This window comes from Daejeonella sp. (genome assembly GCF_046590655.1).
Classification (GTDB): Bacteria; Bacteroidota; Bacteroidia; order Sphingobacteriales; family Sphingobacteriaceae; genus Daejeonella.
On record NZ_JBKJUM010000117.1, the window covers coordinates 1 to 57,671 of the forward strand.

Sequence of the window (57,671 nt, forward strand, 5' to 3'; positions counted from 1 at the left end):
CATTAAAAGCAGCGCTGTTGCAGTTGCAGGATTTACCATTGTTCCGCGTCACGTGCTGGGCAGAGGTTTTGTTGCTCCCAGTGACACATTGTATATAGCATCAGTGGGCGTAGGCGGAAAAGGAGAAAGTGACATATCCGGATTTATGGGTAGTGGTAAGGCGAAAATGGCATTTTTATGCGATGTTGATGAAAAACGTGGTGCCAAGTCATTCTCAACCTATCCTGATGCTAAGCGATATGTTGACTGGAGAGAGATGTTTGACAAAGAGCATAAAAAATTTGATGCCGTTTCCGTATCAACTCCGGATCATACCCATGCAGTTGTAGGTTCTGCAGCTATGGTATTAGGCAAACATTGCTGGATCCAAAAACCACTGGCACATGATGTTTATGAAGTACGGGTGCTTGCAGATCTTGCTAAAAAGCATAAAGTAGTAACCCAAATGGGTAATCAGGGTGCATCAAACGATGGTGTAAGGCAAATGCGTGAGTGGTTTGAAGCTGGCGTTATCGGAGAAGTAAGCGAAGTTCAAATCTGGACTAACAGACCAGTATGGCCCCAGGGTAATATGAACTGGCCTGCAAAAACGGCCACACCTCCATCTACGTTAAACTGGGATCTGTGGCAAGGTACTGCTCCGGCCCGACCATTCCCGGCTCCGACTGCTCAGGGTGGTATTGATGTGGTTCCTTTCAACTGGAGAGGATGGTGGGAATATGGTACCGGCGTTCTTGGCGACATGGGTGCTCACTTTATTGAAGCACCAATGAGTGTTTTAGGTCTTCAGCACGTATCGGAAGTACAAACCAGTTCCAGCGGTTCCGGTTATTTCCCTGAAACGGGCCCTGCGGCAAATTATAGCATTATGACCTTTCCGAAAACACCAAAAACACAGGGTAGTGTAAAAATACATTGGATGGATGGGGGAATACAGCCTCCGCGTCCTCAGGAATTAGATCCGTCAGAGCGTTTTGGAGGTGGAGATGGCGGTATGCTTTTCATCGGCACAAAAGGTAAGATGATGGCAAATTGCTACGCCGCTAATGCACGGCTTTTACCGGTCTCCCGTATGGATGAGGTAACGGTGCCTGAAAAATATAAAAGAGTTAAAGGTCAGGCCGGTGGGCACTACGCCCAATGGGTTGAAGCTTGCCTGGCAGGTTATGGAAATATGGAAACGAGTTCTCCTTTCGATAAAGCCGCATTGTTATCAGAGGCCATGTTAATGTGTAATATGGCTATAAGAGGACATGACCTGTTTACTGAAATGCCGGGAGCAAGTGGCAGACCGCCACGCAAAGTGTATTCTACACGCGGCATCAATTTATTATGGGATGCAGAAAAGATGAAAGTTACTAATGTGGCCGAAGTTAACCAATACGTTAAACGCGAGTACAGGGCTCCATGGAAACTTAGCGGAGTATAATTTTCAGAAAACAAATACAGGAAGAGCACTTAAAGTTCGGTAGAACGGATAAGGTCAGATGTCGGAAATCCATCCGACATCTGACCTCCGGCTTCCGATTTCGGTCTTCCTACCGCTTCACCGTATTCAGCTCCGTAAATCCCACCAAATCATCCCACCTCGAACCCGGCCTTCGGTAATAAAAGTAGATTTGGTAATCGTTCTCTGTCTGAAAATGTGAACCATCGAACATCACATCATCGCGCGTTTTTCCGTCATTGCTAACCCAAATGTAATGGTAGTCGAACACCCCTTGTTTTACGAATACTGACCCGCGGAAGCGATTGCTGGTTTCATCGAAAGTCATTTTATTTGTGAGCTGGAAGTTGTTAAACTGGCCTACAACATAAGCGTTTCCTTCATTCGATAGCCTTTTGCTAGCAAGGGATAATTGCACAGTTGAATAGTCCGCATCAGTTCGATTATCACGCCCATCTGTGTTGCGGATAAAGAAGTCGCCGTTCTCATCGTAAATAAATGTGTAACTCTGACGGTTTTCCGAAATATCTGGAAGCAAAATAATGGTATTGACTGTATCCTGTGATATTCGCTCAACCCGTTCGGTACGGAAACGAAGACTGCGAATGTCGAAACGCCGGAACTCAGACCCGCCCATGAAATCGGTTCCGCGAAGGTCATTATAAACAAGTTGCCCGGGCCGTATAAATGTCGGGCGGATTGCAGTTTGAATATTATCCGGCCTGTTATTCTGGGTGATAAATACTTTGACATCCAGGTACGGATTGCTGATGTTCAGCTGCCCGTGATTGATGATAAAATTGAGTTTCTGGCGTCGGTCCCGTTCATTGACAATATTAGAGGCCGTGACCTCAGCGCCTATGCTAACCTGGGGATTGATAACGTACATACGCCGGGTGAGCAGAAGTTTTCGCTGGTCGTTATCTTCATACACCTTCAGCAGATAATTACCGGAGATCTTAGGCCTGACATTCAGGTTTGGGATCATCAGTTCATAGTGCGTGTACTTTTGAAGCGTATTGAAGGAAGATCGGTAATCGATGATACGGTCTTCGGTAAACGTTTCAATAAAGTCAATCGGCGACAAGCGACTACTTTTCCATTCTGCATCGCAATGTTCAACTGAGTAGGTTATGTTGCGGCTGCCGCCTCTGAGGTCGTCGAATCCCAGCAACAGTGACTCCTGGCTGCCTAAGTTATAAACCGGAACTGACTGCTCCCGCGACCGGTTGTAAAACTCGACTGTGCGGATTTCTGGTATGTATATAAAATTTTCATACCGAAGTTCACTCTGAGGAGTTTCAACAGGCTTGATTCTCGGTTTTTTCTGTGCAAAGCTAAGGCTGACGCTAAAAAAAACTAAAAAAAGGACTAATGATCTCCGCATAATAATCAGTTTTGTTACGCGAAGAAAATTTACTTTGCTTCGAGTTCCATTATCTCGTCGGCCATACGTTCCCATTCGGCCTGGGCTTTTAATAAACGTGGACTTAACTGCTGATAACGCCGGTTTGCTTCCGATAGTTTTTCACTGTCGGAATATATTTCTTCTTTAGCCAGCTCTGCCTCCGCATTTTTAACTGAGCTTTCAAGTTCTTCGATATCTTCTTCAAGTTTTTGAAGCGCCTGGTTTAGTTTCTTGAGATCATTATTCGTATTATCTGCTTGAATCCCGGGCTTTCCTTCTTTTTTCGATTCCTTTTTAGGAGCGTCGGGAACTATTGCCCTTGGTAAGTAAACCCTTTTTGAATTCCACTCTTCATATTCCGCATATGTTCCGGGATATTCCTTGATTTCCTGGTCTTCGATAAACCAAATCTTATTGGCTACGTTATCAAGCAAGTACCTATCGTGAGAAACTACTATAAATGTTCCTTCGAATTGATCCAGTGCCTGGATCAGAATATTGACCGACGCAATGTCCAGGTGGTTGGTAGGCTCATCAAGGATTAAAAAATTGGCGTCAGCAGTCAAGGCTTTTGCCAGGGCGACACGCGATTTTTCGCCTCCTGACAAGACTTTGATCTTTTTAAATGCATCATCTCCTGTGAAAAGAAAGCAACCTAATATGGAACGCAGTTCTGTCTCTGTATGTTTCGGTGCAAAGGCCTGTAACTCCCTGATGATCTCGTTTTCAAGATGTAAAGCTTCCAACTGGTGCTGAGCAAAAAAGGTCTGAGTGACGTTATGCCCTGTCTCACACATACCTGAATAATTTTTGTCTGCCCCGGCAATGATCCTTAACACCGTAGACTTACCGCGGCCATTGGCACCGATAAGGGCAATTTTATCTCCTTTTTCAATCGTCGCAGTTGCATTTTTGAGGATAGGAACACCAGGGTAAGCCTTGGTTAGATTTTCGATGCGGATAACATGCCGTCCGGATTGCTTGCTGAATTTGAAACTGAAGTTTACTGATGGATTATCATCATCAACGTCATCTACGCGTTCCATTTTCTCAAGGGCTTTTATCCGCGACTGTGCCATTTTTGCTTTACTGGCCTTCGCCCGGAAACGCTCTATAAGCTTTTCTTCCTGCTTTATTTTAGCTTGCTGATTTTTAAACTGACCACTCTGAATCTCTTCGCGCAGGCCTTTTTCTTCAACATAGAAACTATAATTTCCAGCATAAGGAATAAGCTTTCCTTTGCGGGATTCAACTATTTTCTTCACTACACGATCCAGGAAATACCTGTCGTGTGATACAATAACGATTGCTCCTTCAAACGCCTGCAGGTAAGTTTCGAGCCATTTGATGGAAGGAAGATCCAGGTGATTGGTAGGTTCATCCAGTAATAATATATCTGGGGCCTGGAGTAAGATTCGCGCAAGCATAACCCTCATTCGCCATCCACCGGAAAATTCTGCCAGCGTACGATGTGTATCAACTTCACTAAATCCAAGTCCGGCCATGATCTCATGAGCACGGTATTCAATGTTATAACCGTCAAGCGCTTCGAACTCCTGCTGTTTATCACTAAGCTTATTGATCAGTTCATCCGTGTACTCCGTCTCGATTTTCTTGAGAAGATCTTCAATTTCGGCATGCAGCTGGTTTTGGCGACCAAACGCTTCCATCGCAACATGTAAAATGCTTTTATCCGATTGGTAAGACAGCAAATCCTGGTTAAGATAGCCGATCTTAATATCCTTTGCCATGGATATTGTACCGCTTGTAGGGGCGTAATCGCCCACAATTATTTTTAAGAGGGTAGTTTTTCCGGTTCCGTTAGCACCGATTAGTCCAATTTTTTCACCGGGTTTTATATGCCAGTTAGCTTCGTCGTATAATGCCCTTGCACCGATCTCGAACGTCAGGTTATTTATCGCAATCATTTCGCGCAAAAGTACGGAATTTATGTGTTTATTTTTGCCCTCTTCCCCGATTTAGTCCCGGGTCCGGCCCGGGAGGGATCTCGTGAAAGACACGCGGCCCCAGCCGCATATGTCGACTGGGAAATTAAATATGCAACCGATCTGCATATTGATTACAGCTGCGCTGGGTATTTGAATCGGGAATTTTGAGATGCGTAGAGGACACGAGCTGCGCCGCGTCTGCAGAAGATCCCCGAATAAATCGGGGAACAGCCGCATGTGTTGACTGGGAAATTAAGTATGCAACCGATCTGCATATGGATTACAGCTGCGCTGGGTATTTGAATCGGGAATTTTGAGATGCGTAGAGGACACGAGCTGCGCCGTGTCTGCAGAAGATCCCCGAATAAATCGGGGAACAGCCAGCACAGTTTATTTAGTAACATGATAAAAAAGATATTGTCAATGCGAGCAAAGCGAAGCATTTGGCTTGCATTTTGAGTATATAAATTTGAAATTCTATCGTCTAACTACTTATGCAACTAAATATTACAAAATGCAACGCTGGTTAAAACTTACTTTGAAAATCGGCGGGATTCTCATTTGTCTCCTTCTGATCCTATGGATGGGTCTTGCCTTTTATGTGTATTCACATAAAAAAGAATTGCTTCAAACAGTTACTGAACAGCTCAATGAGAACCTGAATGGGAAGCTTACTATTGAGCGTATGGAGCCATCCCTGATTCAGGGGTTTCCGGGCATTTCTGTCGGGCTGGAAAATGTGCTCCTTCGGGATAGCCTTTGGGACAAACACAAACATGATCTCGTAAATGCGAGAAATGTGTTTATAAAAATTGATGCATTTTCTATCCTCACAGGTTCACCCACTATCAGAGATATACGTATAAGTAATGGTGCGATTTACCTTTTTACTGATAGTTCAGGATTGCGGAATACGGATATATTTAAAAAGCGGACAACAACTTCTGCTGGAGGTAACGGAGGCAGGAAGCGAATTAACCGCGTGCTACTTGATAATGTGAGCCTTACTATAGAGGATAAATTAAAAAACAAGTTGTTTAAATTTAAAGTCGATGATTTTGCCGGAAGAATTAATTACAATAGCGATGGTTGGAAGGGAAATGTAAATCTTCAGGCAAAGGTAGAAGCCTTTGCGTTTAACATTAAGCGCGGTAGTTTTTTAAGGAACAAAAATCTGCGTATGGATATCGACCTGATTTATGATGATGCGGAACATCTTTTAACCATACCTGAACAGGAAATCAATATTGACAATGACGAGATTAATCTTGGCGGCACGTTTAAATTTGCGCCTGATGCATCCGACTACAAGCTAAGTATCAAGGCTCCCTCTATTCTTTATAAGGATGCGCTGACTTTATTATCCACTCATGTAACAAAAAGGCTAAAAGGGTATAGTGTAAAAAACCCAGTGGATGTTCGGGCAACTCTGCGCGGTAAATTGAAAGGGGGAGGCGAGCCATTTATTGATGCTTTTTGGGTGGTTGATAATAATCAGATTAGCATGGCAGGGGAAACAATTACGGAATGCAGTTTTACGGGGAGCTACAGCAATGAGTGGATTAAAGGAGGACTCAGAAATGATCCTAACTCTGTGATAATTTTCAATAAGATGAAAGGTAATTATTATGACATACCTTTCACTGCAGACTCAATCAGGATCACCGATTTAAAAAACCCCGTATTCACCGGTCGTTTCATATCTTCATTCCCACTAGCGAAGTTAAATAAAGTCTTTGGCGGCTCTACATTCACGTTTAACGCGGGGAACGCCGAATTGGATTTGATTTACAAAGCGCCGTTTAATCAAAATGATAAGGGACAGCGGTTTATTTACGGATCAATACATGTTCATGACGCAAAGGCAGCTTATAAACCCCGTAATCTTTCATTGCAGGATATGCAGCTTGTTATGAATTTTAAAGGGCTTGATCTTTTCATTAATAACTTGAAATTGAGAAGCGGCACTTCATCTTTGAGCATGAATGGTGAAGTGAGGAATTTTTCAAACCTATATTATTCTGATCCTGAGAAAATGCTTATAAACTGGCAGATTAAAAGCCCTCAGATTAATCTTAATGAATTCTTAGTATTTCTGGGCCGGAGGAATGTTAGCAGCAGTGCCGCGGGTGCTGAAGGAGTGAAAAAAATATCCGCCAATTTGGAGCGGATACTCGCACAGGCTAGTATGAATATGAATCTTAGTGTGAATAAGGTCCTGTATAAGAAATTCGTGGCAACCGATGTACGAGGAGGAATCACGTTGAAACAATCTGGAATAGCAATTAATAATTTAAGCCTGAAGCAGGGAGGTGGTAGTTTAAATGTAACGGGCAATATAGACCAATCAGGAAAAGTCAACAGATTTAATGTCGACTCAAAAATTAACAATGTAAATGTTGAGCAACTGTTTAATGCTTTCGATAATTTCGGACAGGATGCCATTACAAGCCGGAATTTACGTGGAACATTCTTCGGCGGAACTTCTATTTCGGGTTCGATGGGCGACAATGGAGTAATAGTGCCAAGATCGTTCAGAGGGAATGTGACCTTTGATATCCGTAATGGAGCGTTGGTCAATTTTGAACCTATGACCAAAGTGGGGGGCTTCGCTTTTCCCAACAGAAATTTTTCCGATATCCGCTTTATTAGCCTGAAAAATACATTAAATATTCAGGGTAATAAGGTTATCATCCCGCCCATGGAAATCCGTTCTACTGTATTAAATATCTTCCTCGACGGAGTATACAGCTTTACCACCGGTACGAACATTGCCATTAAGATCCCTCTCAGAAATCCGGGTAAAGATGAACAGGTGGATGGAAGAGAATCAAGGAAGGACCGCGATCTTAAGGGAATAGTTATTAATCTCAGGGCTCTGGATGGTGAAGATGGTAAAGTCAGATTCAAGCTCGGTAAAAATGCTCCTGATGATTACCAATAAATAAGGCTTGAATTGAAATTAAGGGCTAACTTCGCTGTATGTATCAACTCATCAAGCCATTATTATTTAAGTTCGACCCTGAAAACATCCATCATTTCGTAACTGGTGGCTTACGCAGAGCAAGTCGGATTTGGGGAGTTAAGCCATTTTTGAAAAATGCTTTTCAACTGGATGATAAGCGTCTGGAAAGGGAAGTTTTGGGATTGAAATTCAAAAATCCACTTGGCCTCGCTGCCGGTTTTGATAAAAATGCTGATTTTATTGAAGATCTGGCGGGGTTTGGATTTGGCTTTATTGAGATTGGCACTGTAACTCCACTTCCGCAGCCGGGGAATGAGAAGCCCCGAATGTTCCGTCTTCCGGATGACGAAGCTCTTATCAACCGGATGGGCTTCAATAATCAAGGCGTGGATGTGGTTGCACATCGCTTACGAGCGCTCGATCGAAAAGGATTAATTATCGGGGGAAATATTGGTAAAAATAAGCAAACGCCCAATGAAGATGCCCTGGGCGACTACATAAAGTGTTTCGATCAGTTGTTCGATGTGGTGGATTATTTTGTTGTGAATGTAAGTTCTCCAAACACGCCTGGGTTACGTGAATTGCAGGAAAAGGAACCATTAAAAAACATTTTGAATTCCCTTCAGCACCGCAACCGTAAAAATGATATCAGCAGGCCGATTTTACTTAAGATAGCACCAGATTTGTCGGATTCACAGTTAGACAACATCATCGAGATCATTAAGGAGACGAACATTGCGGGAGTTATTGCAACAAATACCACGATTTCCCGCGAAGGACTATTATCTCCTGAAAGCCTTTCGAAAGAGACCGGCGGCTTAAGCGGTAAGCCTCTCAGAAAGCGATCTACCGAAGTAATTCGTTACCTCTCAGAAAAGTCTGGTAAAGCTTTCACAATAATAGGTGTGGGCGGTATCCATTCACCGGAAGATGCAATTGAGAAGCTAAATGCGGGTGCGACTCTTATACAAATCTATACTGGATTTGTGTACGAAGGACCGGGCCTGGTGAAGAGGATATTGAAGGGTATTTTAAAGGTTGTAAAATAAGAACCTCCCATGCTCTTATGGCTACTTGGTACTACAGCCCCAACAACCAACCTGCCTACCGGCAGCCAACCATCAACAAAAAAATCCCAACCATTACTGGTCAGGATTAAAGTTTCTAAATATAGAACGCTTCTTACTTCTTCGCTGCAGCTTCAATCTTTGCTAATACTGCGTTATTCTTACTGATCTGACTTGTTGCAGACTCAGCTGAACGGCTTCCGGTTTCAATGTTCCGGCCTAACTTCAAAAATTGAACCTCTAAACGTGAAGTCGTTTTATTTTTTCTGTCTTTTCTTTTTAAACGTGTAACACCCATGGTTTTAAAATTTATTTTTTTCGTTGAGGTCAGGACCGGATTCGAACCGGTGTAAAAGGTTTTGCAGACCTCTGCCTAGCCACTCGGCCACCCGACCTTTTGTAAAGGAAGCAAAAGTAGCAATTTATTATTGGTCCCCAATATATTTTACGAATTTCTTCTTATTTCGGAGCAAAAAATTGATGCTGAAACGGCCACATTCAGAGATTCTGCTTCTCCGAACCGGGGTATTGTTATCGGAAACTGGATCTTACTTATTATTTGTGGCCTGATCCCATTACCTTCATTTCCCAGAATTAAGATGCCTTCGTTGCCAAAATTGGTTTCATATATTGATTTACCCTCTAGCAGTGCTCCGAACACCGGAACACCGGGATCGTCAAGAAACTCGTGCAAATCAAAGTACGCGACATAGATTCTGGATAAAGAACCCATAGTTGCCTGCACAACCTTAGGGTTATATACGTCAACTGTATCTTCTGAGCAAACCAGGTGATTTACACCAAACCAATCTGCCGTTCTGATAATTGTACCGAAATTTCCGGGATCCTGAATTCCATCAATTGCAATAGTAAAAGAACCTTTCAGCATTTGCTTTGTTAAGTCTCTGTGTTTGGGTATTTTAACAATTGCAAGTACTTGCTGGGGAGATGTTAAAGCGCTTATTTTAGTTAAATCAGAAACGCTAATTTCAATTGACTTTATATTCTGTGATAAATTGCCCAACTTTGGCATCACATTTTCAGTGTAATAGATAGTGTCTATTGTATAGTCGGAATTAATAAATTCTGAGACGGATTTTAAGCCTTCAACTATGAAAAGGCCATTTGCTTTTCGGATTTTTTTTTGCTGTAAGGATTTTATAAAACTTATTTGAGACTTTGAAATCATACTTTTTCTGCCGTAGTTTCTCACTTGCAAGTATACTGCTTTTGATCTTAATTCTGTCTGCCTGCAACGCCACACGATATTTGTCGGATGATCAGGCACTTGTTAAGAGCGTGAAACTGGATAGTGTGGATAAAGAATTTGCTGCAAGCGCCCTGACATTCGTGCAGAACGACATTCGCCCTAATTCCAGGCTTAATCTAGCCCTATATAATTTTTTCAATACCAAGAAGGGTAAATACCGAACTGATCGCGTACGCGCCATTGGCGAGGCACCTCACATACTCGACAGTTCTTTAGTCGAGATATCCCGCATCCAGATTGAGAAATTTCTTGCGACAAAAGGTTTTTTCAAGGCAACCGTTAAAAGCGATATCAAGGTAGAAAAGAAGAAAGCAAGCATTAAATTTACCGCCAACCAGGGGCCGGAGTTCAAGATTAGTACAATTAGCAATGAGATTGCTGATTCTGCCGTAGCACAACTTTATGAAGCCAATCGGGCTGGATTCACCCGAATGAAGGTGGGCCAGCGCTTCGATACAGACTCGCTGGCCTATGAACGTGAGCAGATTTACAGACTCATGAAGAGAAGCGGATATTTCGATTACCTGCGGCAATTTGTAAGGTTTGACGTAGACAGTAATCTAAATAATAGTCAGGCAAAAGTTACGATGTACCTCGCTAATCCGACCGATAAACCGGAGCACCAGGTTTATACAATTGATAACAGCCTTGTAACCATTCGAAATAGTAGTGGATTGACAGATAGCCTTTTAGCTGATACTGTGACAGTTGATACACAATTTCGCTTTACCGACTATTCCGGGAAGTTTGATCCAAGACCTATCAGTCGCTATCTCTTTATTAAAAAAGGTGATATATATAATATTGATAAGGAAGATCTCACCTACGACCGCCTTTATGACCTGAATGTATTCCGCACTATTAAAGTGGATTATGCTAAAACAAGTGACAGTACGAATCGCCTCCAGCCCAGGTATGATATCGTCCCACTAAAGCGCATGAACAATAGGGTAGAGGGGGAGTACACATTTAATTCCGGCAGAAACGGATTCAATATTGGTAACACGTACACGAACCGCAACCTGTTTGGGGGGGCTGAATTACTCGAAATAAAGGCAAAATACGGGCTTCTATTCGACGCCAATGCGACTGGCAGCCTGATCGACAAAATATTTAGCCGTGACCTTCAGCTGGGTGCTAATTTGGTTCTACCCAAGCTATTAGTGCCGTTTCCAATTCCGATGATAGGTAAGAATGGTATCCCGCATACTACTATTTCCAGTAGCATACAGTTATTTGACCAAAAAGACGCGTTTTCCAGCAGGGTTTTTATAAACTCAATAACTTATGATTGGATAGAAACCAAATACAAGTTTCATTCCCTAACACCAATAAATATTGAATTCAGGAAAGGCAAACTTAACTCTGTTTTTAGAGACAGCCTAAGTCAGCGTGGCTACGAATTATATATCCGAACCAACAACCGCGCTTTCTTTAACCTGGGAAGCCAGTATGCATACACACTCAATAATATTAGATTGAATACCTATAGCAACTTTATCTATTTCCGCGGGGCGATTGATGCGGCTGGAAATACACTTGGATTATTAGATCGTGCTATTAAGTTCCCGAGAGATTCCACCGGTTCAAGGACATTATTTGGCCTCCCTTACCAGGAATATGTCAAAACAGAGTTCGACACCAGATTATATCGATCCCTTGGCGGAGAAAAACAGATAATTTTCCGTATAAATACCGGTATAGGAATTCCTCATGGCAACAGCGAACAGTTAACATTTGAAAAGAACTTTTTTGCAGGAGGATCAAGCGGTGTCCGGGCCTGGCAGGCAAGAACCCTCGGTCCAGGTAATTATAACAGATCTTCTTTGGGATCTGATGGGAAAGCTGATACCTTAAGACGGAATTTGAGAAATCTTGATCAGCTCGGTGAATATAAATTTGAAGGAAACCTGGAATATCGGTTTACCATTGCAGAGAATTTTCTAAATGCCAAGATCAAAGGCGCATCATTTGTTGACTTTGGAAATGTGTGGAGAAAAGACTCGCCAGCAAGCAGAATAGAAAATCCCGGGGGTGAGTTCAAGTTCAATAAATTTCTTGGACAACTGGCAGTTGGTACAGGTGCAGGTCTACGTTTCGACCTCAATTATTTCGTATTCCGATTCGATGTTGGTATAAAAGTGCGCGATCCTCAATTTAAAGGGTCGGATCAATATGTACTTAAATATCTTCTGAATAGAGGCGCCAGAAATGAATTAAAAGACAAGTATGAGATCACCAATTTTCCGGATGTGTACAGACTCGTCCAGTATAATTTCGGGATCGGGATGCCGTTTTAGGTCGGAGATCGGGGGTCGGAGGTCGGAAGTCTGAAGTCTGAAGTCGGAGGTCGGAAGTCGGAAGTCGGAGGTCTGAAGTCGGAAGTTTGTGTTAAAATAGTCCTTTAAGTCCGTCGAAGACCGTATCGAAAAAAGTAGGGATACCTAAGCCATTTTTGGAGTTAAAGATCAGGAATGCAACGAGTATGATTCCTCCAATGATAATAAACTTTCTGAATAGTGTAGCCAGAACTATTATCCCCAGCGGTATAAGGATTAAAACCAGCCAGTTAATTTTATAGGGACTAAGATTGTCATCCTTTTTATAAATATAATACAGCTTCCCGTGAACACCGGCTTCGTTTTCATGCCGAAGGTATAAAAATGTAGATTTATCTATTGGCAGTGGTGCAACGGCTACTCCATCATTAAACTTTAATTCCTGTTGAAAGCCATTTATGCTAAACTGAAAAGTTCCGTTAAGACTTTCAATGGGTTTTTCAGTTTCATCAGCGGCGATTATTGCGATCTTGTTGTTCTTCAATAGATTTTCCTTGACCACAAAGTTATTTAGGGAGATCTGCCGCATGCTTGCTGTATCACCTTGAGAATAGACTGAAGGCGCAGCGCTTAGTAGTACGTAAAAAAGTAGGAAAATCTTATAATTTCTCATTAATTTATTAATTGTTTTAAATCGGTGATGAACCTGCCTGCGGTAGGATGGGCTCATTCGAATGAACGCTTGTTGTATATTAAAAATCCTGCATGAAACATCACTCCGAATCGTTTTTTTTCTTCTTCATAATGATTAAAACTTAAACTAACCGGTCCAACTAATGTATGAAAAACTAAACCAGCAGTTGCAGCTAAATAGCTTTTTGCAAAAAGGTCTCCATACCCTACAGATTGCAGCTTGTTGAGTTCAAATTCTTCCACAGGCTGGAAGACATAAAACTCTGCCCTTGCATCGAGATTTTTACTCACTTTAAAAACATTTTTAAGTCCCAGGGCAGCATAGGTGTTTGCCCGGAAATTCTCCAGATAAAGGGATTTTGAATCCTGTAATGGATAAAAAGCTGGTGCGCTGAGCAGGGTTGATTTATATGTACTAAAACCTGCCTTATTGCTTATTACAACTTCCGTTAAGTACCCGAACGAGTAGCGTTTAACATGAAAAGGATACTGTTCCCGGCTCAGCTTTGCCTGGAACCAATTACGATTTACCCTCCGTTCGCCCACAGGGCTAAAATTTACTTCATCCCTCAATATGTTTCCTGGAACGTAATGCTCGGTTCCGCTGTAAACGCTTATCCCCACCCGAAACGACGATCCTTGATTGGCATACATTCTGCGGTTTAGGAGATTTTTGTTGAAAGTAAGGGAAGACATGAGGCCATTAAAGCTGCTTTTATCGAGAATATCGCCGATTTGAAACCGGCGGTTGGGGCTGAAATGATCTCCAAAGTTGATAATTCCTGCCTGAAGCTCTAATCTTCCATTATTACTTAATGGGAAGCCAAGTTTTAGTACTGTTCTTTTATCTGATTGTTCAATAAATGTTGGATCAACATTTTCGATGAAGATCTGGCTCTTGTTGAAATAATTCCAGTGGTTATATGTAAATTCAGCTTCCAGGTAAAAAGGCAGTCTTCCAGGGACATCCATTCTGGTCATGCCCTGTGCAGATTCGTAAAATCCACCCGAATAGAAATTTGCGGAAAATGTATAGGAATTTTTCCTCAGGTAATTATACTGCAGGCCTATATAGGCATTACTGATAGGCCTGGTCGAAATGGCTCCGCCGAAATCAAGTTTAAAATTTTTCTGACGTTGAACCTGTAGCTCAAAATCATAGCCGTCAGTGTTTGCTGCCCGCCTTATCCGCGGATAAACCGTCTCAAAGTTATCATCCGCAACTAGTTTGTAATACCCTGGCTTCAATTGTTCTATAGTGGGGTTTTCGGTAATTGAGCGTTTTATAACAGTTTCTACGTATTTTTTTTGCTTTGGATTTATACCTGTTGCAATAATATCATTGAACTCCAATTTCGATTTACGGTTCTTGAATTCTGCTCGGTTTCGCAAAAGTTCGATGTGATTTGTGCGTTTGCTGATTGATCTTTTAATATTTTCTATGTCAGCAATTGTTGCATCGTATCCCCTTTTTATTAATTCTGCAACAGGAGTAAAATTGGTTGTGCTGAATCCAGCAAGGTTTGGCTGTATGTAAGCTCCACTTTTACCTATGGATGTAGAATCAGATTTTGAAAGAAACATGTATACGAGAAAGCGATTCATTAATTTTTCGTCATTCTCCTTCGGATAGTCATTAAATATTTTAGTGGATACATTGGATCCAATAATATAGTCGGGTTGAAAGTCTTTTTTCAGAACGTCCACTGGGAAATTATTATACAATCCTCCATCGAACACATACTTTTCATTTACCTTCACTGGCCGGTAAACCAATGGGACTGTGAACGTCCCCCTTATAGCTTCAGATAAACTGCCTTTTGAAACCGGGATCATTTCCTGCGACAGAACGTCTGCTACAATACATCTGAATGGCACAAATAATTTATCGAAATCTTCGCTGGCGTTTACAGAAGCTTGCCCGAAAAGTTCTAAAAGTGCAAAATTAAGTGGAATATCGTTAATTAGGTTGGACCTAAGTTTGAAATTGAAGCCAGTGTCTACTTGTAATTTCGCAGATAAGAATGATGGATTTTCAGGCTTCTTATTGAAGAAAAATCTATAATCGTTTTTGAAATTTCCACCAACCCAATCTTGAAAATCTGAACTAAGGGCAATTTCTTCAATTTCTGACGGAGAGTAACCGGAGGCATACATGCCGCCTACTACTCCCCCCATCGAAGTGCCAACAATGTAATCGATAGGAATATTGTTTTCTTCAAGAGCCTTTAATACACCGATATGTGCAAGGCCCTTCGCTCCACCGCCACTAAATACCAGCCCTACTTTCTGTGCACTGCTGGCAAAGAACTGAAGTAAAATTAGAACTGTAACGAATGTCCTTTTCATAACGTTTCAACGTAAAAATAACGTTTTTAACATTTTGATACTGAGATAATTTAATATTAAATATCATCTTTCAGGATTCCAGGCTCCTTAAAATAAACAATTAAATCTTCTGTTTTACAAACCAATCTGCAACAATGCTACTACAGGCAAGTGGTCTGATGCGTAGTGTTCCTGAACTACGGAATGCGAAATCACTTTGATTTTTGAAGTATTACTAAATGCAATAAAATCAATTGCTCTGCCAGGATTCACAACAGGAAAGGTCGGAGCACAGTCCTGACAAGTTCGTGTGAAGCTTTCATCCAGCTTTTTGATAACAGATGACACTTGCTGCGCATTGAAATCGCCTGCAATAATGAAGGGAAGAGTTTCAGAAGAACTTATTTCAACTATTTCTGCTATTTGTTTTTCCCTGTTTAAAGGACTGGCCTGAGCGTCGAGGTGGGTTGAACCAAAACGTATTACTAAGCCTTTTTTGAGTGTGATTTTAGCTGTCGCCATCACCCTTGGCTCGCCCTTGGTTCCTTCGACAGTTGTGAGGCGATGTATTTTTGTCTCACTTAACGGATATTTAGATAAAATGGCGACTCCATAATCTCCGCCTGCATAGTCGATGGCTTTAGCAAAGAAGTAGTCCATTTTCAGTTTTTTAGCTATAATTGCAGCTTCGTTTATCTTACCTGTTCTGGTAGTATTTACATCAACTTCCTGAAGCGCAATTATATCCGGGTCCTGGTTTTTTATCGTCTTAACAATTGCATCTATATCAGTGACGCCTGGTTTTGTTGGGGGAATTCCAATGTGGATATTATAACTCATGATTTTAAGCTGTGCTTTTCCTGGAGATGATGAGCTCTTTCGTGCCGTGCCGCAAGAAATTAATGTGAGAATGCACAGGTAATATAATGGACGCATTTTTTTCAATCTGAGTTTGATGTGGAAATTGATGTAAAATAATGAATTTTCGAGAATTTAGCTGTGCTAGTTAAATCAGGAATTTGTACTTTTAGTAAAATAATATCTATATGAAATCCATATCATTCTTGTTTTTTGCATGTGTTTTTACATCTCTCGGCGCTTTGGCACAGGACAATGAGCCCTGGACAAATCTGTTTAATGGCAGGGATCTTACCGGATTTAAGCAACTAAATGGAAAAGCCCGTTATGAAGTTAAGGACAAAGAAATTGTTGGTACCACGGTTGCAAACGAGCCCAATTCTTTTTTAGCCACAGAAAAAGAATATGGAGATTTTATTATGGAGCTGGAGCTTTTCGTTCATCCGGAAATGAATTCGGGTATACAAATTAGAAGCCTGAGCAAACCGGAATATATGAACGGACGTGTACATGGCTACCAAATAGAAATAGACCCGTCGGCAAGGCAGTGGAGCGGGGGGATCTATGATGAAGCAAGGCGGGGCTGGTTGTATCCCATGGAACTTAATCCACAGGGAAAAGGGGCTTTTCGAAACAATGAATGGAATAAATACAGAATAGAGTGTATTGGTACTACAATCAGAACCTGGGTCAATGGTATTCCTGCTGCTCATGTTGTAGACGCCGAAACCGCAAAAGGTTTTATCGCATTACAGGTTCACGGGATACCAAAATCTAAAGAGCCGGGGCAACAAATACGCTGGAGAAATATTAAGATCAGAACAAGCAACTTAAAGCCTTCGCCAACAGATAATTTATACGTTGTAAATAATGTTCCTAACGATCTTTCTATTCAGGAGAAGAAAAATGGTTATTCTCTATTATGGGATGGAAAGACAACCCTGGGCTGGAGAGGAGCAGGGAGGGATAAATTCCCGGAAAAAGGTTGGGAGATAAGGAATGGAGCTCTGAACGTGGTTAAATCAGGAGGTGGCGAGTCGGTGAATGGGGGAGATATCGTTTCCGAAAAACAGTTTAGTGCGTTCGAACTGAAATTTGATTTCTTTCTTACCGAAGGTGCTAACAGCGGCGTTAAATATTTTGTAACTGAAAAGGAGAAAAGTACCGGGTCTGCTATTGGCCTGGAATATCAGGTACTCGATGATGAGAAACATCCTGACGCAAAGCTGGGAATAAGTGGAAACCGCACTTCCAGTGGCCTTTACGATTTAATAAAGCCACAGAAATTACCATCATCACTTGCACGAAAAATTGGTACATGGAACCAGGGTATCATTCGTGTCTACCCGGACAATAAGGTTGAACACTGGCTGAACGGATTTAAAGTTGTGGAATATCAGCGCGGTTCTGCTGAATATCTGAGTCTGGTTGCTGGAAGTAAATATAAAGTATGGAATGATTTCGGTATGGCAGCTGAAGGCAGGATACTTTTTCAGGACCATGGTGACGCTGTAGCCTATCGAAGTATCAAGATCAAAGAACTCAAATAAAACTGATCAAGCAGAGAGTTTTAATTCAACTTTATTTATAAAGTTTACAATATCGAAGGGCTTGGAAACAAAATCATCCGATTTGCATTCTTTCTCTACAGAATCAGCCATATTATGAGAAGCTGAAATCATTATTATGGGTATATGCAGGGTATCTTCCGTATTCTTGATTTTTTTACAAATTTCCCTTCCGTCCATATTTCCAAGCATAACATCTAAAATTATCAAATCCGGATGGAAGGTTGAAATGTGTTCAAAAATTTGCTGTCCGCTCGACATTAAATCAACCTCATAACCTTCCGACTCCATAATTATGCCCATCACCTCCAAAATATCCCGGTCATCATCGACTATTAATATTTTTCTCTTTTCCATACCGTGTAAATTTTAACGTAATAGCACAGTTGCAAAGACCATACCATATAGAAAGGGGAAAGAATAAATATTTTAATTATCGGGGCGGGTAGAAGGAAGGAGCAATCTTATCTTGGATCGGACGACCTTTGGACGCGACTTAATTCGAAAGATATTTAGCCAGCGGGTTCATCCGAACGGCGTTCAGCCGGGCGGGCATTGAACTATTAAAATTGTGTGCCCAGAGGGATTCGAACCCCCATCAGCAGAACCGGAATCTGCAATTCTATCCATTGAACTATGGGCACATTTATCGGCAAATATAGCTATTCGCTTTTCAGTCGCAAGACTTAAACATTAAATCTGAAATGCATGATATCGCCGTCCTGGACGATATAGGTCTTGCCTTCTACGCCTAATTTTCCCGCTTCTTTACATGCAGCTTCAGAACCCAAACCTACAAAATCATCATATTTAATCACTTCAGCTCGTATAAATCCTTTCTCGAAATCGGTATGGATTACTCCAGCCGCTTGGGGGGCTGTGAAACCGTGAGTTATAGTCCAGGCCCTTACTTCCTGCACACCGGCAGTAAAATAGGTTGCCAGGTTTAATAATTTATATGCTGCTCTAATAAGTTTCGTTACTCCTGACTCGGTTAAGCCCAGATCTTCAAGGAACATTTGCCTTTCTTCGTAGCTGTCCAATGAAGCAATCTCAGCTTCTATTTGTGCAGAAATCACAAGAACCTCAGCATTTTCGTCCTTCACAGATTCACGAACTCTGTCTACATAATTATTACCGGTTGTCACCGATTTCTCGTCAACATTGCATACATAAAGAACAGGTTTTTCTGTAAGAAGCCAAAGATCTGCAATAAATTCCCGGTCTTCAATACTTATAGGAGCTGTGCGGACAGATTTGCCGGATTCCAAATGTGACTTTACAACATTACAAACATCGTAAGTCTTTTTAGCGTCCTTATCGTTACCTGTTTTAGCCATCTTTTCAACCTTTTGGATTCTTTTGATAATTGCATCAAGGTCTTTAAGCTGCAGCTCAGTATCAATAATTTCCTTGTCTCTGATTGGATCAACCGAGCCATCCACGTGGATAACATTGTCATCATCGAAACAGCGTAACACATGAATTATTGCACTTGTAGCACGAATATTCCCAAGAAATTGGTTTCCAAGACCCTCACCTTTGCTCGCTCCTTTAACAAGGCCTGCAATATCTACGATTTCGATGGTATTAGGCTGAACCTTCAGGGGCTGTACCAGTTCTGCCAGCTTAGTCAGCCGCGGGTCAGGAACCGTGATTACTCCTATGTTAGGTTCGATTGTACAGAAAGGGAAATTTGCAGCCTGTGCTTTCGCATTTGATAGACAATTGAATAAGGTTGATTTTCCTACGTTGGGCAGGCCTACTATTCCGCATTGTAATGCCATTAGGTTTTAAGTTGTAAGTTGTAAATTGTAGGTTGTAGGTTTTAAGTTATACGTTGCCTGCCTGCCGGTAGGCAGGTACGTTTTACGTATTTTGAGGCAAATATAGAAATTATGTTCTGAGTTTTTATGTCTGATTTGAATATCGGAAGGACAAGCTTCATTAACAGGTTACAGCCTCAGTAGTTTGTAATGAAAATTGCTTTCAATTCCGGATATGGTTAAAAAATGCAGGTATTAGACTTTGTTCCCCTGACTTTTGTTTTTAAATAAAATACATTCCCGCTCTCCGGATATTTTTTCAGCTCCACTTCATTCAAATCGCCTCTGGCAGTGGTAATTATCAGATAATCAAGATCTTCTCCTGCAAAAGTACATGAAGTTACATGGGGGACGGGTATTTCAATCTTTTCGAGTAGTTCCCCATTTACCGGATTCCATCTGTGAACACCAAATCCTCCCCAATGTGCAATCCATAGCATGCCTTCTTCATCTATAGTCATGCCATCTGCTGTTCCCATTTGTTCAGGTATTTGAATGGCATCTTTCTCAAAACTAATATCACCTGTTTCCTCTTCAAAGATAAAAGATTGCACTACTTGCGTTGGGCTATCAATAAAGTATAATCGTTTACCATCCAGAGACCATGCAATTCCGTTTGAAATGCTAACTTTATCTAGTTTCTTTTTGATAGTAAGGTCTTTATCAATACAATATAAAGAACCAGCTCCTTTTTTAAAATGCATTTGCATTGTTCCTATCCATAATCGTCCAGACCTGTCGCAGGAACCATCGTTACAACGATTGTCAACGGTTTCAGTTTCAATATCAAGTAGCCATTCCAGATTTTCTGATTCTAAATCGAACCTTGCAATCCCTCCGTTTAAACCTAATATTAATTGATTATTTCTTCCCTGAATAACGAGGGATAGTTTATAGTCAAAGCTCCAGAATTTTGTGTTTTTATTTAGCCAACTATACTCGTACAAAATACCCTTTTCAATATCCACCCAAAAGCAGGATTTCCTTTCCGCATGCCATATGGGCCCCTCACCCAGGATACATTGAGATCGATATAGAACCTCAGCTTTCATATTCTTATCCGGTTAGATGGTGATATATTTTATTCTTTATCATCAAAGTAAAACTAGGGCAGGGGTCTTACCATCACCTCTTTAAACATTACTGTACTTTGGGGATCATGTCCCTGTAAAGCGAAGGTGCCGTGTGAGATCAATCGGCCCGCCATGTCTTTAGGGCGGTTTACATTATCAGGTTCAGTATACTCGACTACTGTCTTATCGTTTATTTTAATGGTAACATTTTTACCATTGACAATGATATGCTCAGTATACCATTCATTGTCTTTGACTAAAACTTCCTTTACATCCTGTATGGCATACAAGCTTCCGGTTCTTCGCCAGTCAGTATGTGAATTGTTTACCTGGACTTCGTAACCTTTTGATGGCCACCCGCTCTCCTGTAATTCAGTGTGAAAATAGATTCCGGAATTAGAGCCCTGCAAAGTCATTACCCTAACCTTTAATTCAAAATTTTTAAAGTCATGATTCATTACAGGGCCTGTATAGAATAAATGTGCCCGCGGTCCTTTAACTACGATCACACCATTCTCAATTTTAAATGTACCGGGGTTTTCGTTTGCTGTCCAGCCAATCAGGGATTTGCCATCAAAAAGATTGATCCAACCTGAATTTTTTTTATGTGTCAAGGGAGTACAGGATATCAATATCAGATTGATAAGGGAAAATATCAGAAGTTTTTTCATTTTGCTTGTAATTTAGTTTTGTGAAATTTAAGTTAGTTATTAAAATGGTGACGGGCTAACGGAGGACCAACCTCCATCAATAATAAGGCTTTGGCCGGTTATTTGTTTTGCATTGTCAGATACTAAGAATAGTGCCGCATTTGCTATATCTAAAGTATTTGCTGCTCTTCCCATAGGCGTAAGTTTTGACCAGAGAGATTCGTATTCAGGGTCGCTCAATGTCCTTTCGGTGATAGTTGCGCCGGGTGCAACAGTGTTAATATTAATCTTATACGGAGATAATTCCACGACAAGATTTTTCGCGAGCATCTCGATTGCTGCTTTGGTCATTGCATATGCTGCCAGGTTTTTATGTGCCTGATGTCCGGTAACTGAAGATGTAAACAGGAGGGACCCTCCTGATGCTTGCATCTTCATTTGATTTGCTGCAGCTTGAGCGAGGAAGAATGTGCCAGCCAGGTTTACGTTCATCACCTTCATAAACGATTCAAGGGGGTAGCTGAGAAAATCCCCGAACAGGGTGATACCGGCATTAGCAATAACTATATCCAGGTGACCGAAACGGCTTACTGCCGAATTAACTATATTTTCAATAAAGGTCAAATCACCTGAGTCGCCTGCATAGGCAGTACAATTTCCTCCTTCTTGCTGGATAATTTCAGCGGCATGGCTGGCCAGTAATTCATCAATATCGTTTAGTATGACTATAGCACCCTCTTTAGCCATTTGCCGGCAAATTTCAAAACCGATACCCTGCCCTGCACCAGTTACTATTGCCACTTTGTTATCGAAAGATTTTATTCTCATTTGAATATTGAATTAATGGGAGTCTCTTGAAACCTTGCTTCCCGAACCTCCTTTTAAAAATCCGAAATCTGCACCTAAATGAGCCTGTTCAACATGGTTTATATACAGATTGACATAGCCTCTTTCGATGTCAAGTGGGAGTGGCTTCCACTGATTTTTTCTTCTTGATAACTCTTCTTCCGGGAGATCGACATTTAAAGTTCTCCCTGGTACGTCCAAAGTAATAAGATCCCCGGTTTGCAGCACACTAAAATTGCCTCCCAGAGTAGCTTCAGGAGAAATATGCAATACCACAGTACCGAATCCCGTACCGCTCATGCGGCCATCCGAAATCCTGACCAGGTCTTTTACCCCTTTTGCCAGTAGTTTTACCGGAATAGTCATATTGCCAACTTCCGGCATTCCGGGATATCCTTTCGGTCCAACGTTTTTTAAAACTAATACACTGTTTTCATCTACCGGAAGGTCTGGGTCATCAATTCGCAATTTATAATCTTCAATATTTTCAAATACTACAGCTTTGCCGCTGTGCTGAAAAAGATGCGGGCTCGCTGCTGACGGCTTTATAACCGCTCCATTTTCACATAGATTCCCGTGTAAAACTGCCAATGCTGGAAAATTATTGAATGGCTTATCTAAGGAAGCAATTACCTCACGGTTATAGCACCGGGCCTTTGTGTAATTTTCCTGCAGTGTTTTTCCATTTGCGGTTATGCAGTCATGATGGAGAAAACTTTCTATCTCTTTTAAAAGGGCAGGAAGACCCCCGGCATAACAGAAATCCTCCATAAAAAACGATCCAGAAGGCTGTAAATTAGCCATCAGGGGTATAGAAGCTGAAAGATTATCGAATTCATCAAGGCTTAGATCGATTCCGATCCTGCCGGCAATAGCAAGGAGATGTATGGCGAAGTTTGTAGATCCGCCTATAGCAGCATTGACTTTTATTGCATTTTCAAAGGCTTTCCTGGTAAGAATATCGGACAATTTAAGATCTTCATGAACCATTTGAACAATTCGTTTGCCCGAAAGCTGGGCGAGAACTTTCCTGTTGGAATCGGCAGCTGGTATGGCTGCATTTTCTGGAAGCGAAAGGCCTAATGATTCGACCATACAAGCCATCGAGGATGCAGTCCCCATTACTGCGCAATGGCCATGGCTCCGGCACATTCCGGCTTCAGCCATGTTAAGTTCTTCCTCCGTCATCAGCCCCGCGCGCAAATCATCAGTAAAACGCCATATATCACTGGTCCCGATATCCTTTCCCCTAAATTTACCGGTCAGCATAGGGCCGCCAGACACGACGATAGTTGGGATATTCACACTACATGCGCCCATTACTAAAGATGGCGTGGTTTTATCACATCCACATAACAAAACTACTCCATCCAGGGGGTTTGCACGAATGGATTCTTCCACGTCCATGCTGACCAGATTCCTATACAGCATGGCTGTTGGTTTGATTAGTGTTTCTCCGAGTGACATCACCGGGAATTCAACAGGAAACCCTCCTGCTTGCAAAATACCCCTCTTTACCGATTGGGCAAGCTCCCTAAAATGGGAGTTGCATGGAGTGAGTTCAGACCACGTGTTGCAAATTCCAATAACCGGTTTCCCTTCAAATTCATAGGCAGGAATACCCTGGTTTTTCATCCAGGCCCGATAAATAAACCCATCTTTACCTTTTTTGCCAAACCATTCCTGGCTCCGTAAAACCTTCTTCATAAAATTTATTTTTTCAGTGTTCGTAGAGATTAGTGAAATAAGCAGCCAAAACTATGATATGCTTCGCCAAATATCATAGTTAACGGTTTCAATTAATAAGGATCTCATCTACCAGTAGTAGCGCAGGTTTGCCTTTGTTCTTATGCCAGATGGGGAGCTTCTTTAATGGTTTAGCGACAATCTTTAGATACGAGATCTTTTGGGTCTTAAATTTGCATTCAGCTAATTGTATGAATGGCTTGCCATCTTTTTTAGGATGTATCGGTTTCAATGTGTTAATTAAACGCATCTGACCTTTGGTAGCTCCGCCCCAAATTTCAATGGAAGCTGGAGGGAATATAATTGTTTCAGGCTCGATTAGCGTGTTCAATGCAACAGAACTTACAGTTACAGGCTTCTTGAATTCTAACAACACCTCCATATCGTTTTTTACAAAACCAGCCCAGTTAGTAGCAGATGCAGGGCTATTGGCATTAAAAGTACCCATCTCTCCGTCAAAAAATGTTTTATTGCCATTTGCCAGATGTCTGCTATTAAACGGTGTAAGTAAAATAACACTATCTGGCTTGTAGGTATTTTTGTATAGTTTGAACACCGCTTCATCACTGCCAAGCCAGCCCGCTTTATAAGCTTTGGCTTTAACAACAGTGAATTTTTTTAATACGGGTTTATTTTTGAAAATAGGAGAATTTAAACTATCTGGCTCGGTGTCGTCTGTGGTATATCGTATTTTAACACCATTTATCGGATGTCCTAAATGCAGCGGAATCGATTCATTGAAAACGCTGGAACTATTTTTTAACTGTGGGGGATTCAGTTTAATTGGATTGCGTCCATCGTCTTTGAATCCGGCAACGATCTGAACGTGTTTGTTCGCGGTTTGCAGCTTTTGAATCTCCTCTACAGATAAATCGGTGTTCCAAACAACTAATGTTTTCAGGCTTTTAAATGCAGAAATTTGTGGCTGCAGATCCTTGTAATTTATTTTTGTTCCTGAAAGAGACAGATTCTTTAAGTGTTTTAAGGATGTTAGTTCTTCCAAGCCTTTTCCGGTAATATCTGTAAAGTTCAAATTCAATTTACGGAGATTCTCAAAGCGAGTGATATATTTTAAATCTTCATTCTTTACAGGTATTTTGTTTAGTTCAAGGGATATAATTTGGGTTTTTACTGCATTTAATTCTTTCAGGGTCTGCGAATCGTAAGTGCTTCTGTTATAAATACTAACAGCTAATGCTGGAGATTCTTTCGAGATTGGGTAAACTCCCCGATAACTATTGTTCAATTCTTTTATCGTCTCTTCGTCAGCTGAAGCAAAATCAAATTCGTCGTCCGTACTTTCAGCAGGTTTTAACACTGCCATGGCAAGTATTCTCAATGAATCTTTAAGGGGCAATTCAATAACCTTTTTCTTAAAATCAGCATTTGCTTTAATCCAATGATATAACAAAGCAATTTCCTCTTCAGAGAGTTGAATTTTATCTTTCGGAGGCATCCGTTTCTTGTTGTCCAAGGGTAGGTGGATGCGTTGTAATAGAAGGCTGAGTTCTGGCTTGCCGGCCACGAATAATTTACCTGTTTTCCCACCTTTTAAAATGGATTTAGCATCCGCCAGAATCAAATTTCCTTTCAATTTGTCGGGATTGTGACAGCCTATGCATTTTTTAATAAAAATAGGTTTGACTACGTGTTCAAATACAATAGCCTCGTCAATAGGCACCTTCTCCTCCATAAGCATTAAGGGCTCTAAAACAAAATTCTCTCCATGTGTTAAGGTAGCTCCAAAGTGGCCTGCAATAATGAGACAAAAGAAAGTAATAATGGCTCCAAATCTGGCAAGAGGAGCCCTGTACCATGATGAATTTCGGAACCAGTAAATGAGGGAAGGAATAAACACGATACTTATACCAGCCCACTTATGCCATTGTAAAGTTTCACCTGTATAAGTGCCTTCTTTAGACAAAAACAACCCCATAATACCCGTTATAGCGGAGGAGATGGCGCCAACAAGTAACAGGTTGGAAGCAAATCTTTGGTATAAATCCTGGGCGTTATATTCGGTTTTGAAACGAAAAAATTCTAAAAGCATAGCCAGCATCAGAATTGCAATCGGGAAGTGAAGAATCATGGGATGCATTCTTCCAATAGGCTGTAACCAGTATGGTACAACCAGTTTATCCTCAAATATCAATAAAAAGATAATGAAGATATTTAAAGCAAACAATAAATTTCCTGCAAAACCATTTAGGTTTGTTTTCATTACACTAAAATATCTTTGATTACATTTCCGGAAACATCCGTTAACCTATATCGGCGTCCTAAATGCTTAAAAATCAGCTTCTCATGATCCAGGCCTAACTGATGCAAAACAGTGGCTTGAAAATCATGTACATGCACAGGATCTTTAACGATGTTATATCCAAAATCATCTGTTTCTCCATATACAATACCGGGTTTAATACCACCGCCTGCCATCCAGATACTAAAACAGCGTGGATGATGATCGCGTCCATACTTATCCATGGTCAATTTTCCCTGGCTGTAATTTGTGCGACCAAATTCACCACCCCATATCACCAGTGTTTCATCTAACAGGCCTCTTTGCTTCAGATCAGTAACTAAAGCTGCAGAAGCCTGATCTACATCTTTGGCCTGTTTGGTTATTTCAAAGGGGAGATTTCCATGCTGATCCCATCCCTGATGGTACAATTGAACAAAGCGGACACCACTTTCGGAAAGTTTACGCGCCAACAATGCATTTGCCGCAAACGTGCCCGGCACGAGGCAATCCGGGCCGTATAATTTAATAATATCATCTGGTTCCTTTGACAAATCCATTATTTCAGGAACAGCTGCCTGCATACGGTAAGCCATTTCATATTGTTGGATTTTCGTGTTTATCTCCGGATCACCGAATTCTTCATAAGACATCTGATTAAGCTCAGACAAATTATCGAGAATTTTCCTGCGTTCATTTCTATTCATCCCATTAGGGTCTTTTAAATAGAGTACCGGGTTTTCACCGCTACTAAACTGAACACCCTGGTGGATCGAATCCAGGAAACCATTGGACCATAATTTGGAATAAACTCCCTGACCGTTGCCAATACCTCTTGAAAGCAAAACGGTAAATGCCGGCAGATTTTTGTTTTCGTTTCCCAGGCCGTAACTCAACCATGCACCCATGCTGGGCCTGTTACCTTGCTGCGACCCGGTTTGAAAAAAAGTTAGGGCAGGATCATGGTTAATAGCCTCTGTGTGCATAGACCTGATAATGCAGATATCGTCTACAACTTTTGCGGTGTAAGGAAATAGGTCGCTAATCCAGGCCCGGGAATCTCCATATTGTTTAAAATCAACGAAAGAACCGATCAGGGGAAAAGATGCCTGGTTGGCAGTCATCCCCGTTAATCGTTGACCCGCTCTAATAGATTCGGGAAGTTCCTGCCCCATCATCTCCCGTAGTTTGGGTTTGTAATCAAATAATTCTAATTGAGATGGCGCCCCGTTCTGGAATAAATAAATAACCCGCTTAGCTTTAGGTGCAAAATGTGGAATGCCGGCAACAAAATCATCTTCATCGGTTCCGTTTCCACTTAGAAGATCGGGCATCAACAGAGAACCTAAAGCAATGCTACCAAGTCCTAAACTCATTCTGGACAAAAAGCGCCGCCTATTAAAATTTAGGCCGTGTTCTAAAATGTCTTTTTCCATATAATTCAGGATTTAGTAATGGTCTCTTCCAGGTTATAAAGTGTAGATATTACCTGCATCATGGCTGCGAGTATTTTTTTATTTTTGATTTCTGCTTGAGGGTACTCGCCAACGTCTAATAATTTTTCTGCATCCTCCGTTTTTAGCGTTTTCAGTCCTTCAATATAATAATTTGTTAACAGCGTTATTTCTTTTTCATTAGGTTTTCTGCAAACAATTAGCCGGAATGCCTTAGTTATTTTATCTTTAGTCTGGCTATTTTCTTTTAGTAACTGTGCCGCTAATACGCGTGAAGCTTCCAATACGACAGGATCATTCATCATTACCAATGCTTGTAATGGGGTATTGGTTTTCAATCTTTTTACCTCGCACTGATCGCGATTACTTGCATCAAAAATGCCCATGGTAGGGGGGGGGACTGTTCTTTTGATAAAGGTGTATAAGCCTCTGCGATACAAGCTTACGCCATGGTCCTGTCTATAAGTAGCCAGAATTCCGCGTCCTGAAGTTGCCCCTTCCCACAAACCCTGGGGCTGGTAGGGTTTAACGCTGGGGCCGCCAATTGTTTTATTGAGCAGGCCGCTGCTGAATAAAACAATATCTCTAATAAATTCGGCCTGAACACGATAGCGGGGTGCTCGCGCGAAGAAAATATTTTCGGGGTCTGCATTTAATTTTCCCGGGGTGACGACCGCTGATTGGCGGTAAGTAGCTGATGTCACTATTTGTTTCACAAGGCGTTTTATATTCCAGCCATTATTCATAAAATCAACGGCCAGCCAGTCCAGTAATTCGGGATGAGAAGGAAGCTCTCCCTGCATTCCAAAATCACCCGAAGTTTTTACAATGCCTTTTCCAAAAAACTCCTGCCACATTTGGTTAACAAACACCCTCGAAGTAAGTGGGTTTCGTTTATCAAATAGCCATTGAGTTAATCCCAGTCTGTTCTTAGGATATTTGTTGCTGAATGGTAATATAGCCTTAGGGGTACCTGCTTGTACTTCTTCTCCATGCGCATCATATGCCCCACGCTTAAGTATGTAAGTTTTTCGCAACGTATCAGCATCGCCCATTACCGATACAATGAGCCTGTTGGTGTCCTGTTTATTGATAAAGGTTAAAACCTTTTTTACATCTTCATCACTGATCTCTATTAAAGGTTTTTTTGCATAGGTTTCAGGTCCTCCAATTGTAGATTCTAGTCCTACCTCTTTTATGTTATTGAAAAAAGCAGAGAGCTGATAATATTCTTTTTGTGAGAACGGATCATATTTATGATCGTGGCAGGGCGCACATTCTATGGTAACCCCTATCAATGCTTTCCCGAACATATTGTTCCGATCTGTAACATACGCTACCCGGTATTCTTCATCAACCACACCTCCTTCTTCTGTAATTTTATGATTGCGGTTAAAGCCTGTAGCCAACAGTTTTTCTTTATTAGCATCAGGCATTAAATCGCCAGCCAGCTGCCAGGTAATAAAATCATCGTAATGCATATTCTTATTGAAAGCATGTATCACCCAATCCCGCCAGGGCCATTGAGTACGGTAACCATCGTCCTGATAGCCGTGAGAATCAGCATAGCGGGAAACATCCATCCAATGCACAGCCATCTTTTCACCATAGGCGGGGCTTTGCAGTAATTGATCTACTATTTTTTCATAAGCATTTGCACTTTTATCAGCTAGAAAACGATCCATCATCTCCAAACCTGGCGGTAAACCAGTAATGTCGAGGCTTGCGCGCTTGAGTAAACGTTCTTTGTCAGCCTCCTGATTAGGAGTCATCCCAATTTGCTCTTGTTTGTGCAAAATAAAATAATCAATCTCGTTTTTTGCCCACTGTTTATTCTTGACTTCAGGTATACCGGGCTTTTTAGGTGCCACAAAGGCCCAGTGTTTCTCATATTTAGCTCCTTGTTTTATCCATTTCTCTATTAAATTGATTTCATGAGCGCTCAATTTCAGATTAGATGAAGGCGGGGGCATCATTACACTTGTATCCCTGGAAGAAATCCGCAGAAAGACTTCAGATAAATGTGGTTTACCTGGAACAAGGGCATGGGCTTTTGGATTTTCCTTTAATGCTTTATAAGCATTTTCTGCGATGTCCAGCCTTAAGCCTGCCTCGCGCTTATTGGCATCAGGACCATGGCAGGCGTAACATTTATCAGAGAGTATGGGCCTGATATCAAAATTATAACTCACGGAGTCAGGAATAGCTCGCTGAGCCGTAGCATGAGAATCACTGTTATTGCAAGATTGTATGGTGTATAATATGCAAGCAATCATAAATATTAAATAATATAGCCTCTTACCCATAAAACATCATAATTAATATCTAAATATACTTTTTTTGTTAAAAAAATCCCCACCTGTAGAATATACAGATGGGGATATAAGAAACAAAATGAATTTAATATCCCGGGTTTTGTGGTTTTAAGTTCGGGTTATTATTCATTTCCTGAATGCCAAGAGGAAATAATAGATGTTTGGTTTGTAAAGCTTGATTTGTGCTTCTATTGATATGCCCGACAAAATTATCAAACCCTTTTGTTCCTTCATTGAAAACCTTTCGCAGACGAACCATATCAAACCAGGTGATGCCTTCATAACAGAGTTCATGCCAGCGCTCTTTCCATACGGCTTCTCTAAATGTAGATTGATTGTAGGTGCCAAAAGCAGGGGTGACGAGCTTAGCTCTATCTCTAATCCTTTTAAATGCATCGTAAGCTGCCATATTAGGGCCGCTCGCCTCGTTTTGAGCTTCTGCATACATCAACAGAACTTCAGCATATCGGATAAGGGGTACATTTAGGTTATTATTGCGCGTACCTGGCACACCGAAAGACCCAGCAGATGTCATATTAAAGTGTTTAAAAATATAAGGAGCACCTAACTGAAATGGAGCACCGCTTCCGTTGGTAAAATAACTGGTATAGAAATAGCCTTCCTGATTTTTTGCTCTTAGATCACCCGTTTCGTAGGAATTATAGAAAGCAGAGGTTGGAACCGTGCTTCCGGTACCACCTGGACCAGCAAATGTAACAGGCTTAAAGTTAGGAAGCATATTGCCCATAGGGTTACCAGCCACCAGAACATTGTACTGGAGCATAAAAATATGTTCTGTTCTATTCTTTAAATTTTCCCGATGAACGTCGAAATAAGTAGGAAAGAGGTTAATCATTCCTGGATTTGAGTTGGCATAAGTAATTACCTCTCCAGCTTTATCTGCTGCTAACTTATAATGACCTGCACCTTTATTCAAAGGCTGTCCGGCCATAGTGAGGTAAACCCGGGCTAATTGTGACTTTACAGCAGCTTGTGAAATCCGTCCGCTTACATCCATCCATGCAAAACCAGCAGCTTCAGCGGCTAGCAGGTCTTCTACAATTAACTTGTAAACTGCTTCCTGTGAACTGCGGGGAGGACTGAAATCTTCGGAGGTTACGGTTTGTGGCTTTGTGACGATCGGAACATCGCCCCATAGCCTGACTGCATAAAAATAAGCCCAGGCTCGAAGAAACCTGGCTTCGCCCAATATTCGTTTTTTCTGTGCGTCATTCATTGGGGTAATACTCGGAACTTTCTCAAGAACCAGGTTTGCCTGTGAAATGACCCTATACGCGCCGTTCCACCAATTGATCACGTGCACGGTATTTCCATCGTAGGTAAGAGAATAAAGGTTGTTGAGATCCGAATTTTGAGCAGTTTCAGTCGTTGAGGTACCTGTTGGAGCTTCAAGTAACTGCCAGTTAGATGAAAAAATTTCTGCACCACCGCCTACAAACCGGGTGTCGGCATAAACCGCAGCGATTGCAGCCTCTGCATGATCCGGGATCGTGTAAAAACTTTCAGGTGTCAGATTTGAAGGAGCCGCCTCATCAAGGAAGTTTGAACAGCCGGATCCAAGCAATAGCCCTCCACAGAGGAACATTTTGCTTATATTTTTTGATATATTAAAATTCATATAGATATCTTTTAAATTAATTAATTACAAACCAACCTGCAGACCCAACATAAAGGTTCGGGGTCTTGGATAGCCATGCCAGTTTTGTCCCTGCGAGAATACGTTATTTCCATCACCTCCGCGTATTCCTACGGTCTCTGGATCCCCATTAACCTCTTTGTTCACCATAAGAAAGAAATTTTGTGCTGACCCATAGATTCTAAGCCTGTTTAGTTTCAATCTTGAAGTGGTAGCTGCGGGGAAAGTATAGCCCATTAATAGGTTTCTGCCGCGAATGAATGAGCCGTCCTGAACCCAATGACTATCTACATTAGTTACATAACCAGCCCTGGTATCACGTATTTCAGCAATGGGAGTATTTTGATTCTGGGGCGTCCAGGCAGTTAAAACACTGGAGTAACTATTTGCCAATCCCTGACGATCCTGACTTGAATGAAGAGTCATGTCCAGTACATCATTACCATAAGAATATTGCAGTTCAGCAGTTAAATCCAGACTCTTATAGCGGAAGGTGTTTGTGAATGCTCCCCAAGCTTGAGGACTGCCATTTCCAATAATCATCCGATCAGCATCAGTTATAGCAAAATCGCCATTCACATCCAGGTATTTTATGTCACCCGGAAGCATGGTAATATTATTACGATAGCTGACAAATTTAGCTGCCTGAGCTCTTTCAGCTTCGCTCCATGTTCCCAAACGAACCAGCCCATAGAAGGAGCCAGCCGGTTCCCCTATACGAATGACATTAGTAGGATTGGTAAAATTTGGACCACCGACATTGAAAATATCAGATCGCGTAGCTAAAGAAAGCACCTTGTTGCGATTCAAAGAAATATTAAAATTAGTATTCCAGGAGAAATTTTCGCCTTCGAAGTTAACCGTATTCAGTGCAAGTTCTAATCCTCTATTTTCCATAGAACCCACGTTCTTTCTGATGGTGGCATAACCGCTCGTGCGTGGAACCGGCGCATCCAACAGCATATCTGTAGTTTTCCTGTAATACAGATCAGCCTCTAATGTGATCCTGCCTTTTAGCAAACCCAATTCGATACCAATGTCGCTTTGTGCGGTTTTCTCCCATCTCAGATCTGGGTTGGCTAGGCGGTTGATACCCGTACCTCCAATTAGTATATCATTGTAAACAGTGGAATAGTTTGAACTTAACAGAGATAAAGCAGAGTAAGCAGGTATTTCAGAGTTGCCGGTTATTCCAAAACTAGCCCGCAGCTTCAAGCTGGAAATCGTTTTGTTACCCTTTAAAAAGTCTTCTTCAGAAACCCGCCAAGCTAATGCGGCAGAAGGGAAGAAAGCAAATTTGTGATTTGCGCCGAATTTGGATGCACCATCTGTCCGGCCGGTAACCGTTGCTAAATATTTATCTTTTAAGCTGTAATTTATCCTCCCGAAGAAGGAGTTGAAGGAATCTCGTGAAGCACCCGACCCTACCCGCGGAAGCAGACTGCCTGCTCCTAAATTATTGAAACCAAAATAATCCGTCGCAAAGCCCTGTACACTGGCATTCATGTTAAAAAAGTTTGTTTCTTGCCATGAAACACCCAAAAGACCTGTGAAAGAATGAATCTCTGCAAACTTTTTATTGTAAGTAAGATAATTTTCTAAAGACCAGAATCTTTCCTTCCTGTTATTGGTGGAAGCTGTACCCTGCGCGCCTATCGCTAATGTTCTTGTCACGGACTGGTTGTTTTCCTGAGTCATAATATTGGCTCCTAAAACGGTACGCATTTCTAAACCTTTAGCCAAATTAATATTTGAATACATGCTTCCTAAAGCAGTTTGAGTATTCAATATAAATCTAGTACCCGATAGTCTATGCATCGAACTCATTGTACCTTCTGCTAAAGGATAATCAAGATTATTTGCAAAGGTTCCGTCAGCATATTTTACCGGCAGGAAAGGAAAGTCTTCAACAATCTGCCGCGCAACAGCGTCACCCTGGTCAACCAGATTTTCCGCTTGGCTGGTATAGCTTAGCGTACCGCCAATTTTTAACCATTTCTTTATTTGATCATCGATAGTAAATCTTCCTGAATAGCGGTTTTGATACGAAGTTTTAATTAATCCCTGATCATCCCGGTAGCCCAGCGAAAGTGAATAAGTATTACGCTCATTACCACCGCTAAAACCTAATTGATGGTTTTGAGACAGCTTATTCTGGGTGACTTCTTCGAACCAATTGGTATCGAATAAAGGGTTGCCTGCACTATCAAAAACCCGTGGGTCAGTTCTACGGAGTCTAGGATTTAGGTTAGCAAATCTGCCCGCAGCCCACCCGATCGGATCATATTTTTCCATATTTCTCCATGCGAGATCCTCCGTTGCTAAGTATTCTTTCGCATTTAGCACTTCGGGTCTATTCGGGCCAATTGTTGGAACACTAAAATCGGTATCGTATGTCACTTTACCCTCCCCGGAGTTCCCGCGTTTAGTAGTGATGAGGATAACCCCATTGGCCCCTCTTGCTCCGTAAATTGCAGTCGATGATGCATCTTTCAATACTTCGACTGAAACGACATCATTTGGGTTAATATAATCTATAGCCTGGCTGGCTTGAACCTGATTACCCATAGGCAGCATCACACCGTCAATTACATACAACGGATTATTCGAGGAATTGATAGAACTGAAACCTCGTACCCTGACATTGGTACGCCCACCCGGGCGACCGGAGTTGGTATTAACCTGAACACCAGCAATTCTGCCGGATAAAGCCTGATTAAGAGATGAAGCAGGACGTTCTTTTAATTGTTCTTCTCTTACCGACCCCACCGCACCGGTCAGGTCAGATCGCCTTGATGTACCGTAACCAATAACAACTACTTCGCCTAAAGAAGTACTCGAGCTTATCAAAGGAATATTTATAGTTCCTCTATTGTTTACAGGTACCTCTAACGTTTCATACCCTATGTAATTAATAATTAAAGTTCCATTTTCGGGCGCATTTAATGTATAGTTGCCATTAACATCCGTAGAAACGCCGATATTAGTTCCTTTTATTTTTACAGAAACACCAATTAACGCTTCCCGTGTTTTTTGGTCGGTGATCTTTCCCTTAATCGGGATGTCTGCTTGAGGTTCCCGAACGATATTAATGATTGAGGTGCTTGCCAGCCGGTTGCCTTGATTTTTCAGATTTGCTAATACAGACAGAAATCCGGAACTCATAAACAGAGCCAGAGATAATAAGCTTATCCTCATTATTCTCCATTGTCCTGACAGATACCTGTTTTTAGGAATGGTAGTTTGTTTTTCCATAATTTGTTTTTGTGATTTGATTTATTGTATAGTCCATTAAGGGTAGTTCCTTTACAGGAATTTGTATGGTAAGTGTGGTATGTACACCGAAATGATCCGGAATCATTCTCTACTAAAATTAGGCAGAGTAGAGTGATGGAAATGTTCTGCACTTAGCAAAAAGTATCATATTCTTACCCCAATCAAAAAACAAATCGATTCATTATTTTGAGAATTCAAATCATCCTAACTAAATGGAATTAGCTAAGGTCTTTTTTCTTTTAATCGGACAAAAGTGAAAGACTATTGAATAGAAGAGAAATTATACGGAGCTATTACCGATACTACATTTGTACTGATAAGGGCTTTGCTTGGTATGATCTTTAAAAACCTTACAAAAATGCGAATTGGAATTAAAGCCACACATATATGCAATCTCGGAGATAGGCTTATCTATTTCGATCAAAAGCTTGCGTGCATGGGTCATCCGTGCATCGGCAAGGTATTGTGAAAACCTCATTTTCGTTCTGCTCTTAAAAAATCGGCAGAAAGATGGTAATGTCATACATGCAACCTCCGCAACTTTTTTTAATGAAATGGGTTTTTCGATATTTTCCTTAATATATTTAATCACTTCAATCAATCGGTCAGAATTCTGGCTGGCAGGGTTATTTAGTTCATCCGTATAAATAAAATTTCTGTCTTCAGAAATTGATATCATGTGCATGATTTGTAAAAATCCTATCGCTTTTTCGAAGCCGGACTTCGAGGATAGAGCGATAAGTTTTTCTGATATAGAGTTCCTTGTTTCGCCAAAAATATTAATTCCTTTGGCGGCTTGTTGTAACATCTCGTTCACCCCATCAAATTCTGTAACAAACGCCAGCATTGGTTCAAATATCTTCGGATTGATATACATAACAATCACTTTGGAACGCATGATCGAATCTTTTTTATAAAATGCGGGATCACTCAGCCAGATATGCGGAACATTTGGACCAATAAATACCATATCTCCAGATTCGTAATGACTTACGTTGTTTCCAATAATTCTTTTGCCATACCCTTCGACGATAAATACCAGTTCCAGCTCAGGGTGTGAATGAAAGCAAGGCCGGCCGTGAAGCGGGGAAAATAAATAGGCCTGATCTCGAAACTCTATATGCAGGCTGTTATTGGTAAACGGAGTTATTTCTGTTTGTAGAAGTCTCATAATTCCAGAAGCAATTTGTTGCGAGGATTCTTTACATGTCTTGCCCAACCGGATCTCATGTTTGTATACGGATGGCAAGCATACTCATTGCAATGTGTTAGCCGAATGCTCAGAATTCTTCATAAGATATTAACTGCAATATATGCAATTAATGATAATAATTAATGGAGCATAAACTGAATTTATGCTCCATCTTTTAGCAATGAATTGATGATTGGACACAACAATATTTCAGCTGATTTTGTGCAGCTAATTCGGAGAAAATCCTATATTCCTGTCACCCTCCAGCCTTTTCGATATTTCCGACGCAAATATTTTTCAGCCTGTGGGTAATTGGGGAACTTCATTCTGGCAGAATCCCATTTAAGCAACTTGCCGGGAACGCGAATAGCTACTGTTCCAAGTAATATAGCTTCTGTCATCGGTCCAGACTGAGCGAAATGAGATTCGGTCTTTTCACCGCCAAGGCAAGCGTCTACAAAGTGATGATAATGATTACGCTCATTTAGTTCCGGAAATTCATAGTCTTTGAATTTACTTTCGGGCAATAGTTTGGGCATTTTGCCATGCGGTATAAGTAAGGCACCTTCCGTGCCAATCAGCATCGAGGATTCGGCCGGATAATTTTCTATCGAGAATAACGCCCGCACTTCTTCCGGAGGATAGAACTCCCCATCGAACCATTCCACGGGAAGTACATCCGATTCGGTGTATTTATTTCCCGGGAACATCCAGGTGATATGGTTGCCTTGCGGCCAGGTGTCAGCCCGGCGTTCGGGAGAGTCTTGCCAGGATTTCTGAACCTCTGCGATTACAGAATGGGGAGGTTTCATATCCAGGCCTTTCCAAACGGCATCGAATATATGGCAGCCTATGTCGCCCGACCATCCTGTCCCAAAATCTTGCCAGGTACGCCATGTTGTTGGATGATAGATTTCAGGCACATAAGGCCGCATAGGTGCTGTACCAATCCAGTTCTCCCAGTGCAAATTAGATGGCGGTTCTTGTCCCTGAGCTGGACGTGGACCTTCGAGCCGGTATCGGGCAACGGCACCCGGGCGGTTGGAACATAGATATGCGTGTTTGATCTTGCCGATTACACCTTCTCTGAGCCACTGCACACCTATGCGATCACCAAAGCTTGATGCCACTTGTGTTCCAAGCTGGGTGATCACTCCGGCCCTGACCGCTTCATTCGTTAGAATGCGTACTTCGGCTACGTCATGGCACAAAGGTTTTTGGCAATAAACATGTTTGCCACCCCGAATAGCCTGAACTGCAATGGCAAAGTGATTATGGTCAGGTACGGTTACATTAACAGAGTCAATTCGGTCACCTTCCACTTTAAGAAGTTCACGCCAGTCAGTGTAAGTGCGGGCACCTGGAACGGCTTCAGAAGCCCTTTTTAAATTATTTTCGTCCACATCGCATAAAGCGACAATCTGCAAGTTTGGATGTTTTTTAAAATTCTGCAGATCACCCCATCCCATCCCGCCAACGCCGATGCAAGCATGATTAAGTTTGCCGACCGGTGTGGAGGCTTTCGCTGATGACCGGAGGATCAGTGGCCCCATAATGGCGGCGGTTGCAGCGGTGACCAAAAAATGCCTGCGCGATACTAAATGATTTTTGTTTTTCATCCTTACATTTAATTTTCTAAATCCACAACTGTGGGCAAACATTCGGACGACTTACATTGGCAATTCATGCCGGTATGCAAGATTAAGCTCCTCCTGGTTTAATTTTAATACAAAGAATAATTAATCAAAAGCCAAAGTAAAAATTAGAATTAACTTAAAATGTCGCGGGCTTAACTATATTTATCACCACATAACCTTTTAAAACATAGGCATTGTTTGTATGTGATGTCAAAAGGATACTTAAAGAAGAAGCGTATCTGAATCTTTAATTTGCTTGTTGCTCTAATATTTCGAAGGAGCAATCTGATCAAGTCGAACAAAAAAAAAGCCATCCAGTAAAACAGACAGCTTGTTAATATCTTGCATCCAGGTATTAGATTCCGATGGAGAAGTCGTCCTCTATTTTGGCGATTTCAGTATGATTTTCGGAATATTCATACTTTTTTTCGACAACTTCCTGATGAGTTTTTATGTAGTCGATGGTTTCCTTAAGGCCTTCGGCAAACTTTTCAAAATCCTCCTTATAAAGAAAAATTTTGTGTTTAATAAAAACGCCATCTTCTAAACGTTTTTTACTTTCTGTTACAGTAACATAATAGTCGTTTGAGCGTGTAGCTTTAACATCGAAAAAATACGTGCGTTTTCCCGCTCTTACCTTCTTTGAAAAAACCTCTTCTCTTTCTTTGTTGTCGAAATCTCCCATTTTCATAATTTTATGTTGAGGTAAATATAATAGATATTCGCAAAGTAACAAATTGATTTTTTTTTGCTGTTAACGGGACAGAGCTCTCTGTTATTTCAGTTATACATTCGAATCTGTTTCAATTTTATAGAACTTAGACCGTTTCTTCCTCGAGCAGTTGCTTTTCGTAGAGATCAAAATAAACCCCTTTGCGTGCCATTAAGGATTTGTGACTGCCGTGTTCGACGATTTCACCACTATCAATAACTAAAATCTTATCTGCATTTTTAATGGTTGATACACGATGTGCTATCAGTATACTTGTTTTGTCTTTCATTAGTCTCCCCAGGTTATTGAGGATTTGCTCCTCAGTCCTGGTGTCAACTGCCGACAAGCAATCGTCAAAGATTAGGATTTGAGGTTCTTTTATGATTGCCCGGGCAATTGAGAGTCTTTGCTTCTGGCCGCCAGAGAGTGTAATACCACGCTCTCCAATAAGAGTTTCAAATCCGTTCTCAAACTCTTTAATATTATCGTACACAGCAGCATTTCTTGCCGCCCGTTCGGTGCTTTCTGTTTCAGGATCGGAAATTCCAAAAGCTATATTATTTTTAACACTGTCGGAGAAGAGAAATACTTCCTGAGGAACAAATCCAACATGTTGCCGGAAGTTATTTAGATCGACCTTTTGAAGATCTTGTCCGTCAATTAAAATATGACCGCTGTCTGGATCATACATACGTAATAACAAGTTGGCGATAGTGGATTTACCAGATCCGGTGCGTCCGATTATGGCTAAGAACTCTCCAGGTTTTACTTCGAAAGATACATTTATCAAAGCTTTAATACCGGTGTCGGGATAGGTAAAACTCACATTCTTGAATTCTATGTACCCTGTTAATTCTGCCGGGCTGTTATTTCCTGAAATGATCTCTGGCTGCGTTTTCAAAAATTCATTAATTCTTTTTTGCGAAGCTGCAGCCCTCTGGATTAACGATGTTACCCAACCGAGAGACATAACAGGGAAAGTTAGCTGATTTACGTAGACTAAAAATTCTGCAATATTTCCTGCGCTAATAGTACCGTTAATTACCTCTTTCCCACCAACATAAACCGTAATAATAGTACTTAATCCAACCAAAAGTAGAATCATCGGAAAAAATAAAGCCTGTACCTGAACAAGAGCCATAGACTGCGTCTTGTAATTCTCGCTTTCTGCATCAAATTTTTCCTGCACATCACCTTCGCGGACATAGGCCTTGATCACTCTAATCCCTGAAAAGGTCTCTTGAACGAAGTTTGAAAGAGCCGAGAGCTGTTCCTGAATCTTCTCACTCCGGTTATTTATCATCGTATTTACATAGTAAATAGTAATTGCCAGAAGTGGTAGGGGAAGAAGAGAATACAGAGCAAGCCGGGCATTTACGCTGAACATAAAACCTACTATCATAATAAATAATACAATTGTGTTAATCGTATACATTATTGCAGGCCCTAAATACATGCGTACGCGACTTACGTCCTCGGTTACCCTGTTCATTAGGTCGCCGGTATTATTGCGACGATAAAATGCCATCGAGAGTTGCTGATAATGATCATAGATTTCGTTTTTTAAGTCGTATTCTATGTGTCTGGACATCAATATAATAGTCTGCCGCATAAAAAATAGAAAGATGCCCCGAAGAAGTGCAAGAATCAAAACAATAAGGCCAAATAGCATTAGGGTGTGGCCAAATATTTCGTTCACCACATCCTGGCGATCAAATCCATTGAAAAGTCTGTAAATTGCGATATTTTCATTGACCAGATCGAAAGCAATTTGAATTACCTGCGCTGGTAAAACGCCGAACATATTGGATATAATGACGAATAAAATACCAGGAATCAATCGCCACCGATATTTATAGAAAAATTTGTTGAGATATCCGAGTTCTTTCATCAGCTGCTTATGCTCCAAAAATAGCCAGAATTTGTGATTTTTAATTCAGACCGTTATCATTTTACCTGTCTTTAAGAAGGGTTTGTATTATTCTTGAACTTCAATGCATAAGACTTTCTGTTAAATCATCAGGATAGGGAATTTTTACTACTTTTGTGCGGTAAAGCAAGGCAATAAATATGGTATTATCTCAGTTTGATGAACATTCCGTTTTTAGTAAGCTCGAAAAATCAGGCCATCAGAAGGTGGTATATTGCAGTGATCCAGATACGGGACTCAAAGCAATTATTGCAATACATGATACAACACTAGGCCCAGCCTTGGGGGGTACCAGGATGTTTCCTTATAAAAATGAAACTGAAGCATTGAATGATGTTTTGCGTTTATCCCGGAGCATGACCTATAAGGCGGCAATAACAGGGTTAAACCTTGGGGGCGGGAAAGCGGTTATTATTGGGGACAGCCGCCTTCAGAAAAGCGAAGCTCTGATGAGAAGATTCGGGCGCTTTATCGAAAACCTGAACGGGTCTTTTATTACCGCAGAGGATGTTGGTACTAATCCTAAGGATATGGAATATATCCGAATGGAAACAAAATATGTTACAGGTATTCCTGAGTCGATCGGAGGAAGTGGGGACCCATCACCAGTGACTGCACGCGGGGTTTTTATGGGAATAAAAGCATCTGTTAAGGAGTTTTTTGGGAATGATAGCCTTGCGGGGAAGTCTATTGCTGTTCAGGGAATCGGGCATGTAGGCGAAATACTAGTGGGGCTACTTAGGAATGAAAATGCTAAGGTCTACATCAGTGATATTAATGAAGAGCGGCTGAGTCAGGTTTCTCAAAAATATGGAGCTGAAGCAATTTCAACCAACAGCCTATTTGATTTGGATATAGATATCTATTCGCCATGCGCGCTAGGAGCTACAGTAAATACCGAAACTATCAACCGTTTGAGATGTTCCATAATTGCCGGTTCTGCTAATAACCAGTTGGCTGATGAACAGGTGCATGGTAAGATGCTGCTGGATAAGGGTATATTATATGCACCAGATTATTTGATTAATGCTGGGGGACTAATAAACTGTTATTCGGAAATAGCGGGTTTTAATAAAAAGAAGACGCTGCAAATGGCTGAGAATATTTACGAAGCTACAAGAAGAGTCTTGAAAAAATCTAAAGAAGAAAATATCCCGACAAACGAAGCAGCTAACAGAATAGCTGAAAAACGGATCGAGGATATTAGAAAAATAAAAGCAGCCTGGTAGTTAGGTATATATCCATAAATCGTTCTTATACATGTTAAATAGAAGGCACCTGCGGGTCAAAACGCTACAGGTATTATATTCCTACCAGCAATCCGAATCGAAGGATGTTAAACCATTCGAGGGAGCTTTGCTGCAAAATGTAGACAGGGTGTATGAAATGTACGTTTGGTTGCTTTCCTTGCTGATTGAGGTTGCGGAATATAGTATTATCGATGTGGAAGAGCGGGCAAATAAACATTTGCCATCTGAGGATGACCTGAATGCCAGCGACTTGCTAAAGAGCAATTTATTTATATCTGCTTTGCAGCTGAACCAGGAATATATCGCGGCCGTAAAAAAGTATAAGATTTCCTGGGATTTTGATCCGGAGATCGCAAAATCAATTTTTGCTTCTTTAAAAACTTCTCCTGAATATAAAGAGTTTATCGATCTCCCGGAGCATACCATTAAATCCGACAAGGACATAATTAAGTTCATTTTCAAGAAACTTATTCTTAAATCACCTGGGATCGAACAGGTTTTTGAGGAAAAATTTATCAACTGGCCAGTAGATAAAGAAGTATTGCAGGCTTTGGTTGCTAAAACATTTAAAAATTTCTCGAGCGTTCAACCTACAGAAAACCACCTTGCACAAATATGTCCGAATTGGGATGAAGACCGCCCGTTTATTCTTGACTTGTTTAATAAGGTGATTGCTTTTGAAAACGAGTATCAGGAGATGATTTCACATAAGACAAAAAATTGGGAGGCCGAACGAATTGCTGTTATGGATACATTATTAATGAGAATGGCAATTGTAGAACTTGTTCATTTCTCGTCCGTTCCCGTAAAAGTAACAATGAATGAATATATTGAGATAGCAAAAGAATTTAGCACTCCTAAAAGTAATTCGTTTATAAACGGTATTTTAGATAAAATTTTAGCCGATCTTAAAGTAAAAGGAAAGGTCCGGAAAACTGGCAGAGGACTTATAGAATAAATCAACATGAAGAAAATCATCTTATCAATTGCATGTGCAGCTATATTAGCATCATGCGGCAATCAGGAACCAAAACAAACAAAATCAACATCAGTAGAAACTGTTTCAACAGCTTCTGAATCGGCGCCTGCAGATGCTGCGGCTTTTAAGTTCGAGAAAGAATCTTTCGATTTTGGTCAAATCACTGACGGCGAAAAAGTTTCTTACGACTTTAAATTTACCAATATAGGAAAGAGCCCGCTAATTATTACAAGTGCGACAGCCACCTGTGGATGTACAGTTCCCGATTATCCGAAGGAGCCAGTAGCGCCTGGAGCAGAAGCAGTTATTAAAGTGGTATTTGACAGTGCTGGTAAATTAGGAATGCAAAATAAAGTGGTGACTATCACTGCTAATACAGATCCTGAGATTACTCAGTTGAATATTCTTGGAAATGTAGTAAATGCCGTTAACGCAAGCAAATAAAAAAACTAAACAATGGATCAGATACAGAATTTTATACCAATGCTTCTTATCATAGTAGTGTTCTACTTTTTTATGATAAGACCACAAATGAAAAAAGCTAAAGATCACAAGAAATATGTTGAGGAATTGAAAAAGGGGGACAAGGTGATAACCACCTCTGGAATTCATGGAAAAATTGTAGATGTAAATGACACCACTTTCGTTGTGGATGTGGATAGCGGGACAAAAATTCGTTTTGAGAAATCATCAATTTCTTTGGAGGCTTCAAAGGCATTAAATACGTCGATTGTCAAATAGGCCCAATTGTATTAATCTGCTTAACGCCGCTTCAGTTGAGGCGGCGTTTTTATTTGACTAAATTTGCTGAAATGAATCGGTATGCCTCTTATAAAATTTAGCCAGACAGAACGGCGTCGGATTTCCATGTTTTTCATTTGCCTTGGAGTTGCAATTTCGGCATGGCTATTTTTTGCACTTTCTAACAGCTACGTTTACCAGGCTCGCACCCTGGTGCGATTTGTGAATTTTCCTCAGAATAAGGCTTTTCATTCCCTGCAGTCAGATACGGTCAAATTGCAGATCGAAGGAACCGGTTGGCAACTTCTATTTTCCAAATTACGTATTAGTCCGCAGTCTGTGGATATTGATCTTAAAGATCTGAACAAGCAAACTTTTGTTAATTTATCAGATCAGCTCGGATATATTAATCAGCAGTTTAGTTCCACGCAGAAGATCGTATATGTACAGCCTGACACCCTGTACTTCGATTTCTCATCCCGGGCCATAAAAAAAGTTCCTGTAGAACTGGTCGGCGATCTTCAATTTCAAAAGCAGTATGGAATATCAGATTCTGTGAAAATAAAGCCGGCATATGTAACTATAACCGGCCCGAAAAATGATCTCTCTAAAATCCGGGTATGGAAAACAGATAGCCTAAACGTTAACAATATAAATGCGAGTATCAGCACAAGACTCCCGTTCAAACGGCCGTCTATGGCGAATATCAATATTTACCCGTCTTACGCCGAAATAAGTGTCCCGGTTGAGGAGTTTACAGAAAAGACTATAGAGGTATCCATTAAAGTTGGAAATAACAGAAATTACAGGGATATAAATCTGCTTCCGGAAAAGGTGAAGATCACTTTCATGACCGCGTTGGGAAATTATTCAAAAATTGACCGCGATTATTTTGAAGCGACAGTTGATCTGGATAAATGGACAGAACGATCTTACAAGCAACTTCCTGTTATCCTTACCCGCTTTCCGGCTTTTTGTAAGCTTGTAAGAATTGAGCCTCAGGCCATTGACTTTATCATCCAGAAGTAAATGTTGAAAATAGGGATCACCGGCGGCATAGGCAGCGGAAAAACTACTGTTTGCAAAGTTTTTCAGGTATTAGGAATTCCCGTATTTTACGCCGACGATGCTGCTAAGTCTATTATGCATACGGACGATGCTCTAAAAGAGGAAATAATCGAGGTTTTTGGGAAAGATTCGTACCTGGGAAACGGCGAATTGAATCGTAAGCATATATCTGCAATTGTATTTAAAGACAGGGAACAACTTTCAAAGCTTAATGCTATTGTACATCCAGCAGTTTTCCGGGCTTTTGATATTTGGGTTAAAGCGCAGGAACTGGTCCCTTACGTTATAAAAGAGGCGGCGTTGTTGTTTGAGAGTGATGCATATAAAATATGCGACCATTCCATTCTGGTGAAATCGCCGGATGACATTAAAATCAAAAGGATAATGGAGCGGGATGATATTACTGCTGAAGAAGTTAGATTGCGTATGGAGAGGCAATTCTCAGATCAGAAAAAAGAAAAAATGGCAAATTATGTCATAATAAATGATGAGCACAAGCTGTTAATACCACAAGTACTTGCGCTTCATCACCATCTTACTAACCTTTCTTATGATAGTTGAGGATTTCCTGATTTTTAATGAAAATGGATTGTATTGTAAGATCGGAGATTTTTATCTGGATCCCTTAAAGCCTGTCTCAACTGCTATTATATCGCATGCACATGGAGACCATGCGGTAAAAGGCAATTCAAATGTGTTTTGTACGGCGCCAACTAAATCAATAATGATTCACCGCTATCAGAAGAACGCTGGTAAGGATTTCATTATTCATCCTTTTGGCGAATCCTTTATGCTTAGCGGTGTCAAGCTATCGTTTATACCTGCTGGTCACATAATTGGATCGGCTCAGGTCCTTATGGAATATAATGATATAAGATATCTCTATACGGGCGATTATAAACTTCAGGAAGACCCGACCTGCGAACCGATTGAATTTGTTGCTGCAGACGTGCTTATAACAGAAACAACATTTGCAGATCCATCGGTGCAACATCCCGATGCGGCAGAAGAAATCAGAAAACTAAACGCGTTTGATCATAATGTACTTTTAGGGTCCTATTCACTGGGCAAAGCTCAGCGTCTGACCAGCTTGATTAACAAACATTGTCCGAAGCGTCATGTATTAGTTCACCACTCTATTTTTCCTTTAAGTAAGATATATGAGTCATTTGGTTATAATCCGGGGGATTACGAGTTATATACCCGAAAGTCAATGAAGCAAGCAGGACAGAACCTGGTATACATAGTTCCTCCGCTCACTTTCGATAGCTATATACGGGCTAAAAATGTGGTAAGGGCATTCGCTTCAGGATGGAAAAGACTGCAGGTGAGCAATGGTTTGCAGCTTTTGATCTCAGATCATGTGGATTGGAATGACATACTTATTATGATGGGACGTGTTAGGCCTAAAGAAGTATGGACTCTCCATGGTAACGGCAAGTATTTGAGAGAACACTTCATAAACCAAATTCCGGTTAAATTGTTAAACGCATGTTAGTTGAGAACATTGATTATTATCTTGACCAACATGGGAATTTGGTTTTTACAGAGAAATATCATTTGAAAAGAGGATATTGCTGCAAAAATAAATGCAGACACTGCCCCTGGTTATATGGGCAGGAAAAAGGTACTGAGTCCAAGAAAAAATGACGTTCATGTATGGAAATAGAAAAAGAAATTGTCAGTCGAAAGTTTGAAAATAATCATCAAAAAGCCATTGTAAATTTAATATACACTTACGGGTGGATAACTAATTTGCTAAAACAGCGCCTAAACAAACATAAGATAACATTACAGCAGTATAATATTTTGAGAATTCTGCGGGGACAGAGCCCTAAGCCTGCAACTGTTAATCTTCTTAAGGACAGAATGCTTGATAAAATGTCTGACGCATCCAGAATAGTTGAGCGACTTGTTCAAAAGAAATTAGTGGAAAGGTGTGTTAACGACAAAGACAGGCGCGCCGTAGATATTCGCATTAGTTCAGACGGCCTTAAAATCCTGGAAAAGTTAGACATTGAAATGTCATCGAAAGATATTTTAAAGGGCAAAATTACAGATGAAGAAGCAGGGGCATTGAGTGGGTTGCTTGATAAGATGAGAGGGTAGGAGGTTGTACGTTATAAGTTATAGGTTGTAAGTTTTAATCAGGTAAATGATTGAATAGATAGACATGTTTTATTGCTAATGGTCCTACGTGAAAACCTACAACTTACAACCTATAACTTACAACTCAATGTAAGAAGTACCCTGCTAAAGCAATACCAACTCCCAATAAAACCGCTGCAAATTTCTTAAGGTTGAACTTATGATCAACACTTGACTCGAAAAGGATAGTTGTTGAAATGTGAAGAAATATTCCGATAACGACACCCATAATACTGTCGAAATAAATATCGATATTTCCAAAAGTGCCCTCGCCGATACGCACGCTTAACAGATAGCCTATTGGACTCATTAGGGCGAAAATGCCCAGCAACACGATAGTTTTCAAATTCGACTGGCGGGCGTGCAACAAAACGCTTCCAAGGGCGAAAGCGGCCGGTATATGATGCAAAGCGATTCCGTAAACGAGCTCAGATTGCTGCCCTTTAGCCAGAGGCATTCCTTCCAAAAATGCATGGAGACATAAACTTATCATGATGCCTATGGGAAACACATAATGATTATGGTCGTGAATATGGATATGACCATGTTCAATTCCCTCTGAAAATTGTTCCATCAGGATTTGAAGAATGAATCCGCCCAGGATAAACAGACCAATGCCCGGGTCGCCGGACTGGTACACATCCGGCATGAGATGTAAAACAGTGATTGCAAAAAGATAGGCACCGCTAAAGGAAAGAACAAGTTTGAGTCGGTTTGTGTTATTGCTTTTGAAAAGGAAGACACTCAATCCGCCAAACAAAGCACTTCCGAATAGCAATATCAGTTCCCAGGTTTCCATTCTTTAAAAGCTTTGATATGATGTAAAATGGTGCCGAAAACATAACCTATTGATCCCCCAACTATAGCTCCAAAAATGACGTCGAAGGGGTAGTGCACACCTACATATACCTGAGCAAAGCTAATTGATAATGCCCATATTATCGATAAAGGAATTATAGGTTTCCAATTATTGTAGAAAACAACTATTAGAAATATTGCAAGTGCAAAATGGTTGGCTGCGTGGGACGATGGGAGACTAAAACCGGTTCCGCAGGGAATTAGGCTGTTTACGTCCGCCTTTATAAGTGAATCATTACACGGTCTTAAGCGCTCAAACGCGGGTTTAAGGATTGAAGAAGAAAAATAGTCTGTAAAGCCAAACGTTAGTGCGATAAAGATTAATATCAGCCAGCCTTTGAGCCCAAAATTTCTGACGAAAAATACAGCCATGAAGAGGTATAGTGGGATCCAAAAATACCTGTTTCTCAAAAGAGGCATTAACCAATCGAAGAAGTTATTTGAAAGGCAATGGTTGATGAAAAAGAAGATCTCCTGATCCAGTCGATTAAGTTGTTCAAGCATCAGCTTTGCTGCATATAAAAATTAGGCGATCTGAACGGTTTTCTTCAAAGGCATTTAAAGAGTAATCTCCAAAGAAATTAAGGATTTTAAAGCCGCTTTTTTTAAACATATTTTCGAAATCAGAAAATGTAAAGGCTTTCACCTCTTCTTTAAATGAGAAGTCTTTATTTTTATGTTCAAATGAAATACTCTTTATTATTTTCCCGCCAGCAACTTTTTTGCTGATATAAAAATCTATCCCATCAGCCTGCTTAACTTCCTGTTGAGTCAGGTTGCGCATTATTTTCTCACTGTTAAAGTAATCCAGCACCAAAATACCGTCTTTTTTCAGTGATTTTCTAAATGTTTTTAGCGCGTTAATATGGTCCTTCTCAGTTTCGAAATATCCAAAACTGGTGAATAGATTGAACCCTATATCGAAATAATTGATGTAAAACAGATATCTCATGTCATGGACATAAAAATGCAGTTTTTCATTTTCAAACTGTTGTGCAAATCTGATGCTGGAAAATGAAAGATCAATTCCTGTTACGTCATAACCTTTCTTATCTAGATAGACCGAATGCCTGCCCCTGCCGCAAGCGATATCTAACAGGCGGGAATCCGATGCTGGTTTCAAATATGCACAGAGGTTATCGATAAAAAATTCAGCTTCTTCATCATTTCTCTGCTGATACAGGATATGGTAATAAGGAGAATTAAACCAGTTTTGAAACCATTTTTTAGGCATATGAAACTTCGGAATTGAAGGTCAAAGATAGACATTTAGTGTTTTAGAGTATGGGTATAGAATGTAATTGTTATTTTTGTCGCTCATATTATTCATCGTGACTTTAATCAAATCAATTTCAGGAATCAGGGGTACCATTGGGGGTATTGCAGGCTACGGCTTAACGCCTCCCGATATTATTAAATTCACAGCGGCATATGGAAAATGGGTCGTCCAAAACACCGGGAAAAATAAAATTGTTATTGGCAGAGACGCCAGAATATCAGGTGATATGGTTAGGAATCTGGTGGTAGGGACGCTGCAAAGCATTGGGATCGACGTGGTGGATATCGGTCTCTCAACTACACCTACTGTCGAGATCGCCGTGCCGGATGAAAATGCCGGAGGTGGTATTATATTAACTGCCAGTCATAATCCAAAGCAGTGGAACGCCTTGAAACTTCTCAACGACAAGGGCGAGTTCATCTCAGATGCTGACGGACAATTGATTCTCTCCATGGCGGAGGAGCCAGGTCTCGAATATGCCGATGTAAATTCATTAGGTAAAGTAACTTTCGATGACAGCTATCTTCAAAAACATATTGACAAAGTACTCGCATTGCCATTGGTGGATGCAGAAGTTATTAAAAAAGCAGGTTTTAGAATAGCAATCGACGGTGTTAATTCCTCGGGTGGAATATTTGTCCCTGCTTTACTGCGGGCACTGGGCGTGGAAAATATTTTTGAGCTCTATTGTGAGCCCGATGGGGAATTTCCCCACAATCCCGAGCCACTCCCGGAGAATCTAACGGATCTTTCCAAGGAAGTGATTTCTAAAAATGCAGATCTGGGTATAGCGGTAGATCCCGATGTCGATCGTCTATGTTTTGTTTGCGAAGATGGTTCTATGTTTGGAGAAGAATATACACTTGTAGCTGTAGCCGATTATGTATTGAATAATACCCCGGGAAATACGGTATCTAATCTATCATCGACACGTGCGCTAAGAGACGTTACTGAAGCTAATAATGGTGTCTACAATGCAGCAGCCGTAGGAGAGGTGAATGTTGTGAATAAGATGAAGGAAACTCAGGCTGTAATTGGAGGAGAAGGTAATGGCGGCGTTATTTATCCTGAATCTCATTATGGCAGAGATGCATTGGTAGGAATTGCATTATTTTTAACCCATCTGGCTAAATCAGGGAAGGCAGTATCAGTACTTCGTGCAGGTTACCCGGCATATTTTATTTCAAAGAATAAAATTACATTAACACCTGAAATGGATATTGATGCACTTTTGCTAGAAGTTCAGAAACGATACAAGAATCAACCTTTTAGCACTATCGACGGATTAAAAATCGAATTTGAAAAGCAATGGGTTCATCTGAGGCGTTCGAATACTGAACCGATAATCCGAATTTATTCCGAAGGGAGCTCTGAAACAGCCGCAAACAGTCTTGCACAAAAGATTATTTCCGACATACAGGAAATTCTACGACTATCTAATTCATAATGATGCGTGTATATTTTGATAATGCCGCTACAACTCCCATAGATAAGGAAGTATTGAAGGCAATGTATGAGGTGATGGAAATGCAGTTTGGCAACCCATCGTCTATACACGCACATGGAAGGGAAGCGCGTACTGTAATTGAAAAAGCACGTAAAAAAATAGCCGGTTTATTACATGCATCTCCTGCAGAGTTTTTCTTTACCTCAGGAGGTACAGAAGCTGATAATATGGCCATCAGGAGTGGTATTTCAGATCATGGGATAAAACATGCAATTACTTCTTCAATCGAGCATCATGCAGTACTGCATACACTGCAGTCATTGGAAAAAGGCGGAGTTATCAGATTGAGTTATGTTAATATTGATGGGAAAGGGAACGTGGACTTAGGGCATCTTGAAGAGCTGCTAAAGTCAGATGAAAGAAGCTTTGTGTCCTTAATGCATGCAAATAATGAACTGGGCACCATTACGGACATAGAAGCAATTGGCGAGCTTTGCGAACAATATGGAGCCATTTTTCATTGTGATACAGTGCAGACAATGGGGCATTATGTTCATGATCTGAGAAAATTAAAGGTGCATTTTTTAGTATGCGCTGCGCACAAACTACACGGGCCCAAGGGTGTAGGTTTTCTTTATATCAATCATATGATTAAGATCAATCCTATGATATACGGAGGATCTCAGGAGCGTAATATGAGAGGTGGTACCGAAAATGTTTACGGCATCGTAGGACTTGCAAAATCATTGGAGATCGCTTATGCGGAAATGGAACAGCACCAGCTCTATATTCAGGGCTTGAAATCGTATATGATTACTCAGCTTCAGGAAAATGTACCGGGTATTGAATTTAATGGTGAGATTGAAACTGATAAAAGCTTATATACGGTTTTAAATGTGTCCTTCCCTGCGATGGATATGGCAGAAATGCTGCTTTTTAGCCTAGATATTGCTGGAATTTCTGCATCAGGAGGAAGTGCGTGCAGCTCCGGGACAAACATAGGTTCACATGTTCTTAATGGTATCCAGGCAAAGCCCGAACGGCCTGCAGTTAGGTTTTCTTTCAGTAAATATAACACGAGAGAAGAAATAGACTATGTGGTAGAGAAAGTTAAAGAACTTTTAGGGCCTGGACAATGAGCCCGGAATAGGTTAAATTTGTTTTTATTTTTTTTGTTTTTATCGTATATTCACACTATCAACACTTAATAAGGAGATTGTTATGAAAAAGAAAAACATTCCCAGCTTTAAAGATCAAACTAATTCGAAAGAAGAATTAACAGAAAAGCCTAAACAGAAACATCAAAATCTTCACCTGGCTCGTGGTTTTAGTTTTAGTGACCACTCCCACGGAAGAGTTAATCATCATTCAATAGGGTATAACCATGAACCCGGAACATTATAAAGTTAATCCCGCGAAAGCGGGATTTTTATTTACCAGCTTTATAGTTAGATTAGAAAAAAAATCAAATGAAACGTAGATCATTCATACAAGCCACAGGAGCCTCCATTGGAATGTTAGCTCTTTTACAGAATCAGGGGCTCGCGGCTCTTTTACAGTCATCTTATAAAATGACCTTACTTCGTAAGGACGTCGGGATTTTTACAGAACAAGGCGGTACCATTGGCTGGATGGTTAATAATGATGGCATTGTAGTTGTTGACGCCCAGTTTGAGAATACCGCTGCTCATGTGATTGAAGAACTGAAGAAGAAGTCGGGCAAATCTTTCAAGTATCTCATTAATTCTCATCATCACAGGGATCATACTGGCGGAAATATTGCTTTCAAAGGCATTGCTGACCACGTTATTGCCCATGCGAATTGCCTAATTAATCACCGTGCTGCCGCTGCGGCTCAAAAGTTGGAGGATAAACAATTGTTCGCAGACACGGTATTTAACAAAAAATGGAGAACTAAAGTGGGTTCTCAGGCGATTAGCGCTCAGTACTTTGGCGCCGGCCATACCAATGGCGATGCTATCATTCATTTTGAAGATGCTAACATCGCGCACATGGGTGATTTAATGTTTAACAGGCGTTTCCCTTTCATAGATCGTACCGCCGGGGCCAACATCGGCAGCTGGATTAAAGTCCTGGATCAAACCCTGAAAAAATTCGATACAGACACATTGTTTATTTTTGGCCATTCTCTGGATCCCGAAAAGGTCACCGGGAATAAAGAAGATATTAAGGCAATGCGAAACTATCTGGAGAAGCTGCTTCTATTTGTAGGAAATCAGAAAAAGGCAGGGAAATCAAAGGAGGAAATATTAAAGGCCACCTTTATTCCGGGTGCTGAAGACTTTAAAGGCCAGGGTTTAGAAAGAAGCCTGACTTCTGCCTACGAAGAGCTTTCCTCATAGAGTAAACTCATCTTCCTATACAGACGACAACAATTGACTTCTGCAAGCTACTTCACCATTCTTAAAAACGAAGCTAGCTTGGCTTTCATTTGTCTTCTGTCTACAATAAAATCAAGGAATCCGTGCTCTAAAACGAACTCAGAAGTTTGAAATCCTTTGGGCAGATCCTTTTTAATTGTTTCCTTGATAACGCGCGGACCAGCGAATCCAATTAATGCGCCCGGCTCCGATATATTAATATCACCCAGCATAGCATAGGACGCCGTTACTCCACCTGTTGTAGGATCGGTAAGTAGTGAAACGTACGGTAATTTTGCTTTGCTTAGTAAAGCAAGCTTAGCTGAAGTTTTAGCCATTTGCATTAAGGAGAATGCTGCTTCCATCATTCGTGCTCCGCCTGATTTCGAGATCATCAGGAAAGGAATTTTATGCTCGATACTATAGTCAATAGACCGAGCTATTTTTTCTCCAACTACAGATCCCATCGAACCGCCGATGAAATTGAAATCCATACATGCAATAACAAGTTCCTGCTCTCCAAGTTTACCTGTTGCCGAACGAATGGCATCATTCAAACCTGTTTTGCCATAGCTTTCTTCAAGGCGATCGGTATATTTCTTAGTGTCGGTAAATTCGAGAGGGTCGCCGGAACGAAGGTTTGGAAATAGCTCTGTAAACTGATTGTCGTCAAATAATATATCAAAATATTCTTTAGAACCTATTCTAAGATGATATCCGCAATAATGACAGACGTATTTATTTTCAACCTGTTCTGCGTAATGCAATGGCTTTTTACACGATGGGCATTTGTTCCACATGCCATCAGGTGTTTCTTTTTTCTCTTCGGTAGAAGTTATTATCCCCTTTTTTTCTCTCTTAAACCAGGCCATTATGGATATCTGTATAACGTACAAAGAAACAAAAATTTTAAGAAAGCAAGGTTACCCAAACTTATTCAATAAAAAGTGGTTCTAAACGTGGAATTTTCGAAGATTTAGTTGATTTTGAGATGAAATTTCCTAATTTCGAAACCTAATCATTAATATAATCGAATGGAATTAAAGGAATTTAAGGGAGTATTGCATGGTGATGCAGTTCAGGAGCTTTTTGAAGCTGCCAAAAAGCATCAATTTGCGCTTCCAGCAGTAAACGTAATAGGCACGAATTCTATAAATGCTGTGATGGAAACAGCCCGGACTGTCAATTCCCCGGTAATTATCCAACTGTCCAATGGGGGGGCTCAGTTTTATGCAGGGAAATCTTTGAACAACGATAACATGCAAGCCTTTATACTTGGGGGAGTTTCTGCAGCCCATCACGTGCATTTGTTGGCTGAACATTATGGCGTTGCTGTTATACTACATACAGATCATGCTGCTAAAAAGTTGCTTCCATGGATCGATGGGCTTCTTGACCATGGCGAGAAATTTTTTGCTCAACATGGCAAGCCTCTGTTTTCATCCCACATGCTGGATCTTTCAGAAGAAACTATTGAGGAAAATATAGAAATAAGTAAGAGATACCTTCAACGTATGAAGGCGATGGGTATGACCCTTGAAATTGAATTGGGAGTTACCGGAGGAGAAGAAGACGGTGTTGATAACAGTGATGTGGATAGTTCTAAACTTTATACGCAACCTTCTGAAGTTGCCTATGCCTACAAGGAACTAAGTACAGTTAGCGATAAATTTACTGTTGCTGCTGCTTTCGGTAATGTACATGGCGTTTATAAACCAGGGAATGTAAAACTTCAGCCTGTTATCCTCAAAAATTCTCAGGATTTTGTTCGTAAGGAGTTTAATAAAGAGGCAGAAAAGCCTGTAAATTTCGTGTTTCATGGTGGGTCGGGTTCTTCCCAGGAGGAGATACGCGAAGCAATTTCGTATGGTGCTATCAAAATGAACATAGATACAGATATGCAATGGGCATTTTGGGAAGGCATCAGAGATTATTATCAATCAAAAGAAGCATATCTCCAAAGTCAGATCGGAAATCCGGATGGAGAAGATTCACCTAATAAAAAACATTATGACCCGCGGGTGTGGCTTCGTAAGGCTGAAGAAACATTTGTGAAGCGACTTACTCAAGCTTTTGACGACCTGAATTGCATTAATGTAAATGAAAAGCTATAAGTAGATCTAAGCCTGTCCTGCAATTCACTTATGTCAGACAATAAAGATTCTAACTAAGCTATGACCCAAGATAACCTGTCAGTTCAAAAGGTATCGAATCCCTCGGACCTTGAAAAAGTGTTTGCCATCCGCAAAAAAGTCTTTGTTGAAGAACAAAATTGTCCTCCGGAACTTGAATGGGAGTTTGAAGATGAATCTGTTCATTTTATGGGTTCAATTAACGATGTGCCGGCTGGAGCTTCCCGCTGGCGTCTCACTGAAAAGGGATTTAAACTCGAACGTTTCGCAGTTTTGAAAGAGTTTCGGGGTAGAGGGATGGGGAAAGCACTGGTACAGAGCGTTCTTGATGACCTGCCGACCGATGCGGATTACATTTATTTGAATGCGCAGCTTACAGCAATTGGCTTATATGAAAAGTTTGGATTTGTAAAGGAGGGACCGCAATTTGAGGAAGCTGGTATTCAGCATTTTAAGATGGTGTTGAGAGAAAAGGGGCTTTAGTTTATTTAGTTCCCGTTTTCGCCCGATGTGATTAAGTGAAGAGGTTGCCGCTTTGGGTAAGGTCATTCAGGAAAGATTTGCCCCATAAAAAAAATGTTTGTGGAGGTTCCCGCTTTCGCCTAAGGTCACTATTAAGATTTGCCCAATCAAAAAAATATTTGTGGAGGTTCCCGTTTTCGCGGGAATGACAGGGGCATTTGGGGGGATTAGGGAGATTCCGGCTTTCGCCGGAATCTGAGTGGTACCAGCTAAGCTAACACACGAACTTAACCAAATATCTTGTTTGAGAATAACATTGCTTGCGCCCAGATATCCACATTGAGATTGTGTTGTTCTCCACGCTCATTCAGGAATGATATAAGCGCTTCAGTTGCAATATTTCCGGTGAGGTTATCTGTTGCCATAGGGCAGCCGCCAAAGCCTCTCAGAGCAGAATCGAACCTTCTGCAGCCACTGTCCCATGCTGCAGCTAATTTTTCATAGGAGCTCGAAGGCGTACTGTGTAAATGTAAGCCGAATTCAATTGCTGAGAACTGGCTCTGAAGATGGGGAAAGAGATGTCTTATCTTCTCGGGCGTTGAAACACCGGTGGTATCAGAAAGGGAAATAATTTCCACCCCGATTTTTACCAGTTCGCTGGTCCAGTGTTCTGCAATCTCATTACTCCAAACATCATCGTAAGGATTGCCGAAAGCCATCGACAGATAGATAACCGCTTTCTTTTTCGATTTGTCGCAGGCACTTAAAAGTTCGGCTACAGTACACAACGACTCTTTCATACTCGAATTGGTATTTCGCTTCTGAAATGTTTCTGAAATTGAAAAAGGAAATCCCAGATAACTTATCTGCTCATGCTTGATCGCTTCTTCAACTCCCCTAAGATTCGCCACTATGGCAAGGAGTTTGGAATTGGATGAATTTAGATCAAGTAAATCAAGAACCTCCGCGGTGTCCCGGAGCTGTGGGACCGCATTAGGCGATACAAAGCTCCCAAAATCAATAGTATCAAAGCCCACCTGCAGCAACAGATTTATATATTCTGCTTTGATTTTGGCAGGGATATAATCATGCAAGCCTTGCATGGCATCACGCGGACATTCGATGAGTTTCATTAGTATTAAATATCAAGCCTGCCTGCCGACAGGCAGGTATCAGGTATCAACTTTTAACTTTCAGCAAAAAAGAAAGTTACTTCGCCATCGGGTCCTCCGTCATCGATTCCCGACTAAATCTTCTGATAATCAGTCTGGTACCCCGGTCATAACTAAAGTAGCTCCAAACCCAATTGACAAAGGTTACTAATTTATTTCTGAATCCGACGAGCGACATCAAATGTACAAACATCCAGACAAACCAGGCAAAAATTCCCTGAAAGCGAATCTTTCCAATGTCTACCACTGCTTTATTACGACCGACGGTTGCCATCGAACCTTTGTCGAAGTACTTGAAGGCTTCGGGCTGCTCATTATTCATAAAGCGAATTATGTTTTTTGCAAGCTGTGTGCCCTGTTGTATCGCTACTGGCGCTACACCGGGATGTCCGTTAGGCGTTTCCTCTGTTATTTGTGCTGCTACATCTCCAATTGCAAAAATATACTCCTGACCTTCAACGCGGTTAAATTCATCCACAATTACGCGATTACCTCTGGCTATTGTTTCTGGAGGAAGACCCTCCAAAACAGCACCTTTAACCCCAGCCGACCATAGCACGTTTTTAGTATGGATCTCACGGCCGTCTGACAGCTTAATAACGTTTCCGTCATAGGCCTCAACACGGAGGTTTGTATAGACATTTACGCCCATTTCTTCCAGGAACAGTCTCGATTTCGAGGAAGCCTGATCCGACATTACACCAAGCAGTTCATCAGAACCCTCGATAAGATATACGTTTATATCTTCAATGCTAAGCTCCGGGTAATCTTTAGGCAAAACATGTTTTTTCAGTTCGGCCAAAGATCCTGATAGTTCAACTCCAGTCGGACCGCCGCCAACAACTACAAAATTTAATAGTGACCTTTTCTCAACAATATCCGTTACAACCAAAGCCTCCTCGAGATTCTGTAAAATCATACTTCTGAGATTTAATGCCTCGGGAATGGTTTTCATAGCCATTGAAAAATGTTCAATTTCTTTCTGGCCGAAAAAATTCGTGTCAGACCCTGTTGCAATTATGAGATAGTCGTAGCTGATTTCGCCAATTGAAGTAATAACCACTTTTCGGGAAGGATCAACAGCATCTACATTTGTTACTCTAAACGTAAAATTGTTCTGGTTCTTGAAGATCTTCCGTAGAGGAAATGCGATGGAATCGGCTTCAAGACCTCCGGTTGCAACCTGATATAGAAGGGGCTGGAAGGTGTGATAATTATGCCTGTCGAGCATGAGAATATCCACTTCTTTATTCTTCAAGCGTTTTGCTAGTTCAATGCCGCCGAAGCCACCGCCTACGATGACTATCCGGGGAAATTTACTTGAATAAGTTGTCTGCTGCTCCATACTATAATTTAATGGTTAACACCT

Annotated in this window: 48 protein-coding genes and 2 tRNA genes; 20 read left to right on the top strand and 30 right to left on the bottom strand. The window is 40.9% G+C overall.

Annotation, left to right across the window (positions count from 1 at the left end):
* Position 1: 1 nt before the first annotated feature.
* Positions 2-1,429 (top strand): Gfo/Idh/MocA family oxidoreductase, encoded by a 1,428-nt coding sequence (locus ACLL8Z_RS11285; RefSeq protein WP_411274892.1) that lies wholly within the window; start codon positions 2-4, stop codon positions 1,427-1,429.
* Between the two features lie 109 nt (positions 1,430-1,538).
* On the opposite strand, the gene ACLL8Z_RS11290 is transcribed toward ACLL8Z_RS11285, so the two are convergent.
* Positions 1,539-2,834, bottom strand: a complete 1,296-nt coding sequence (locus tag ACLL8Z_RS11290; protein WP_411274893.1) for a DUF5103 domain-containing protein — start codon at positions 2,832-2,834, stop codon at positions 1,539-1,541.
* A gap of 29 nt (positions 2,835-2,863) precedes the next feature.
* Positions 2,864-4,783 (bottom strand): ABC-F family ATP-binding cassette domain-containing protein, encoded by a 1,920-nt coding sequence (locus ACLL8Z_RS11295; RefSeq protein WP_411274942.1) that lies wholly within the window; start codon positions 4,781-4,783, stop codon positions 2,864-2,866.
* Between the two features lie 535 nt (positions 4,784-5,318).
* Between ACLL8Z_RS11295 and ACLL8Z_RS11300 the strand changes: the two genes are divergently transcribed.
* Together ACLL8Z_RS11300 and ACLL8Z_RS11305 are read left to right on the top strand one after the other, a co-directional pair.
* Positions 5,319-7,748, top strand: coding sequence for an AsmA-like C-terminal region-containing protein (locus tag ACLL8Z_RS11300; protein WP_411274894.1), 2,430 nt, complete (start codon positions 5,319-5,321; stop codon positions 7,746-7,748).
* 38 nt (positions 7,749-7,786) lie between these two features.
* Positions 7,787-8,818 (top strand): quinone-dependent dihydroorotate dehydrogenase, encoded by a 1,032-nt coding sequence (locus ACLL8Z_RS11305; protein ID WP_411274895.1) that lies wholly within the window; start codon positions 7,787-7,789, stop codon positions 8,816-8,818.
* A gap of 133 nt (positions 8,819-8,951) precedes the next feature.
* Here the strand turns inward: ACLL8Z_RS11305 and ACLL8Z_RS11310 are convergent, their stop codons facing one another.
* From ACLL8Z_RS11310 to ACLL8Z_RS11320, 3 genes are all read right to left on the bottom strand, one after another.
* Positions 8,952-9,134, bottom strand: coding sequence for a spore protein (locus ACLL8Z_RS11310; RefSeq protein WP_411274896.1), 183 nt, complete (start codon positions 9,132-9,134; stop codon positions 8,952-8,954).
* 26 nt (positions 9,135-9,160) lie between these two features.
* Positions 9,161-9,231: transfer RNA gene (locus ACLL8Z_RS11315), tRNA-Cys, on the bottom strand.
* 50 nt (positions 9,232-9,281) lie between these two features.
* Positions 9,282-10,025, bottom strand: a complete 744-nt coding sequence (locus ACLL8Z_RS11320; RefSeq protein ID WP_411274897.1) for a TrmH family RNA methyltransferase — start codon at positions 10,023-10,025, stop codon at positions 9,282-9,284.
* Positions 10,026-10,066: 41 nt separating this feature from the next.
* Between ACLL8Z_RS11320 and ACLL8Z_RS11325 the strand changes: the two genes are divergently transcribed.
* Entirely contained in the window at positions 10,067-12,406 is a 2,340-nt protein-coding gene (locus ACLL8Z_RS11325) for a BamA/TamA family outer membrane protein (protein ID WP_411274898.1), read from the top strand.
* A gap of 91 nt (positions 12,407-12,497) precedes the next feature.
* Here the strand turns inward: ACLL8Z_RS11325 and ACLL8Z_RS11330 are convergent, their stop codons facing one another.
* The 3 genes from ACLL8Z_RS11330 to ACLL8Z_RS11340 all read right to left on the bottom strand — a co-directional run bounded on the left by ACLL8Z_RS11330 (position 12,498) and on the right by ACLL8Z_RS11340 (position 16,246).
* Complete coding sequence (locus ACLL8Z_RS11330) at positions 12,498-13,058, bottom strand: hypothetical protein (RefSeq protein WP_411274899.1); 561 nt, start codon at positions 13,056-13,058, stop codon at positions 12,498-12,500.
* Positions 13,059-13,111: 53 nt separating this feature from the next.
* Complete coding sequence (locus ACLL8Z_RS11335) at positions 13,112-15,427, bottom strand: patatin-like phospholipase family protein (protein ID WP_411274900.1); 2,316 nt, start codon at positions 15,425-15,427, stop codon at positions 13,112-13,114.
* A gap of 114 nt (positions 15,428-15,541) precedes the next feature.
* Positions 15,542-16,246: an endonuclease/exonuclease/phosphatase family protein gene (locus ACLL8Z_RS11340; RefSeq protein WP_411274901.1), complete on the bottom strand. Its 705-nt coding sequence runs from the start codon at positions 16,244-16,246 to the stop codon at positions 15,542-15,544.
* Positions 16,247-16,452: 206 nt separating this feature from the next.
* On the opposite strand from ACLL8Z_RS11340, the gene ACLL8Z_RS11345 reads away from it, so the two are divergent.
* On the top strand, positions 16,453-17,814 hold the full coding sequence (locus ACLL8Z_RS11345) for a DUF1080 domain-containing protein (protein ID WP_411274902.1): 1,362 nt from the start codon (positions 16,453-16,455) through the stop codon (positions 17,812-17,814).
* A 6-nt stretch (positions 17,815-17,820) separates the two neighbouring features.
* Here ACLL8Z_RS11345 and ACLL8Z_RS11350 read toward each other — a convergent pair whose 3' ends face one another.
* The 16 genes from ACLL8Z_RS11350 to ACLL8Z_RS11425 all read right to left on the bottom strand — a co-directional run bounded on the left by ACLL8Z_RS11350 (position 17,821) and on the right by ACLL8Z_RS11425 (position 40,346).
* Entirely contained in the window at positions 17,821-18,189 is a 369-nt protein-coding gene (locus ACLL8Z_RS11350; RefSeq protein ID WP_411274903.1) for a response regulator, read from the bottom strand.
* Positions 18,190-18,404: 215 nt separating this feature from the next.
* A tRNA-Arg gene (locus ACLL8Z_RS11355) sits at positions 18,405-18,476 on the bottom strand.
* 42 nt (positions 18,477-18,518) lie between these two features.
* Positions 18,519-19,619: a redox-regulated ATPase YchF gene (ychF, locus tag ACLL8Z_RS11360; protein ID WP_411274904.1), complete on the bottom strand. Its 1,101-nt coding sequence runs from the start codon at positions 19,617-19,619 to the stop codon at positions 18,519-18,521.
* A gap of 218 nt (positions 19,620-19,837) precedes the next feature.
* Positions 19,838-20,710, bottom strand: a complete 873-nt coding sequence (locus ACLL8Z_RS11365; protein WP_411274905.1) for an SMP-30/gluconolactonase/LRE family protein — start codon at positions 20,708-20,710, stop codon at positions 19,838-19,840.
* Positions 20,711-20,763: 53 nt separating this feature from the next.
* Complete coding sequence (locus ACLL8Z_RS11370) at positions 20,764-21,402, bottom strand: DUF1080 domain-containing protein (RefSeq protein ID WP_411274906.1); 639 nt, start codon at positions 21,400-21,402, stop codon at positions 20,764-20,766.
* A 39-nt stretch (positions 21,403-21,441) separates the two neighbouring features.
* Positions 21,442-22,209, bottom strand: a complete 768-nt coding sequence (locus ACLL8Z_RS11375; protein WP_411274907.1) for an SDR family NAD(P)-dependent oxidoreductase — start codon at positions 22,207-22,209, stop codon at positions 21,442-21,444.
* Positions 22,210-22,221: 12 nt separating this feature from the next.
* Complete coding sequence (locus ACLL8Z_RS11380; RefSeq protein WP_411274908.1) at positions 22,222-23,934, bottom strand: IlvD/Edd family dehydratase; 1,713 nt, start codon at positions 23,932-23,934, stop codon at positions 22,222-22,224.
* Between the two features lie 88 nt (positions 23,935-24,022).
* The gene (locus tag ACLL8Z_RS11385) at positions 24,023-26,194 is read right to left on the bottom strand and encodes a c-type cytochrome domain-containing protein (protein WP_411274909.1); all 2,172 of its coding nucleotides are present in this window, start codon (positions 26,192-26,194) and stop codon (positions 24,023-24,025) included.
* A complete protein-coding gene (locus ACLL8Z_RS11390; RefSeq protein WP_411274910.1) occupies positions 26,194-27,648 on the bottom strand; it encodes a DUF1501 domain-containing protein in 1,455 nt (484 codons plus the stop codon). The genes ACLL8Z_RS11385 and ACLL8Z_RS11390 overlap by 1 nt, the downstream gene beginning before the upstream one ends.
* Before the next feature lie 5 nt (positions 27,649-27,653).
* Entirely contained in the window at positions 27,654-29,942 is a 2,289-nt protein-coding gene (locus tag ACLL8Z_RS11395) for a PSD1 and planctomycete cytochrome C domain-containing protein (RefSeq protein WP_411274911.1), read from the bottom strand.
* Positions 29,943-30,066: 124 nt separating this feature from the next.
* Positions 30,067-31,620: a RagB/SusD family nutrient uptake outer membrane protein gene (locus ACLL8Z_RS11400; protein ID WP_411274912.1), complete on the bottom strand. Its 1,554-nt coding sequence runs from the start codon at positions 31,618-31,620 to the stop codon at positions 30,067-30,069.
* A gap of 24 nt (positions 31,621-31,644) precedes the next feature.
* Positions 31,645-34,893: a SusC/RagA family TonB-linked outer membrane protein gene (locus tag ACLL8Z_RS11405; RefSeq protein WP_411274913.1), complete on the bottom strand. Its 3,249-nt coding sequence runs from the start codon at positions 34,891-34,893 to the stop codon at positions 31,645-31,647.
* Positions 34,894-35,194: 301 nt separating this feature from the next.
* Complete coding sequence (locus tag ACLL8Z_RS11410; RefSeq protein ID WP_411274914.1) at positions 35,195-36,085, bottom strand: AraC family transcriptional regulator; 891 nt, start codon at positions 36,083-36,085, stop codon at positions 35,195-35,197.
* 266 nt (positions 36,086-36,351) lie between these two features.
* Positions 36,352-37,725 carry a Gfo/Idh/MocA family oxidoreductase gene (locus ACLL8Z_RS11415; protein WP_411274915.1) on the bottom strand — a complete coding sequence of 458 codons (1,374 nt, stop codon included), beginning with the start codon at positions 37,723-37,725 and terminating at the stop codon, positions 36,352-36,354.
* Between the two features lie 373 nt (positions 37,726-38,098).
* Positions 38,099-38,428, bottom strand: a complete 330-nt coding sequence (locus tag ACLL8Z_RS11420; RefSeq protein ID WP_411274916.1) for a DUF3276 family protein — start codon at positions 38,426-38,428, stop codon at positions 38,099-38,101.
* Positions 38,429-38,561: 133 nt separating this feature from the next.
* Positions 38,562-40,346, bottom strand: coding sequence for an ABC transporter ATP-binding protein (locus ACLL8Z_RS11425; protein ID WP_411274917.1), 1,785 nt, complete (start codon positions 40,344-40,346; stop codon positions 38,562-38,564).
* 179 nt (positions 40,347-40,525) lie between these two features.
* Between ACLL8Z_RS11425 and ACLL8Z_RS11430 the strand changes: the two genes are divergently transcribed.
* The 9 genes from ACLL8Z_RS11430 to ACLL8Z_RS11470 all read left to right on the top strand — a co-directional run bounded on the left by ACLL8Z_RS11430 (position 40,526) and on the right by ACLL8Z_RS11470 (position 46,532).
* On the top strand, positions 40,526-41,614 hold the full coding sequence (locus ACLL8Z_RS11430) for a Glu/Leu/Phe/Val family dehydrogenase (protein WP_411274918.1): 1,089 nt from the start codon (positions 40,526-40,528) through the stop codon (positions 41,612-41,614).
* Positions 41,615-41,645: 31 nt separating this feature from the next.
* Complete coding sequence (gene nusB / locus ACLL8Z_RS11435; protein WP_411274919.1) at positions 41,646-42,593, top strand: transcription antitermination factor NusB; 948 nt, start codon at positions 41,646-41,648, stop codon at positions 42,591-42,593.
* Positions 42,594-42,599: 6 nt separating this feature from the next.
* Positions 42,600-43,058 (top strand): DUF1573 domain-containing protein, encoded by a 459-nt coding sequence (locus tag ACLL8Z_RS11440; RefSeq protein WP_411274920.1) that lies wholly within the window; start codon positions 42,600-42,602, stop codon positions 43,056-43,058.
* Between the two features lie 12 nt (positions 43,059-43,070).
* Positions 43,071-43,355, top strand: a complete 285-nt coding sequence (gene yajC, locus ACLL8Z_RS11445; protein WP_411274921.1) for a preprotein translocase subunit YajC — start codon at positions 43,071-43,073, stop codon at positions 43,353-43,355.
* An 81-nt stretch (positions 43,356-43,436) separates the two neighbouring features.
* A complete protein-coding gene (locus tag ACLL8Z_RS11450; RefSeq protein ID WP_411274922.1) occupies positions 43,437-44,384 on the top strand; it encodes a YbbR-like domain-containing protein in 948 nt (315 codons plus the stop codon).
* A complete protein-coding gene (coaE, locus tag ACLL8Z_RS11455) occupies positions 44,385-44,984 on the top strand; it encodes a dephospho-CoA kinase (RefSeq protein WP_411274923.1) in 600 nt (199 codons plus the stop codon).
* On the top strand, positions 44,974-45,921 hold the full coding sequence (locus ACLL8Z_RS11460) for an exonuclease (RefSeq protein ID WP_411274924.1): 948 nt from the start codon (positions 44,974-44,976) through the stop codon (positions 45,919-45,921). The genes coaE and ACLL8Z_RS11460 overlap by 11 nt, the downstream gene beginning before the upstream one ends.
* Complete coding sequence (locus ACLL8Z_RS11465) at positions 45,915-46,073, top strand: DUF5522 domain-containing protein (protein ID WP_411274925.1); 159 nt, start codon at positions 45,915-45,917, stop codon at positions 46,071-46,073. The genes ACLL8Z_RS11460 and ACLL8Z_RS11465 overlap by 7 nt, the downstream gene beginning before the upstream one ends.
* A gap of 9 nt (positions 46,074-46,082) precedes the next feature.
* Positions 46,083-46,532 carry a MarR family winged helix-turn-helix transcriptional regulator gene (locus ACLL8Z_RS11470; RefSeq protein ID WP_411274926.1) on the top strand — a complete coding sequence of 150 codons (450 nt, stop codon included), beginning with the start codon at positions 46,083-46,085 and terminating at the stop codon, positions 46,530-46,532.
* Positions 46,533-46,656: 124 nt separating this feature from the next.
* Here ACLL8Z_RS11470 and ACLL8Z_RS11475 read toward each other — a convergent pair whose 3' ends face one another.
* The 3 genes from ACLL8Z_RS11475 to ACLL8Z_RS11485 are packed head-to-tail and all read right to left on the bottom strand — an operon-like array spanning position 46,657 to position 48,663.
* Positions 46,657-47,370, bottom strand: coding sequence for a ZIP family metal transporter (locus tag ACLL8Z_RS11475; RefSeq protein WP_411274927.1), 714 nt, complete (start codon positions 47,368-47,370; stop codon positions 46,657-46,659).
* The gene (locus tag ACLL8Z_RS11480; protein WP_411274928.1) at positions 47,352-47,933 is read right to left on the bottom strand and encodes a phosphatase PAP2 family protein; all 582 of its coding nucleotides are present in this window, start codon (positions 47,931-47,933) and stop codon (positions 47,352-47,354) included. Before ACLL8Z_RS11480 ends, ACLL8Z_RS11475 begins: the two co-directional genes overlap by 19 nt.
* Positions 47,926-48,663 carry an SAM-dependent methyltransferase gene (locus ACLL8Z_RS11485; protein WP_411274929.1) on the bottom strand — a complete coding sequence of 246 codons (738 nt, stop codon included), beginning with the start codon at positions 48,661-48,663 and terminating at the stop codon, positions 47,926-47,928. The genes ACLL8Z_RS11480 and ACLL8Z_RS11485 overlap by 8 nt, the downstream gene beginning before the upstream one ends.
* Before the next feature lie 97 nt (positions 48,664-48,760).
* Between ACLL8Z_RS11485 and glmM the strand changes: the two genes are divergently transcribed.
* The 4 genes from glmM (at position 48,761) to ACLL8Z_RS11505 (ending at position 52,518) form a co-directional block, all read left to right on the top strand.
* On the top strand, positions 48,761-50,155 hold the full coding sequence (glmM, locus tag ACLL8Z_RS11490) for a phosphoglucosamine mutase (RefSeq protein WP_411274930.1): 1,395 nt from the start codon (positions 48,761-48,763) through the stop codon (positions 50,153-50,155).
* 2 nt (positions 50,156-50,157) lie between these two features.
* Complete coding sequence (locus ACLL8Z_RS11495; RefSeq protein ID WP_411274943.1) at positions 50,158-51,294, top strand: cysteine desulfurase family protein; 1,137 nt, start codon at positions 50,158-50,160, stop codon at positions 51,292-51,294.
* A gap of 82 nt (positions 51,295-51,376) precedes the next feature.
* The gene (locus tag ACLL8Z_RS11500) at positions 51,377-51,559 is read left to right on the top strand and encodes a hypothetical protein (protein ID WP_411274931.1); all 183 of its coding nucleotides are present in this window, start codon (positions 51,377-51,379) and stop codon (positions 51,557-51,559) included.
* 65 nt (positions 51,560-51,624) lie between these two features.
* Positions 51,625-52,518: an MBL fold metallo-hydrolase gene (locus ACLL8Z_RS11505; protein ID WP_411274932.1), complete on the top strand. Its 894-nt coding sequence runs from the start codon at positions 51,625-51,627 to the stop codon at positions 52,516-52,518.
* A 47-nt stretch (positions 52,519-52,565) separates the two neighbouring features.
* Here ACLL8Z_RS11505 and accD read toward each other — a convergent pair whose 3' ends face one another.
* Positions 52,566-53,408 (bottom strand): acetyl-CoA carboxylase, carboxyltransferase subunit beta, encoded by an 843-nt coding sequence (gene accD, locus ACLL8Z_RS11510; protein WP_411274933.1) that lies wholly within the window; start codon positions 53,406-53,408, stop codon positions 52,566-52,568.
* Between the two features lie 162 nt (positions 53,409-53,570).
* On the opposite strand from accD, the gene fbaA reads away from it, so the two are divergent.
* Both fbaA and ACLL8Z_RS11520 read left to right on the top strand, forming a co-directional pair.
* A complete protein-coding gene (gene fbaA, locus ACLL8Z_RS11515; RefSeq protein WP_411274934.1) occupies positions 53,571-54,650 on the top strand; it encodes a class II fructose-bisphosphate aldolase in 1,080 nt (359 codons plus the stop codon).
* Between the two features lie 60 nt (positions 54,651-54,710).
* Positions 54,711-55,151, top strand: a complete 441-nt coding sequence (locus ACLL8Z_RS11520; protein ID WP_411274935.1) for a GNAT family N-acetyltransferase — start codon at positions 54,711-54,713, stop codon at positions 55,149-55,151.
* A gap of 266 nt (positions 55,152-55,417) precedes the next feature.
* Here the strand turns inward: ACLL8Z_RS11520 and ACLL8Z_RS11525 are convergent, their stop codons facing one another.
* On the bottom strand, positions 55,418-56,263 hold the full coding sequence (locus ACLL8Z_RS11525) for a hydroxymethylglutaryl-CoA lyase (RefSeq protein ID WP_411274936.1): 846 nt from the start codon (positions 56,261-56,263) through the stop codon (positions 55,418-55,420).
* 76 nt (positions 56,264-56,339) lie between these two features.
* Positions 56,340-57,647 carry an NAD(P)/FAD-dependent oxidoreductase gene (locus tag ACLL8Z_RS11530; RefSeq protein ID WP_411274937.1) on the bottom strand — a complete coding sequence of 436 codons (1,308 nt, stop codon included), beginning with the start codon at positions 57,645-57,647 and terminating at the stop codon, positions 56,340-56,342.
* Positions 57,648-57,671: the final 24 nt, after the last annotated feature.

Excerpts from the sequence above, each read along its gene's own strand:
- ACLL8Z_RS11415 (WP_411274915.1), bottom strand. The coding sequence starts at position 37,725 with ATGAAAAACAAAAATCATTTAGTATCGCGCAGGCATTTTTTGGTCACC.
- ACLL8Z_RS11380 (WP_411274908.1), bottom strand. The coding sequence starts at position 23,934 with ATGAAGAAGGTTTTACGGAGCCAGGAATGGTTTGGCAAAAAAGGTAAA.
- ACLL8Z_RS11475 (WP_411274927.1), bottom strand. The coding sequence starts at position 47,370 with ATGGAAACCTGGGAACTGATATTGCTATTCGGAAGTGCTTTGTTTGGC.
- ACLL8Z_RS11425 (WP_411274917.1), bottom strand. The coding sequence starts at position 40,346 with ATGAAAGAACTCGGATATCTCAACAAATTTTTCTATAAATATCGGTGG.
- ACLL8Z_RS11375 (WP_411274907.1), bottom strand. The coding sequence starts at position 22,209 with ATGAGAATAAAATCTTTCGATAACAAAGTGGCAATAGTAACTGGTGCA.
- ACLL8Z_RS11480 (WP_411274928.1), bottom strand. The coding sequence starts at position 47,933 with ATGCTTGAACAACTTAATCGACTGGATCAGGAGATCTTCTTTTTCATC.
- accD (WP_411274933.1), bottom strand. The coding sequence starts at position 53,408 with ATGGCCTGGTTTAAGAGAGAAAAAAAGGGGATAATAACTTCTACCGAA.
- ACLL8Z_RS11310 (WP_411274896.1), bottom strand. The coding sequence starts at position 9,134 with ATGGGTGTTACACGTTTAAAAAGAAAAGACAGAAAAAATAAAACGACT.
- ACLL8Z_RS11430 (WP_411274918.1), top strand. The coding sequence starts at position 40,526 with ATGGTATTATCTCAGTTTGATGAACATTCCGTTTTTAGTAAGCTCGAA.
- ACLL8Z_RS11420 (WP_411274916.1), bottom strand. The coding sequence starts at position 38,428 with ATGGGAGATTTCGACAACAAAGAAAGAGAAGAGGTTTTTTCAAAGAAG.
- coaE (WP_411274923.1), top strand. The coding sequence starts at position 44,385 with ATGTTGAAAATAGGGATCACCGGCGGCATAGGCAGCGGAAAAACTACT.
- ACLL8Z_RS11460 (WP_411274924.1), top strand. The coding sequence starts at position 44,974 with ATGATAGTTGAGGATTTCCTGATTTTTAATGAAAATGGATTGTATTGT.
- ACLL8Z_RS11300 (WP_411274894.1), top strand. The coding sequence starts at position 5,319 with ATGCAACGCTGGTTAAAACTTACTTTGAAAATCGGCGGGATTCTCATT.
- ACLL8Z_RS11400 (WP_411274912.1), bottom strand. The coding sequence starts at position 31,620 with ATGAATTTTAATATATCAAAAAATATAAGCAAAATGTTCCTCTGTGGA.
- ACLL8Z_RS11485 (WP_411274929.1), bottom strand. The coding sequence starts at position 48,663 with ATGCCTAAAAAATGGTTTCAAAACTGGTTTAATTCTCCTTATTACCAT.
- ACLL8Z_RS11405 (WP_411274913.1), bottom strand. The coding sequence starts at position 34,893 with ATGGAAAAACAAACTACCATTCCTAAAAACAGGTATCTGTCAGGACAA.
- ACLL8Z_RS11450 (WP_411274922.1), top strand. The coding sequence starts at position 43,437 with ATGCCTCTTATAAAATTTAGCCAGACAGAACGGCGTCGGATTTCCATG.
- ACLL8Z_RS11530 (WP_411274937.1), bottom strand. The coding sequence starts at position 57,647 with ATGGAGCAGCAGACAACTTATTCAAGTAAATTTCCCCGGATAGTCATC.
- ACLL8Z_RS11340 (WP_411274901.1), bottom strand. The coding sequence starts at position 16,246 with ATGAGTTATAATATCCACATTGGAATTCCCCCAACAAAACCAGGCGTC.
- ACLL8Z_RS11470 (WP_411274926.1), top strand. The coding sequence starts at position 46,083 with ATGGAAATAGAAAAAGAAATTGTCAGTCGAAAGTTTGAAAATAATCAT.
- ACLL8Z_RS11395 (WP_411274911.1), bottom strand. The coding sequence starts at position 29,942 with ATGATTGCTTGCATATTATACACCATACAATCTTGCAATAACAGTGAT.
- ACLL8Z_RS11305 (WP_411274895.1), top strand. The coding sequence starts at position 7,787 with ATGTATCAACTCATCAAGCCATTATTATTTAAGTTCGACCCTGAAAAC.
- ACLL8Z_RS11320 (WP_411274897.1), bottom strand. The coding sequence starts at position 10,025 with ATGATTTCAAAGTCTCAAATAAGTTTTATAAAATCCTTACAGCAAAAA.
- ACLL8Z_RS11390 (WP_411274910.1), bottom strand. The coding sequence starts at position 27,648 with ATGGAAAAAGACATTTTAGAACACGGCCTAAATTTTAATAGGCGGCGC.
- ACLL8Z_RS11330 (WP_411274899.1), bottom strand. The coding sequence starts at position 13,058 with ATGAGAAATTATAAGATTTTCCTACTTTTTTACGTACTACTAAGCGCT.
- ACLL8Z_RS11525 (WP_411274936.1), bottom strand. The coding sequence starts at position 56,263 with ATGAAACTCATCGAATGTCCGCGTGATGCCATGCAAGGCTTGCATGAT.
- ACLL8Z_RS11345 (WP_411274902.1), top strand. The coding sequence starts at position 16,453 with ATGAAATCCATATCATTCTTGTTTTTTGCATGTGTTTTTACATCTCTC.
- yajC (WP_411274921.1), top strand. The coding sequence starts at position 43,071 with ATGGATCAGATACAGAATTTTATACCAATGCTTCTTATCATAGTAGTG.
- ACLL8Z_RS11520 (WP_411274935.1), top strand. The coding sequence starts at position 54,711 with ATGACCCAAGATAACCTGTCAGTTCAAAAGGTATCGAATCCCTCGGAC.
- ACLL8Z_RS11295 (WP_411274942.1), bottom strand. The coding sequence starts at position 4,783 with ATGATTGCGATAAATAACCTGACGTTCGAGATCGGTGCAAGGGCATTA.
- ACLL8Z_RS11440 (WP_411274920.1), top strand. The coding sequence starts at position 42,600 with ATGAAGAAAATCATCTTATCAATTGCATGTGCAGCTATATTAGCATCA.
- fbaA (WP_411274934.1), top strand. The coding sequence starts at position 53,571 with ATGGAATTAAAGGAATTTAAGGGAGTATTGCATGGTGATGCAGTTCAG.
- ACLL8Z_RS11385 (WP_411274909.1), bottom strand. The coding sequence starts at position 26,194 with ATGAAAACAAACCTAAATGGTTTTGCAGGAAATTTATTGTTTGCTTTA.
- ACLL8Z_RS11335 (WP_411274900.1), bottom strand. The coding sequence starts at position 15,427 with ATGAAAAGGACATTCGTTACAGTTCTAATTTTACTTCAGTTCTTTGCC.
- ACLL8Z_RS11290 (WP_411274893.1), bottom strand. The coding sequence starts at position 2,834 with ATGCGGAGATCATTAGTCCTTTTTTTAGTTTTTTTTAGCGTCAGCCTT.
- ychF (WP_411274904.1), bottom strand. The coding sequence starts at position 19,619 with ATGGCATTACAATGCGGAATAGTAGGCCTGCCCAACGTAGGAAAATCA.
- nusB (WP_411274919.1), top strand. The coding sequence starts at position 41,646 with ATGTTAAATAGAAGGCACCTGCGGGTCAAAACGCTACAGGTATTATAT.
- ACLL8Z_RS11505 (WP_411274932.1), top strand. The coding sequence starts at position 51,625 with ATGAAACGTAGATCATTCATACAAGCCACAGGAGCCTCCATTGGAATG.
- ACLL8Z_RS11370 (WP_411274906.1), bottom strand. The coding sequence starts at position 21,402 with ATGAAAAAACTTCTGATATTTTCCCTTATCAATCTGATATTGATATCC.
- ACLL8Z_RS11500 (WP_411274931.1), top strand. The coding sequence starts at position 51,377 with ATGAAAAAGAAAAACATTCCCAGCTTTAAAGATCAAACTAATTCGAAA.
- ACLL8Z_RS11410 (WP_411274914.1), bottom strand. The coding sequence starts at position 36,085 with ATGAGACTTCTACAAACAGAAATAACTCCGTTTACCAATAACAGCCTG.
- ACLL8Z_RS11495 (WP_411274943.1), top strand. The coding sequence starts at position 50,158 with ATGCGTGTATATTTTGATAATGCCGCTACAACTCCCATAGATAAGGAA.
- ACLL8Z_RS11365 (WP_411274905.1), bottom strand. The coding sequence starts at position 20,710 with ATGAAAGCTGAGGTTCTATATCGATCTCAATGTATCCTGGGTGAGGGG.
- ACLL8Z_RS11350 (WP_411274903.1), bottom strand. The coding sequence starts at position 18,189 with ATGGAAAAGAGAAAAATATTAATAGTCGATGATGACCGGGATATTTTG.
- ACLL8Z_RS11465 (WP_411274925.1), top strand. The coding sequence starts at position 45,915 with ATGTTAGTTGAGAACATTGATTATTATCTTGACCAACATGGGAATTTG.